Origin of the sequence: Rhizobium sp. Rhizsp42 (genome assembly GCF_047304155.1) — a bacterium.
Taxonomy (GTDB): Bacteria; Pseudomonadota; Alphaproteobacteria; order Rhizobiales; family Rhizobiaceae; genus Rhizobium.
This window is the reverse complement of record NZ_JBGLYS010000008.1, coordinates 111027-167609: the sequence shown is the minus strand read 5'-3', so window position 1 is coordinate 167609 and position 56583 is coordinate 111027. Positions and strand designations below refer to the sequence as shown.

Here is a 56583-nt window from a genome sequence, read left to right as displayed (position 1 = left end):
CGGAGCGCAACCGCAATCTCACCGACAGCGAGCGGCGCGAAATCGAAGCCCAGCGCGCCACCGAGGCGGCCGATCTCTCGCGCACCGTCAGCGCGCTCGGCGACGGCCTGCGCAAGCTTGCGGCCGGCGACCTGATCTCGCAGATCAACACGCCGTTCGAAGGCAGCCTCGACAGCCTGCGCCAGGACTTCAACAACTCGATCTTCAAGCTCAACGAAACGATGCAGACCGTGGGCGACAACGCCCGCGCGATCACGGCCGGCGCCGGCGAGATCCGCTCGTCTGCCGACCAGCTCTCGCGTCGCACCGAGCAGCAGGCAGCCTCTGTCGAGGAGACGGCGGCCGCGCTGGAAGAGATCACCACCACGGTGAAGGACGCCGCGCGGCGGGCGGAAGAAGCGCGCACGCTGGTGTCGAAAACCCGCCACAGCGCCGAGCGATCCGGCGAGGTGGTGCGCAAGGCGGTCAACGCCATGCAGCAGATCGAACAGTCCTCGGCCTCGATCGGCAACATCATCGGCGTGATCGACGACATCGCCTTCCAGACCAATCTTCTCGCGCTGAACGCCGGCGTGGAAGCCGCGCGTGCGGGCGAAGCTGGCAAGGGTTTCGCTGTCGTCGCCCAAGAAGTGCGCGAACTCGCGCAACGCTCCGCCAACGCCGCACGCGAAATCCAATCGCTGATCCTGACCTCGGGCAACCAGGTGAAATCGGGCGTGTCGCTGGTCGGCGAAACCGGCAAGGCGCTCGAAGAGATCGTTCACGAGGTGCAGGAGATCAACCAGCACGTCAACGCGATCGCCGAGGCCGCGCGCGAGCAATCGATCGGGCTGCAGGAGATCAACACGGCGGTCAACACGATGGACCAGGGCACGCAGCAGAACGCCGCGATGGTGGAAGAAAGCACCGCCGCCAGCCACAAGCTCGCCACGGAGGCGGCAGCGCTGAACACCCTGCTCGACCAGTTCAAGCTCACCGGCACCGGCGGCAGCACGATGGCGTTCACGCCAAGGGTGGTTCCAGACGCCAACGAACCCTTGGTGCCGCGCCCGGCCAAGCCTGTCTTGACCCGCAAGGCCCCCGTGCGGATCGCCACCTCAGGGGTTACGCGACCGACCTCCTCGCCGGCGCTGGCACTCGGCCAAAAGCTCGCCAACGCCTTCGGCGGCGCGTCGTCCGCCGACAAGAAGGACGACGACTGGACGGAGTTCTGAGCCGCGACAAGGCTCTCGCAAACATGAAATGGGCGGCTCAAGGCCGCCCATTTTCATTTCGGCTAATGCCGACTTTACCCGCGATGTGATCGATCCCTTAGACGAGACCGAGCGAGATCTCTTCAACCTTGCGGCCACGACCATAGTCGCGCTCGTAGGAGGAGCGGCGGTCGCTGCGCTTGTATGCGGCAACGTCGAGTTCCGGCATATGGTAGCCATCCGCGTAGGTGCCGGTGTCATCGGCATCGACGACATCGCGCTTTGCGGTGAAAATCTTCAAGAGCATTTCGCTATTCCTCCTCGTGTGCGCCAGTAACGGCCAGAGCGCCGTCCAAGTTCCATTTATCGGAGAATAGTTAAAAATTAACCACGTTCATTAGGGATTCGTCAAGTACGCGGAAAGCGTTAGAGCCACAACCCGAATTGGATAACCCGCTTAGATCCTCTGCGCATGCGGAAGGTGCTTCATCAATGATGCGCAGGCATGCATGATATGATCCGTCACCAACGTCGCCGGGGCTTCGAGGCGGCGAGAACCGAGAAAAGAGCGAGAAGATGCGCACCAGCAAGATCGTCCACATCGTCAGTTGCCATGCCGAAGGGGAAGTCGGCGATGTGATCATCGGCGGCGTCGCACCGCCGCCTGGCGAGACCGTGTGGGAACAGTCCCGCTGGATCGCGAGGGATCAGACGCTACGGAATTTCGTGCTGAACGAGCCGCGCGGGGGCGTCTTCCGCCACGTCAACCTGCTCGTGCCGCCGAAGAACCCCAAGGCGCAGATGGGGTGGATCATCATGGAGCCGGAGGACACGCCTCCAATGTCTGGATCGAACTCGATCTGCGTTTCCACCGTCCTTCTGGACAGCGGCATCATTCCGATGACAGAGCCAGTGACGAGGATGGTGCTCGAGGCACCGGCCGGGCTCGTCGAGGTCGAGGCGGAATGCCGCAACGGCAAGGCCGAGCGCATTACCGTCACCAACGTGAAGAGCTTCGCGCAGAAGCTCGATGTTTCAGTCGACGTTCCCGGTATCGGAATGCTCACCGTCGACACCGCCTATGGCGGCGACAGTTTCGTGGTCGTCGATCCCGATCAGGTCGGCATCGAGCTGATCCCGGAGAATGCGCGCCTGATCGCCGAGACGGGCATCAGGATCACCAATGCGGCCAATAAGCAGCTGGGCTTCTCGCACCCCGAAGATACGGGCTGGAACCATATCTCGTTCTGCCTCTTTGCCGGAAAGCCCTATCGCGAGGATGGCCAGCTTCTGGCGACATCCGTTGTCGCCATCCAACCCGGCAAGATCGACCGCTCTCCAACCGGCACGGCGGTGTCGGCGCGCATGGCGCTGCTCAACGCGCGCGGCGAGCTACAGGAAGGCGAGAGCCTAACGGGCGTGTCGATCATCGGCACGAAATTCGTCGGCAAGATCGTCAAAGAGACGACGATCGCCGACCGGAAGGCGATCGTTCCCTCGATCACCGGCAGCGCCTGGATCAGCGGCACCGCTCAGTTGATGCTCGACCCGACCGACCCATTCCCCGGCGGCTACAAGCTTTCCGACACATGGCCGATGCTGAAGTAGGTAGCGAGGGGTGTCGGAAAAATTGAGAAATTGGAGCGGGTGAAGGGAATCGAACCCTCGTATTCAGCTTGGGAAGCTGCTGCTCTACCATTGAGCTACACCCGCGTTACGCGCAGATTTCCAACAGATGGCGGCTGGTGTCAAGCGGCGTTGGCGACTTCCGGGTGAGGCTGCTCAGATCCGGAAGTGCTTGGAGAGCTTGAGGCCCTGCGCCTGGTAGTTGGAGCCGAGGCCGGTGCCGTAGAGGCTTTCGGGGTGTTCCTGCATGTGCTCGTAGACCAGGCGGCCGACGATCTGGCCGTCTTCGAGGATGAAGGGGACCTCGTGGCTGCGGACTTCGAGGACGGCGCGGCTGCCGCGGCCGCCGGCGGGGGCGTGGCCGAAGCCTGGGTCGAAGAAGCCGGCGTAGTGCACGCGGAATTCGCCGACGAGCGGATCGAAAGGCGTCATCTCGGCGGCGTAGTGCGGGGGCACGTGGACCGCCTCGCGCGAGACGAGGATGTAGAACTCATCCGGATCGAGGATCAGCTCGTTGCGACCGCGACTATAGATCGGCTCCCAGAAATCGAAGATATCGTGCTGGGCCTTCTTGTCGACATCGACGACGGCCGTGTGGTGCTTGCCGCGATAGCCGATCAGGCCATCCTTGTCGCCGGCGAGATCGATCGACAGCGCAATGCCGCCGCCCGAGACGTTCGGCTTTGTGCTTGCGACCAGCATTTCGGCATCGTGCAGCGCCAGCAGTTCCGGTTCGCCGAGCAGCGACTGGCCGATGCGGAAGCGGATCTGCGACAGGCGCGAGCCGCGACGCACGACGATCGGGAAGGTGCGCGGCGAGATTTCGAGATAGAGCGGCCCGGAATAGCCGGCCGGGATCTTGTCGAATTCCTGCGCGTAATCGGTGATGACGCGAGTGAAGATATCGAGGCGGCCGGTCGAGCTTTTCGGGTTGGCCGAGGCCGACATGTCGGCCGGCAGATCGAGGCGCTCCATCAGCGGAACGATGTAGACGCAGCCGGTCTCGAGCACCGCGCCTTCGGAGAGATCGACGACATGCAGCTTCAAACGGTCGAGCTTGTCGGACACGAGGCTGTTCGGACCCGGCATGAAGCTGGCGCGGACACGGAACGCCTTGGCGCCGAGACGCAGATCAAGGCTCGCCGGCTGGATCTGGTCGCTGTCGAGCTCGCGCTCCGCGACGAGGCGTCCCGTCTCGAACAACGCGGCAATCGCGCGGTCTGCCAATATTCCTGTTTCGCGAGCCATCATGCCCCATCCATAATTTGCCGCAGACAAAACCAAAATCGAGGAATTGACGCAAGCGCGCAACAGCAGTATTGCAGCTTTATCCCGTGGTGATTTGGCCGGTCGGCTTGCAGCCACGTTAAACAAGTGGCTAAATAGACCGGGTTGAAACCGGTCTGCATTCGCGGCCGGTTTTTTTGTGTTTGAAAGTGGTGATGGCATGAGCAAGACTTGGCGCCCGGCAACCCAACTGGTCCACGGCGGAACGCTGCGCTCGCAGTATAGCGAGACCTCCGAGGCGATCTATCTCACGCAAGGGTTTGTCTACGACAGCGCGGAAGCCGCAGAAGCGCGCTTCAAGGGCGAGACGGAGGGCTATATCTACGCCCGCTACGGCAGCCCGACCAACGACATGTTCGAAAAGCGCATGTGCGCGATGGAAGGTGCCGAAGAAGCCCGCGCCACCGCATCGGGCATGGCAGCCGTTGCCGCCGCCATCCTCTGCCAGGTGAAGGCCGGTGACCATATCGTCGCCGCCCGCGCGCTCTTCGGCTCCTGCCGCTGGGTGGTGGAGACGCTGGCGCCGAAATACGGCATCGAGTGCACGCTGGTCGATGGGCGCTATCTGGAGAACTGGGAAAAGGCGATCCGCCCGAATACCAAGGTGTTCTTCCTGGAAAGCCCGACCAACCCGACGCTCGAAGTGGTCGATATCGCCGGCGTTGCCAAGCTTGCCAACCAGGTCGGCGCCAAGGTCGTGGTCGACAACGTCTTCGCGACGCCGATCTTCCAGAAGCCGCTGGAACTCGGTGCCCATATCGTCGTCTACTCCGCGACCAAGCATATCGACGGCCAGGGCCGCAGCCTTGGTGGCGTGATCCTCTCGGATACGGAGTGGGTCAACGAGCATCTGCAGGACTATTATCGCCACACGGGTCCGGCGATGTCGCCGTTCACGGCCTGGACGCTGCTCAAGGGTCTCGAGACGCTGCCGCTGCGCGTCAAGCAGCAGACCGAGAACGCCGGCAAGATCGCCGACTTCCTGGCCGAGCAGAAGCAGGTCGCCAAGGTGATCTATCCCGGCCGCAAGGATCATCCGCAGGCCGATATCGTCGCCAAGCAGATGAAGGGCGGCTCGACGCTGGTGGCGATCGAACTCAAAGGCGGCAAGGAAGCGGCGTTCGCGCTGCAGAACGCGCTTGAGATCGTCAAGATCTCCAACAATCTCGGCGACGCGAAGAGCCTGATTACGCATCCGGCAACGACCACGCACAAGAACCTGACGGACGAGGCCCGCGCCGAACTCGGCATTTCTCCGGGCACCGTGCGCCTGTCTGCTGGTATCGAGGATACCGACGACCTGATCGAGGATTTCGCGCAGGCGCTCTCCAAGATCAAGGCCTGACCAAGAATAGCCGGCCGGGTCGATGTGATCCGGCCGGCATTTAAACGCGCATTTTTGCAATTTACTCGCGCTGAGCGGGAGTGGCATTAGTCTTAACGCGCGAATTTTTCGCGCTTACAGCCAATTGATTGCGGATTCCGGCCTGGTTTATTGACCTGTCGCACCTCTTATAAGATACCAGTAAGGTATTCTTATTATGGTGTAGGCATGTACCGCGCCCTGACACGAGATATTGAAGTGGTGGTCGAGCCCTTTTACCTGGAGGAGCAATCCGACCCGGACGACGACCGCTATGTGTGGGGCTACCGCATCGTCATCAGCAACAATTCCGACCTCACTGTACGCCTCGTCAACCGCTACTGGAACATCACCGACCAGAACGGCGTCGTCGATGAAGTGAGCGGAGCGGGTGTCGTCGGCGAACAGCCGACGCTCAGCCCTGGTGATACCTACGAATATTCATCGGGCTGCCCGCTCGATACGCCATCGGGCCTGATGTTCGGCCACTACCAGATGGAAACCGATAAAGGCGAGGTCTTCCAGGTGGAAATCCCCGCCTTCTCGCTTGATTCACCCGGCCTGCTCAGAGTGCTGAACTAACCTTCGTTTCGTCGCAGGTTATTCAGCCGCCTGCGCGAGCTCTTCGGCCTCGAAACGATAGGTCGTCGAGCAGAATTCGCAGGTGACCGCGATCTCGCCCTCTTCCTGGCTCGCTTCGATCTCCTCGGCGGAGAAGCCCTTGAGCACGCCCTTGATCTTCTCGCGCGAACACGAGCAGCGGTCGAACACTTCGCGCGGCTCGTAAACGCGCACGCCGCGCTCGTGGAACAGACGGAACAGCAGGCGCTCGACACCGACCTGCGGATCGGTCAGCTCGTCTGCGTCAATGGTTTCCACCAGCGAACGCGCTTCAGCCCAGGCATCGTCTTCAGCATGCTGGACGGTACCTTCGTCGCCATCGCCGCCATGCAGGTCGGCCTGGCGCATGCGCTCTGGCGCTTCCGGCAGGAACTGGGCAACGAGGCCCCCTGCCCGCCAGCGATGACGCGGCTTGCCTTGCTCATCGCGGTCAAGCAGTTCGGCGGCGGCGAGGCGCACGCGCGTCGGAATCTGTTCCGACTGGCGGAAGTAGGTGCCGGCAATGTCTTCCAGCGTGGCGCCGTCGAGCGCGACGATGCCCTGGTAAGGCTGACTGAACTTGCCCTGGTCGATGGTAAACGCCAGCATGCCCTTGCCGAGTAGCTGCTCGGGCTCGGCGCGACCGGCAGCAATCGCCTCGTCCAGCAGCGTCTGGTCGAAGCGGGCGTAGGCGCGCACGTTTTCGGGCGTCGAGAAATCGGCAACAAGCAGATCGACCGGGCCGTCGCTCTTGGTCTGGACAGTGAACTTGCCTTCGAACTTCAGCGACGTGCCGAGCAGCACCGTCAGCGCGATGACTTCGGCCAGCAGGCGGGCGACGGGTGCGGGATAATTGTGGCGATCGAGGATCGCATCCAGCATCGGGCCGAGCTGGACAGCGCGACCGCGCACATCCAGGCCTTCCACCTGAAACGGAACGACATGATCATCGCCGGCGAAATCGAATTCGCCGAGGGTGGCTGCAGCTTCTGCCATGGTCTTCTCCTAGTCTGAGGGCAGCGGACGAGCCCGTCCATCCGCCAGCGCGGCCACGAGCCTGTCCGGCCCGATGTGGCCTCCAGTATGGTTCAGATCGCGCCCAGGCACCAAGCAAGAATCGACTTCTGCGCATGAAGACGGTTTTCCGCTTCATCGAAGACCACGGATTGCGGGCCGTCGATCACGTCGTCGGTAACTTCCTCACCACGATGGGCCGGCAGGCAATGCATGAACAATGCATCCTTGTCGGCCTGTGCCATCAAAGCCGAATTGACCTGATAAGGCTGGAAGACGTTGTGACCCCGGGCCCGATGTTCCTGATTCATGGAGACCCAGGTATCGGTCACCACGCAATCGGCGCCGGCGACCGCACGGTCGGCATCATGGCTCAGCATGATCTCGGCGCCCTCATTGCGGGCCCAGTTCAGATAGTGATCCTTCGGCTCGGAACCAAGGGGTACCGCCATGTTCATGCGATAGCCGAAACGGGCAGCCCCTTCGACCAGCGAATGCAGCACGTTGTTGCCATCGCCCATCCAGGCAATCGTCTTGCCCTTGATGGGGCCGCGATGCTCTTCGAAGGTCATGATATCGGCCATGATCTGGCACGGATGGGTGTCATCTGTCAGCGCGTTGATGACGGGAACCGTCGCGTGTTCGGCGAGCTCCAGCATGCGCGCATGGTCGGTCGTGCGGATCATGATCGCATCGACATAGCGCGACAGGACCTTGGCGGTATCGCCAATCGTTTCGGCGCGGCCGAGCTGCATTTCGGTGCCGGAGAGGAACAGCGTCTCGCCGCCGAGCTGGCGCATGCCGACGTCGAAGGAGACGCGGGTGCGGGTCGAGGGCTTTTCGAAGATCATCGCCAGCATCTTGCCTGCCAGCGGCTTGTCGCCCTGGCCGGCCTTGAAGGCCTGCTTGCGGGTCTTGGCGTCGTCCATGATGACCCTGAGGTCGGAAGAGGATACCGCGGAGAGATCGAGAAAGTGTTTTGGGGAAGCCATCTGTCTTTAACCTGTTACGCCCGCCATCCGGCCGGGCATCCATCCATTCAAGCCGTCTTCTTTGCCTTGGCGCGCACGCTCTCGGCGGCACGCTCCAGGCGCGCGAGGCCTTCGCGGGCTTCGTCAGCGGTGACGACGAGCGGAGGAAGCAAACGGATGACATTGTCGCCGGCCGGAATGGCCAGCAGGTTGGCAGCGCGGATGGCCTGCAGGAGCTCAGCCGACGGAACAGCCGCCTTGACGCCAAGCATCAGGCCTTCGCCGCGGATATCCTCGATCACATCAGGATAACGATCCTTCAGCGATGCGAGACCCTGACGGAAGACGAGTGCCACGTCGCTGACGTGCTGCAGGAAGCCTTCCTCGAGGATCACGTCGAGCACGGCATTGCCGACGGCCATGGCGAGCGGGTTGCCGCCATAGGTCGAGCCATGGGTGCCGGCCTTCATGCCGGAGGCAGCTTCAGCCGTTGCCAGGCAGGCGCCAAGCGGGAAACCACCGCCGATGCCCTTGGCGGCCGCGAGAATGTCCGGCGTTACGCCCAACCGCTCATAAGCAAACAGCTTGCCTGTACGGCCGACGCCGGTCTGAACCTCGTCCAGGATCAGAAGCAGGCCGTTTTCATCGCAGAGCTGGCGCAGCGCCTTCATGAACTCCACAGTCGCCGGGCGGATACCGCCCTCGCCCTGTACCGGTTCGATCAGGATGCCGGCCGTGGCATCGGTGATCGCAGCGCGAACGGCCTCGATATCACCGAAGGGAACCTGGTCGAAACCGGGTGCCTTGGGGCCGAAGCCTTCCAGATACTTTTCCTGGCCGCCGGCGGCGATCGTCGCCAGCGTGCGGCCGTGGAAGGCGCCTTCGAAGGTGATGATGTGGAAGCGCTCGGGATGGCCCTTCGAATACTGGTAGCGGCGCGCGGTCTTGATCGCGCATTCCAGCGCCTCGGCGCCCGAATTGGTGAAAAACACCTTATCCGCGAAGGTTGCATCCGTCAGCCGCTTGGCCAGGCGCTCCTGACCGGGGATCTCGTAAATGTTGGAAAGGTGCCAAACCTTATCGGCCTGATCCTTAAGCGCACCGACGACATGCGGATTGCTATGGCCGACGGAGGTCACGGCAACGCCCGCGCCGAAATCGAGATATCGCTCGCCAGTTTCGGTGATCAGCCACACGCCCTCTCCTCGCTCGAACCGCAGCGGGGCACGAGAGTAGGTATCATAAAGCGGCGCGGCTTCAGCCATGGCGCGATCTCCTGTCATTCGCTCAATAATCGCCCGGACTCCGGCTAAAAAGCGGGTGCCCGGAAATGAAAAATGCCGCCTTTCGGCGGCGAGGGGCACTATTGTCTTTTCGCAGTGCGATGTCAACAAAACTGAGCTTTTGTCGCATGCGTCAAGCAAGCATCGGGGTGCCGGTGAGCTATCAACAGCTAATGTTGCAGAAATGACTCTCTCACCCAGCAAGTTGGGGAAAACCGAGAAATCGATTCGCCGCGATTCAACCGACTCTTGTCACGGAGTCGCCCTCACTCTAGGTTAAAACTCAATTACTAGACTGCATGCGGCGGAACTAGTCACCAAAATCGAGCAAGCGTTTCTTGGTCCGGACACGTCCGTGCCATGGGTGAGGGATTCTGCCTACACCAACGCAATAAGGCGGAGACAGGGCATGAACTGGACAGACGAGCGCGTTGAAAGACTGAAGAAGCTTTGGGCCGAAGGCTTGAGCGCCAGCCAGATTGCGGCACAACTTGGCGGTGTAAGCCGCAACGCCGTCATCGGCAAGGTCCACCGTCTGAACCTGCCTGGCCGCGCCAAGGCCGGCGGCACGACGACGGCGACCCGAGCACCGAAGCGCCCGGCGGTTTCGACGCCCCGCCCCGCCAGCAACTTCAATTCCGCACGCATCTCGCCAAGCCGCGCCGTTGCCCGCCCGCAGGGCGCAGTGGCTCTCAAGGAAGAGATGGACATCGATGCGATCGAGGAAGTCCGCTACCGTCCGGCTTCCAACGTTGTCGTTCCGATCTCGCGCCGCCTCGGCCTCACGGAACTGACCGAGCGTACGTGCAAGTGGCCGGTCGGCGATCCGCTGACGGATGACTTCCACTTCTGCGGCTGCGAGTCCCCTGACAACTCGCCGTACTGCACCTATCACCAGCGCATGGCTTATCAGCCGGTCAACGAGCGCCGCAAGGCAGCCAACCGGGTCGCATGACCCGGAAAGCCGGATAAGGAACACAAGAAAACGGGCCCTCGCGGGGCCCGTTTTTCGTTGGATCGGATGAAATGGAAGCGCCTTACGCTTCCATCGAATAGCCGGCGCCGCGAACGGTGCGGATGACATCCTGCATGTTGGAGAAGTTGAGCGCCTTGCGCAGGCGGCCGACGTGTACGTCGACGGTGCGCTCGTCGACATAGATGTCATGGCCCCAGACGCCATCGAGCAGCTGCGAGCGGGAGAAGACGCGGCCCGGCGACGACATCAGGAATTCCAGGAGGCGGAATTCGGTCGGTCCGAGGCGGACTTCGCGGCTCTTGCGGTGAACGCGATGCGTTTCGCGATCGAGCTCGATATCGCCGCACTTCAGCAGCGAGGAGAGCACTTCCGGCTTGGCACGGCGCAGCATCGCCTTGACGCGGGCAACGAGCTCAGGCGTCGAGAACGGCTTGACGACATAGTCGTCGGCGCCGGTCGACAGGCCGCGAACGCGTTCGCTTTCCTCGCCACGGGCGGTGAGCATGATGATCGGCAGGCGCTCCGTCTCGGGGCGCATGCGCAGGCGACGGCACAGCTCGATGCCGGAAACGCCGGGCAGCATCCAATCGAGGATCAAAAGATCCGGCGTGCGTTCCTGCAGCCGGATTTCGGCCTCGTCACCGCGAAGGATGGTATCGACTTCGAAGCCTTCGGCCTCAAGGTTATAGCGAAGAAGCACGCTCAGTGCTTCTTCGTCTTCAACGACTGCTACTCTTGGGATCATTCGTCTCGGTCTCCTGGGGGCGTGGGTCCGGAACGCTTATTCCGTGACCGCGCCGACGGTGTTGGCGGTGTCGTCCTTCGGACGCTCGCCTTCCGGCTGGGCGCCGGTTGCCATGTAGTAGATGGTCTCTGCGATGTTGGTGGCGTGGTCGCCGATGCGCTCGATGTTCTTGGCGCAGAAGAGAAGATGCGTGCAGCTGGTGATGTTGCGCGGATCTTCCATCATGTAGGTCAGCATCTCGCGGAACAGCGAGGTGTACATCGCGTCGATTTCCTCGTCGCGCTCGCGGATCGACTTGGCACGATCGGCAACGCGGCTGGTGTAAACGTCGAGAACTTCCTTGAGCTGGACGAGCGCCAGTTCGGAGAGATGCTCGAGGCCACGGGCGAGCTTGCGCGGAACGCCGGTGCTCTGGACCGCGATGACGCGCTTGGCGGTGTTCTTGCCAAGATCGCCGACGCGCTCGAGATCGGCCGCGATGCGGATCGAACCCATGATTTCGCGAAGGTCGGCGGCCATCGGCTGGCGGCGGGCGATGGTGATGATCGCCTTTTCGCCGATCTCGCGCTCGGCGTGATCGAGGATCACGTCGTCGGAGATGACCTTCTGGGCGAGCGAAGTGTCGCCGTTGACGAGCGCGCGAACAGCGTCGCCGACCATCTGTTCCGCGAGGCCGCCCATTTCGGAGATGCGGCGCGTCAGGAACTTGAGATCATCGTCATAGGCGGAATAGATATGTGTCGATGCCATGGGGCTTATCCTTGAATGTCCTGAGGTTTACCGGTTTCGGAGATCAGCCGAAGCGGCCCATGATGTAATCCTGGGTGCGCGGATCATCCGGGTTGGTGAACATCTTGTCGGTATCGTTCTCCTCGACGAGGTTGCCGAGGTGGAACATGGCGGTGCGCTGCGAGACGCGGGCTGCCTGCTGCATCGAGTGCGTGACGATGACGATCGTGTAGGCTTCGCGCAGCTCGTGGATGAGTTCCTCGACCTTGGCGGTCGCGATCGGGTCGAGCGCCGAGCAGGGCTCGTCCATGAGGATGACTTCGGGGCTGACGGCAATCGCGCGGGCGATGCACAGGCGCTGCTGCTGACCACCCGAGAGGCCGGTGCCGCCTTCATGCACGCGATCCTTGACCTCGTTCCACAGGCCGGCGCGCTGCAGGCTCTGCTCGACGATGACGTCCATGTCGGCCTTCGCCTTGGCGAGACCATGGATGCGCGGGCCGTAAGCGACGTTTTCGTAGATCGACTTCGGGAACGGGTTCGGCTTTTGGAACACCATGCCGACGCGGGCGCGCAGTTCGACGACGTCGATATCCGGATCGTAGATATCATCGCCATCAAGCGTGATCTTGCCGGTGACGCGGCAATTGTCGATCGTGTCGTTCATGCGGTTCAGGCTGCGCAGGAAGGTGGACTTGCCGCAGCCCGACGGACCGATGAGAGCCGTCACGGTGTTTTCGCGGATGTTCAGCTTCACGTCGAAAAGCGCGCGCTTTTCGCCGTAGTAAACCGAGACGTCCTGGCCGATCATTTTATACGGAATGGTATTCATCTTCTGGTCTAGCGCCTTCTCAACTGCTGCTTCCGTCAACATGTTCATGATGTTTACTCCGTTTACCAGCGGCGCTCAAAGCGACGACGCAAGAGGATGGCTCCGAGGTTCATGACGATCAGGAACAGGAGCAGGACGATGATGGCGCCGGACGTGCGCTCGACAAAGGCGCGTTCGGCTTCGTTTGCCCACATGTAAACCTGCACCGGCAGAGCCGTGGAGGGATCCATCGGGGTGGCAGGCGCATTGGCGACGAAGGCGACCATGCCGATCAGGAGCAGCGGCGCGGTTTCACCGAGCGCGTGCGCCAGACCGATGATGGTGCCGGTCAGGATGCCAGGCATTGCCAGCGGCAGGACATGGTGGAACACCATCTGCATCTTCGAAGCGCCGAGGCCGAGGGCGGCCGCGCGGATCGAAGGAGGCACGGCGCGCAGTGCCGCGCGGGTGGCGATGATGATGGTCGGCAGTGTCATCAGCGTCAGCACCAGACCGCCGACCAGCGACGCGGAGCGTGGCAGACCTGCGAAGTTGATGAAGACGGCGAGACCGAGCAGACCGTAGACGATCGAGGGAACGGCCGCGAGGTTGTTGATGTTGACTTCGATCAGGTCGGTCAGCTTGTTCTTCGGCGCGAACTCTTCGAGGTAGATCGAAGCGGCGACACCGATTGGCAGCGACAGGGCAAGAACGATCAGCATCAGGTAGAGCGAGCCGATGAGGGCGACGCCGAGACCTGCGGCTTCCGGACGGCTGGAGTTGCCGTTGACAAAGAGGCCAGTGTTGAACTCCTTGTGGAGCGTGCCGCTGGCGGCCATCTGCTGCATCCAGCCGACCTGGCGGTCGTTGACCTTACGGTTCTTCTCGTCGACCGTCAGGTCGATCTGGCCCTTGTTGGCCGAGTCGACGTTGGCGTCTGCGAGAAGCGTGACGTTGACCGTCTTGCCGATGAGCGACGGGTCGGCGACGACCATGTCGCGGAGCACGATCGGCGCACCCTTGGAGATCATCGCGGTGGCGTCGCGGACTTCAGGACGGCTCTGGGTGTTGATGCCGAGCGTCTTGACCATGGCGTCGCGGATCAGCACCGGATAGTTGGCGGCGATCAGCACCGATGGGTCGGTGGCGCGCTTGTTGTTGGGGTCGAGCACCTTTTCGGAGAACTCGATCGGCAGAGTGATCGAGGTCTGCGCGAAGGCCGTGTAGCCCTGACGGATGACCGTCGTGAGCAGGATGGCCAGGAAGATCAGACCGAAGGAGATGGCAGCGATGCCATAGGCCTGGAAGCGGCGTTCGGCGGCGTAGCGACGCTTGATGCCGATGTCGCGGCGGGCCGGCGCCTTGGAGACGACGACGCCCTGTCCGGAGGAAACAACGTCCGTCATTCGTACTGCTCCCGGTATTTGCGCACAATGAAGAGCGCGTAGATGTTAAGGCAAAGCGTGATGAAGAACAGCGTGATGCCAAGCGCGAAGGCAACCAGCGTCTGCGGCGAGGTGAACTCAAGGTCACCCGTCAGCTGGTTGACGATCTTGACCGTCACCGTCGTCATCGGCTCGAATGGGTTGATCTGGATGCGGGCGGCGACACCAGCCGCAAGCACGACGATCATGGTCTCGCCGATGGCGCGCGAGGCGGTCATAAGGAGGGCGCCGACGATACCCGGCAGGGCGGCGGGGAGAACGACCTTCTTGATCGTTTCCGAACGCGTGGCGCCGAGGCCGAGCGAACCGTCACGCAGGGCGCGTGGTACGGCGGTGATGATGTCGTCAGACAGCGAGGAGACGTATGGGATCAGCATGATGCCCATGACGATACCGGCGGTCAGAACGCTCTGTGCCTGGATGAAGTTGCTGTAGTCGCCGGTCAGAAGGCCATTCACCTGGGACGAGAGGTCGCGCAGGAAGGGGCCGACAGTGATGAGGGCGAAGAAGCCGTAGACGATGGTCGGGATACCGGCCAGAACTTCGAGCAGCGGCTTGGCGATACCGCGAACCTTGGGAGCCGCGTATTCCGCCATGTAGATGGCCGCAAAGAGACCGACCGGAACGGCGACCAGCATGGCGACGAAGCCGATGTAGAGCGTGCCGAGCAGCAGCGGGATGAGACCGAACTGGCCGAAGGACGAGCTGCCGGCGCCGGCGAAGCGCGGATCCCAGACCGTGCCGAAGAAGAAGTCGGCTGCCGGAACTTCAGCGAAGAAGTGGGCTGCTTCCGTCAGCATCGACATGACGATACCGACAGTGGTCAGGATGGCGATGGAGGATGCGAGCAGCAGACCCCAGAGCATGACGCGCTCGACGCGGTTGCGAGCCCGGAAACGGGGAGCGACTTCACGCAGGGCATAGAAGCCACCGGCAACGCCAAGCGCCAGAACGACCAGCGTCATGATCAAGCGGCTGATGCCGCTCTCGGTGTTCAGCTTCTGCGCGCCTTCGATCATGTAAGGCTGCGGCACGCCGGCGAGCGGAACGCCCTTGGCGGCGAGCTTGGCCTGGAGGCCGGCGGGATCGCCGACGCCTGCGGCAACGTCTTCGCTCGCGAGCAGCGGCAGACCGCGGGCGATGGCGCTGACCATGCCGTAGTTCAGGTTCTGCTGAGCGGCCGGCTGGGCCTTCACGTCGTCAGGAAAACCGCCGCGAACGGAGGATTCGATAATGGAGGGGCTGATCGCAAGCCAGGCGCACAGAACGATGAGCGCAGGCAGGATAGCCCAGATTGCGGCATAGGCACCGTAGTAGCCAGGCCGGGAGTGCAGTGCCGAGGATTTACCTCCGGCAAGCGCCGTCGCGCGGCTGCGTGCTGCCACAAAGGCAACCGCGCCAAGCACAACGAGGCACAAGAGTAAGACGGATGTACTCATTCGTTAAGGTCCCCCAGGCCCTCGGCCCCCAAGAGCGAAACGGCGCCTCGGCCATCTCGGCTTCCAATCATGGAGTAGTTCAGCTTCACCGCTCCCGTAGAGCGGACAAAGGCAATGCCGGCGCGACCCTTTGGACCGCGCCGGCAAAGTTTATTACATGGTCTTGCCGTCTTCGACCGACTTGCGGGTCGCTTCGCGCTCAGCGTCCGGAGCAGCAACCAGGCCGTACTCGACGAGCGGGCTGTCAGGGCCAACCATCTGGTCGGATACGAAGAAGTTTACGTATTCCTTCAGGCCCGGGATAACGCCCAGGTGAGCCTTCTTCACGTAGAAGAACAGCGGACGGGAAACCGGGTAGGTGCCGTCAGCGATCGTTTCCGGGCTCGGAACGATACCCTTGACGGTAGCGACCTTCAGCTTGTCAGCGTTGTTTTCGTAGAAGGAGAGGCCGAATACGCCAACACCGGTCTTGTTGGCAGCGATGCGTGCCAGCGTTTCCGGATAGTCGCCGTCGATGTCGACTGCAGCGCCGTCTTTACGAACTGCAACGCAAGCCTTGCTCTGGGCAGCCTTGTCAGCGATTTCCTTGGAGATCACTTCGAGAGCGCCAGAGTCCTTGCAGCCAGCAGCGAGAACGTTCAGTTCGAACACTTCGCGGGTGCCGTGCTTTTCGCCGGGGATGTAGGCAGCGATATCAACAGCCGGGAGCTTGGAGTTGACTTCCGACCACTTCTTGTAGGGGTTTGCGACGAGCTTGCCGTCGACAACAACCTGAGCGGCGAGAGCCTTGTAGAGGTCGGCCGGCTCGTAAGCGACGTCAGGGTTGGACGAGTCGGTTGCGAAGACGATGCCGTCGTAGCCGATCTTGACTTCCTGGATGTCGGTAACGCCGGCAGCCTTGCAGGCTTCCAGTTCCTTGGCGTTGATCGGACGCGAAGCGTTGGCAACGTCGATCGTGTCAGGGCCTACGCCCTTGCAGAATTCCTTGAGGCCAGCGCCGGTGCCACCGGATTCAACGACCGGCGTCTTGAAGTCCTTGAAGGTTTCGCCGAAGGTTTCGGCAACGATCTTGGCGTAAGGCAGAACGGTGGACGAACCACTGACCTGGACCTGGTCGCGAGCAACAGCCGCGCCTGCGAAAGCGGCGGAAGCAGCAAGTGCAGCGACCGTAAGTTTAAAAGCGTTCATAATAGTCTCCCGGGCTTATAACTGTCTGGGTGGGGCCTGAACGGCCCTTTGACGGTGCCGTCTCTGTCAGCGGCACGCATTCTTTAGCCCCTGATGACAAGAGCTTTTATGTCAGTTCGGTGAAACATTTATGACAGTCTATGCAATTGAAATTCATAGATAAAATCAGACTTCATAAAGACCGGGACGTCTTTTATGTCAAAATCGGACGGTAAAGCTCGTTCCCTTGCCGACCTCGGACTTGACGATCAGGCGGGCGCGGTGGCGCGTCAGGATGTGCTTGACGATGGCAAGGCCGAGGCCGGTGCCCTTCTTTGAGCGGCTATCCTCGATGTTGACGCGATAGAAACGCTCCGTCAGGCGCGGCACGTGTTCTGCCGGAATACCCGGCCCCTTGTCGACGATGGTGACCTCGACGGGTCCGCCGGGGCCATTTTTCAGGAAGACCTCGACGAGTTTGCCTTCCTGGCCATATTTGCAGGCGTTTTCGATCAGGTTTTCAAACACCTGCACCAGCTCGTCGCGATCGCCCGCCACCTCGGCTCGGCCTTCCGGCAGATGCAGCTGAATATCGACGCCGACGTCATTGGCGAGGGGCAGAAGCGCATCCCGGACATGGCCGAGCAGCGGCACGAGATCCACCTTCTCATCGGGCGCGATATGCGACTTCAATTCCAGACGCGACAAGGACAAGAGGTCGTCGACCAAGCGGCTCATGCGCGTGGTCTGGTCGAACATGATGCCGAGGAAGCGTTCCTGCGCCTTGAAATCGCTTTTCGCCGGCCCCTGGATGGTTTCGATGAAGCCGCGCAGCGAGGCGAGCGGCGTGCGCAGTTCGTGGCTGGCGTTGGCAACGAAATCCGAGCGCATGCGATCGATGCGGCGCACTTCCGATATGTCACGGAAGGACAGGACGAAAAGCCGCTCGCTCGCACCATGGTTGGCACCGCCGACGGCGCCGAGCTCGACCGGTGAGCTGCGGACAATATAGACGCGCTCCGACGGCAGGCGTTCGGAGTGCTCGATCTGGTTCGGCGCATTGGTGACGATGGTTTCGCGAACCATGTCGAGAATGCCTGGCGAGCGCAGCCGGGCGGAGATATGCGCGCCGATGACGACCTCTCCGAAGGCCTTTTCAGCGGCGCGGTTCTGGAACAGCACGGAGGCGTCGCCCGCCAGCACCATGACGGGAATGTCGAGCGCCGAAAGTGTTGCCGACACCTCGGGCAGAAGACTGCGCGCGGCGGGCTCCTCGACCTCGGACACCGGTGGCGCCGAGGCCACTTGTGGGCGCGGCTCTGACGAACACATGATGGCAAGCAGCATGATCGCCAGCAGGCCGAGCACGCCCCAGCCGTTCATGCCCGCGGTTACCGCGATGAACGCAATCGCCAGCGCGACGAGAAGCACGAAGCTCTCCCGACGGAGCTTTGCCGTCAGTTTGGCCGTCCATGGCGTTTGCTGTTCCAAGTGTCCCTCGCGACGTCGATTCGTTCTTCGTTGGCTATCAAACTTCGCCTGATAGCGCTCTTTCATGACAGAAGTTTACCGATGCCGCCAGCAAACCGACAATGCACCCCGACTGCGCACATAATTTTTACTGATGCCGAGAGGTTTGATTTTCAAAAGGAAATGTGTTCGCCTTGGCGGCTACGCACATAAAGAGGAGGATCGTCATGTCGGAAGATGTCGAAAGCAGATCAGTCGAACTGGATATTAACGGCAAGAAGCGCGTCTTCGACGTGGACGATCCGGTGCTGCCCGACTGGGTGGACGAGGAGGCGCTGAAATCGGGCGACTTCCCCTATAACAAGAAGCTCAAGGAAGAAGAGTATCTCGAAGAGCTCAAGGCGCTTCAGATCGAGCTGGTGAAGGTGCAGTTCTGGCTTCAGGCGACCGGCAAGCGGGTGATGGCGCTGTTCGAGGGCCGCGACGCCGCCGGCAAGGGTGGCGCGATCTCGGCCTCCTCCGCGCACATGAACCCTCGCCTTGCCCGCGTGGTGGCGCTGACCAAGCCCACCGACCGCGAGGCCGGACAATGGTATTTCCAGCGCTACATCGCGCAGTTTCCGACGGCGGGCGAGTTCGTGCTCTTCGACCGCTCCTGGTACAACCGCGCAGGCGTCGAGCCGATCATGGGCTTCTGCACGCCGAAACAATATGAGGATTTTCTCGCGCAGGCACCGCAGATCGAGAAGGTGATCAGCCACGAAGGCATTTTCTTCTTCAAGTTCTATCTGGATATCGGCCGCGAGATGCAGCTGAAGCGGTTCCATGACCGCCGCCATGATCCCCGGAAGGTGTGGAAGCTGTCGTCGATGGATATAGCGGCGCTGACCAAGTGGGACGACTACAGCGAAAAGCGCGACCGGATGCTGAAGGAAACGCACACGGAATTCGCGCCCTGGACCGTGGTTCACGCCAACGACAAACGCCGCGCCCGCGTAAACCTCATCCGCCATATGCTGAAGACGATCGACTATGACGGCAAGGACAAGGACGCGATCGGCAAGCTCGACGACAAGATCATCGGCCAGGGGCCGAAGTTCCTGAAGTGACGGCGGCCAAACATACTAACTGAGCGGCGCCCCGGCCGCCTTATTGGCCGGGCAGGATACGCACGGCGTAGAGGTTGATGCCTCTTGCCTTGCCGTCCACGTCGCTGTTGATCAGAAGCGTGCCGGCCGAGGTCGGCGCGAGCGAGCGATCGAAGCGGACCTGCAGGAGCACGTCCGACTTTTCGCGGTTGACCGTGAAACGGTGGCGGGCGCAATCGCCTAGCGACTGGAAATCGCATTCGACGGTGATCTGCGTCGGCTCGTCGGAGGTCGATTGCAAAGTGACCGCGATCGTCGAGGACTTGCCGGCGAGCTGCTGCAGGATATCGGGCGGAACGGTGATGCCGACATTGCCGTCGGCGCCGGCGCTTTGCGAGGTGAGGCGCACGGCCGGACCATCGTTTTCGGCAATGCTCTCGACGCGCGACTGCGCGCCCTTGACGATCTTGTTGGCATCCGACGGCTTGAAGATTTCGAGCCAAGCGGCGGAGAAAGAATTCTGCGGATCGATGACCGGCGCCTGGCTGGCGTCGCTTTCGGCGGTGTGATTGTCACTCGCGCCGTTGAAATCCTCCGGCGCGGTGGTGGCGGGCGGATTGGCGACGCTGGTATCGCGCTCGGCCGCCGTCATCAGCAGGCCTGATGTGTGCGCCCACCAGGCGCCCATGCCGATGAAGGCGAGCAGGACGCACCAGACAAGCAGGCGTGAGAAGAACTTGCGCGGCTTGCGGCGTGCGACGGCGCGCTCGGGCCGGAAATCCATGTTGGCCGGCTTCTTCTCGGCCACGAAGGGTTCGGGAGCCGCCGCCAGATGATCCGCATCGCCGGCATGCAGGCCGCCGAGACCGGAGTCCTCTTCGTAGCGATTGTCGGCGACCATGACGTCAGGCGCCGGCGCCCGCGTTTCGCCGCCGATCGTCGGGCTGTCGAAATCATCCGGCGCGCGAGGGGGTGGCGGTGGCGGGATATCGACCACGGGCGGCACCGGCACCTCCGGCGGCCCCTGGCGCGGATGAAGGCGCTGTCGCTCCTCCGCCTCGATCATGTGGATCGTCGTTTCCAGACGGTGGCGATGATGGGCGATCGCGTTGGTATCGGTGACGTCCTGCTTGCGCAGGCCGGCTTCCAGCGCCTGGCGCGCGGATTGATAGATCTTGGCTCGGACTTCGGGATTGTCGCGATCGGCATTGTCTAGCGCCGTTCTGATAGCCGTTTCTAATCCGCTCACGTCCGGTCCTTCGTGCTGATGACAGGCGTCATATGCTTAACAATATGCAACTGCGGTAGCGGCTGAGGCCGCAAACCGCAAGGCTGAGGCTGCCGACGGCGCCCGTTCAATAGGGGATAATACCGAAAGGCAGGCCTTTTTATAGAGCAAGCGATGTTGGCGGAACCGCGACACGGTCTTTTCCTGGCGAAAACTCTCTGCTATCACATTGACGTTTTCGTAAACGTCAATTCTTCACGGTGACCCATGGCCCTGCCCTCGATCCTGACGCGAAACCTCAGACTGCCCGTGGTGGCCTCTCCGCTGTTCATCATTTCGCACCCGGCGCTGACGCTGGCGCAGTGCAAGGCGGGCGTGATCGGCGCATTCCCGGCGCTGAACGCGCGGCCGGAAAGCCAGCTCGACGAATGGCTTGCGATGATGACCGAGGATCTCGCAGCGCACGACGCCGCCAATCCGGACAGGCCGGCCGCACCCTTTGCCGTCAACCAGATCGTCCATACGTCGAACAAGCGGCTGGAGCACGACCTGATGCTCTGCGTGAAATACAAGGTGCCGATCGTCATCTCCTCGCTCGGCGCCGTGCCCGAGGTGAATGCCGCCGTGCATTCCTATGGCGGCATCGTGCTGCATGACGTGATCAACAACCGGCACGCCAATTCGGCGATCCGCAAGGGCGCCGATGGGTTGATCGCGGTAGCGGCGGGTGCCGGCGGCCATGCGGGAACGCTCTCGCCGTTTGCGTTGGTGCAGGAAATCCGCGAATGGTTCGACGGCCCGCTTCTGCTTGCCGGCGCGATCGCCAATGGCGGCGCGATCCTGGCGGCGCAGGCGATGGGCGCCGACATGGCCTATATCGGCAGCCCCTTCATCGCCACCGACGAGGCGCGCGCCTCCGACGCCTACAAGCAGGCGATCGTCGACGGCGCATCGAGCGATATCGTCTATTCAAACTATTTCACCGGCGTCGCCGGCAACTACCTGAAACCCTCAGTCAAAGCCGTCGGCCTCGACCCCGAAAACCTGCCGGTCGCCGACGCCTCGAAGATGGATTTCGAACAGGCAGTGGGCGGCGCCAAGGCGTGGAAGGACATCTGGGGCAGCGGCCAGGGCATCGGCGCCATCAAGGCCGTCGAACCCGTCGAGGCGCTCGTGGACCGCATGAAAAAGGAATACGACGCGGCGCGCGACCGACTGGCGCTCCCCTCGCCGGCTTGAACGGCGCGCGGGGTATGTTTCCACAGCCGCGTTCTTTTTTACCAAAGACGTGACAGGGCGCTTGAAATCTTCCGACAATGCTTGTATCAGCGCCATGCAAATCGCGGGCCGAACACAAATCACCCGCCGGATTGCCGCTTTAGCTCAGGTGGTAGAGCACATCATTCGTAATGATGGGGTCGCAGGTTCGAGTCCTGCAAGCGGCACCATTTTTTCCAAGCACTTAGCACAGAATACCTGCCCTGCCGTTCCGACGCATTCCTGCGACGTCGGTTGCGTCCATTGCTTTCACCACGGATCTTTTTGCCGCGCGAAGCGACGCCCGCGCCATGGCTGCGGGCTCGCGGCGCGCGAAAGTTCCGAAATTACCGGAACAGGCTGATGATGCCGCTCGGCGCGGAGTTGGCGATCGACAGCGCCTGGATGGCGAGTTGTTGCTGGGTTTGCTGGGCGGCGAGCCTGGAGGATTCCTGCTCCATGTCGGCATCGACGAGACGGCCGATGCCGCTGTCGAGGCTGTCCATGAGCTTACTGGCAAAAAGCGTCTGCCCTTCGATACGGCTCTGCAGCGATCCGAGCGTGCTGGCGCTTTCGATCGATCGCTTCAGCATATATTCGACGCCGGTGAGATACTCATCGACACCAAAGGCGGAGCCAGTGACGTCGACCTCGTCGAGGTCGAACTCGAGCGTCCATGGCGGATCGGACTGCACGTTGCCAACGCTGACGCGGGCGGCGTGGTTGCCCGCCTCGGGGTAGATGCTTCGATCGGCCGAGAATGTGATGGTATCGCCCGATGGCACGACCACCAGATTGCTGCCCGCCGAGGCGAATGCAATGATGGTGGCGAGGTCCGTGGCATTGCCGACATAACCATCGCTCGTGCCGAGCGCCGCATCAACAGTCGCCCGGTCGATCGTGTAGGTCTGCATCGGGCTGGGACCAACCTGTACATCGAAGGTGATCGACGCCTCCTCGGAAACGGTGAACGACCGGCCGAACGTCATGTGGGCCTCAGGATACATATTGTCGTGATTGGCAAGCGGCGCATTCTCCAGACCGAGCCCGAAGCCGGACGGGTAGACGCCGTCGAAATCCGATGCAACGCCCGTTATGTCAATACTGGAGCCCGGATGACCAGAGGTCTCCAGCGAAGCGATCTCGAAACTCGCCGCCGTCAGCGAACCGGAGAAACGCGTCTCATTGGCTGTCGCGGGGACGCCGTTATCGGAGAAGACCTGGTTGAGCACCTTGCGCATGTCGGAAGCGTTGCGAATCTTGCCGTCGTTCGTGCCCAAGGCGGCGTCGATCACGCTCTTGTCGATCCTGAGCGCGGTAAAGGTTTCGCCAGCGGAATAGTCTCCCGCATCGACCACCAGATCGAAGTCGATGTAGTCCGCCGAACCGAAGGTGGCGGGGCCGGCGAAATTGTGGTTCTCGTGGCCCTGATGGGCGTCGGAATTGATGTTGGTGCCGCGGAAGCCACCGATATCGCCGACACCGCCCAACTCCTTCTGCAGGATGCCGCCACCGCCGGTGTTCAGCATGCTGCTCAGCTTGAGATTCACGCTTTCCGTTTCCACCTTTACCGATCCGTCATCCGAGCGGACGAACGACGACATGACGGAGGCTGTGAGATCATCCGTGACCATGAGATGTGTCGGGGCATCGGTGGTCAGCCAGTTGACTCCATTGAAGCTCGACGAAGCCACGATGCTTTCGGCCTGGAGATTGAGCTGCTTCAATTCATCCTGGACTTTAGCCTTGTCGACGCCGTCTTCCGTCGCGGCAACGAGCTTCGCCTTGAACTCGGTCAACACGTCGACGATCGAGTCAGTACCGGCATACGCGACATCGACCTTGGCGGACGCCATTCCCAGCGCATCCGAGACCGCGGAGACCGCCTTGCCGTCGGACCGCATCGTTGTGGCGATGGACCAGTAGGCGGCGTTATCGGACGCCGTTTCCACGCGCAGGCCCGACGATATCCGGCCTTGGGTCTCCTGCAGTCCTGAGTTGAGAGAGCTAAGCGTCTGAAGTGCTGCAAGCGCCGAGGTGTTTGTCAAAAGGGACGTCATCGGAGATCCAGATAAATAAAACCTTGAATTAAAACGAAGAGCGTTTCGGCTGATTCTTGCAGCCTATGGGTGCTTAACTAAGAAAATCACGGTTAACAAAGTATGGATACGATTAGCTAAATCTGATGAAAATGGTACAACTCGGGAGTTGTTCTTGTGGCCGCCACGAAAAAAGTCACAAAATTCGCGCCATCAAGTAGTCTCCAAGTCGCTCTTCGAGGTTTTCGATCAGGAAACTCAGGAATTAGGCCCGGCCGAAAGAATTTCGACCGCGCTCACGATTTGCCCTTGCGCGCGCACCGTAAAGTGATGCGCCAAACGGCCACATCCCCAGAATTCGCGATACCGCGACGCATTGATGTCGCATATGAGTGCGATCGTCCTGAAACGTGATGGCGGTCGCGTTTGGATTGGGCGGGCCGTGTCATGAGGGCTCTGAGGCACGGCCCGCAACGCAATTGGGGAGAGCGCACATGTGGGATATCCTGACGATCATAGGCATCTTCGGCCTGCTCTTTCTGGGGCGTGAGGCGCAGATCGTTTTCGCGAAGGCGCGTGCTTCCGGATGGAATGATTTTCCCCGGCGCTAAGCCGTTTGCGATCGAGCTTGCTTCGATCTGCCGAGACGCATGACGCCGTAAGAAGCGCCTGCTCCCATTGCCTGATGCCAGCCTGCGAAACTCATCCGAATGAGCGAAGTGCAAGGCGGCGCGCGGGGTGGTAGGTTGAGCTGTCTCGTTGGTATTGCGTTATCGATTGTATTGAGTTCGCGAGACGTGGCCCGCCCTGAGCGGGCTTTTTTTCGCCCGCACGACGCCGCTCGGCGTTACTTCGCCAAGGCTTCCGCGTCCGTCGCAGTCTGCGGCAAAGACTGCAGCAAGGTTTGGCGCGCGGAGCGCAGGTGCACCCTGCAGGCGGCCTCGATCGCGACGGGATCGCCGGCTTCAAGGGCGGCGATATAATCCAGATGCTCGTGGATGGCGCGTTCGTTGCGCTGACGGGCGAAGGCCTTGTTCCACTGGTAGTGATAGTGGAAGACGATGGCGATGGCGTCGTAGAAATCGGCGATGAAGCGGTTCTTCGCGGCTCCGTGGATCAGCAGATGGAAGCGCTCGTCGAGGGCTGAGAATTCCTTGTAGCGACCGTCGAGATCATCGAGCAGGGCGTGGTGCTCGGCCTTGATCTCCGCCAGAGCCCGCCAGGCTTCGTTATCGGCAGGCAGCCGGCCGAATTCGGCGGCGGAATGGAGCTCGAACATCTCGCGGACCTCGGCGAGCTCCAGCGCGAATTCGCGGGTAAAACCCTTCAATATCCAGTGGCTGTTCGGCCGTTTCTCGATCAGCCCGAAGCGCGAGAAGCGGATGAGGAATTCGCGCACGCTTGTGGTGCCGGTGCCGATGTCGCGGGCGAGCTCCAGCTCGTTGATCTGCGTGCCGGGGGCTGCATCATCCGACAGGATGCGCTGCATGAAGCTGCGCTCGATGATGTTGTGCAGGGAATCGGTCTCTTCCGAGGGAAAGAGATCGGCCTGGGTCGGCGTGCGCAACACCACCTTCTGGCGCTTGTTCCAGCTGATGATGCCTTCCTCATCCAGCCGGGTCAGGATGGCGCGGGCGGTGCTGCGGCTAATGCCAAGCTTGGCGGCGATATCGGGCTCGGAGGGCAGGGTCTCATCGGCGCGTAGAGCCGCGACATAGCGATTATACGCTTCTTTGAAGACCGTGTTTTGCCGCGCCATGCACACCCCGCCTTGTTGCCCTGCGGCACACGGCGAAAGCCCGCGAATGGCGGGCGCCGGCGCGTGGCAGGAGCTTATCTCTCGGCGATCCTTATCTTATTTTGGATCGTCCGCGGCTGTTTGCCTCCCTCGTCCACAGGATCAATAATCCCGTTGACTTGAAAATGTTTATTGTAGATAAAAAACAAAAGCAATGCGCATTCGCCGATGCAGCGAGTGTTTCCCTAGGGAGAAGATCGTTGAAGAAAGACCCTTGGATTATCCTGTCATCGGGCGACAATGTCGCGGTGGCCACGGCCCCGATCGCCGCCGGCGAGATGGTGGCGGGGATAACAACGCTGGAGAAGATCGACCCCGGTCACAAGATCGCGCTCAGCGATATCGCGCTCGGGCAGCCGGTGGTGAAGTACGGGCAGGCGATCGGGCGCACGACATCGGACGTCAAGGCCGGCCAGCACATCCATAGCCAGAACCTGCATTTCGAAAACGACCGCCTGGCTGCCACCGCCAATTCGGCGCCGGAGGAAGCAAGCGCCGCGGACCGCGCACGCACCTTCATGGGCTACAAGCGCGCCGACGGGCGCTCGGCGACACGCAACTATATCGGCATCATCGCCAGCGTGAACTGTTCCACCACGGTCTGTCGCGCCATCGCCGACCAGGCCAATCGCACCATCCTGCCGCATTACGAGGGCATCGACGGTTTCGTTCCGATCGTGCATGACCAGGGCTGCGGCATGAGCTCGACCGGCGACGGCATGGCCGTTCTGCACCGGACACTTGCCGGCTATACCAGGCATGTGAATTTCGGCGGCGTGCTGATGATCGGCCTCGGCTGCGAGGTCAACCAGCTGACGCTCTACGGCCAGAGCGGCGCCGGCAATTCCAAGCGTCATTTCAACATTCAGGATGCCGGCGGATCGCGTCGCGCCGTCGAGCGCGCCATGGGCATGCTCAAGGAGATCGCCGACGATGTCGGGCGCGAGCGGCGCGTGCCGCTGCCGATCAGCGATATCATCATCGGCATGCAGTGCGGCGGTTCCGACGGCTTCTCGGGCATCACCGCCAATCCGGCGCTTGGTGTCGCCGCCGATCTTCTGGCAGCGGCCGGCGGCACGGCGATCCTGTCGGAAACCTCCGAGATCTACGGCGCCGAGCATTTGCTTCGCAGCCGCGCGGTCAGCGAGGAGGTCGCTCGCAAGCTCGACGAGAAGATCGTCTGGTGGGAAAAATATGTGGCGATGCACGGCGCCTCGCTCGACAACAACCCCTCCCCCGGCAACAAGCGCGGCGGGCTGACCACCATCCTGGAAAAGTCGCTCGGGGCTGTGGCCAAGGGCGGACGTTCGCCGCTGACGGCGGTTTATGGTTATGCCGAACGGGTGACCGCACCCGGGCTCGTCTTCATGGACACACCCGGCTACGATCCCGTCTCGGCCACCGGCCAGGTCGCGGGCGGTGCCAACATGATCGCGTTTACCACCGGCCGCGGCAGCTGCTTCGGCTGTCGCCCGGCACCATCCATCAAGCTCTCCAGCAATTCGGCGCTCTATGCCTCGATGGAAGAGGACATGGACATCGACTGCGGCACGATCGCCAGCGGCGATGCGACGATATCCGGCAAGGGACGCGAGATCTTCGACCTGATCATCGATACGGCATCGGGCAAGAAAACCAAGAGCGAGGAATTCGGCTACGGCGATAACGAATTCGTGCCTTGGCATCTCGGAGCAACGCTTTAATCAAGAATATCGATAGTCTTCAGGGAGGAATGATGAAGACGAGGAGGATCGGCCGGACCGAGCTTGAGGTGACCGAAGTGAGCTTCGGCGCCGCAGCCCTTGGCGGCCTCTACCGCGCCTGTCCGCGAGACCAGGCGATGGAAACGCTCGACGCGGCATGGGATAGCGGCATCCGCTATTTCGACGTGGCGCCCTGGTATGGCCTGGGGCTCGGCGAGCGCCATGTCGGCGATTTCCTGCGCGGCAAGCCGGAAAGTGAATGGGTGCTCTCCACCAAGGTCGGGCGGCTGCTGCACCCGGTGCCGACGGGGACGGTTCCCGACTACTCTTATGTCGATCCGCTCTCGTTTGATGCCGACTACGACTACTCCTATGACGGCATCATGCGCTCGGTCGAATTCAGCTACGCGCGGCTGGGGCTGAACCGGATCGACATCCTTTATGTGCACGATATCGGCGGCTATACGCATGGCGCGGCGAAGAACGCCGTCTATCTCAAGCAGTTCCTCGACACAGGCATCAAGGCGCTGGAAGAGCTGAAGACATCGGGCGCGATCAAGGCCTTCGGGCTTGGTGTCAACGAGGTGCCCGTCTGCCTCGACGTGATGCGCAATGCCGATATCGACTGCATCCTGATGGCCGGGCGCTACACGCTGCTCGACCGCTCGGCCGAGGCCGAACTGCTGCCGCTCTGCCGCAAGAAGGGGACGTCGCTTGTGGTCGGCGGTGTCTTCAACTCCGGTATTCTCGCGACCGGTGCGGTGGCGGGGTCGAATTTCGACTATATGCCGGCGACCGAAGAGGTGCTCGCCAAGGTGCGCGGCATGGAAGCGGTCGCAGCCAAGAACGGTGTATCGCTCGCCGCGCCGGCGCTGCAGTTCGCGCTGCGCGACCCGCTCGTGTCGTCGGTGCTGATCGGCACCGGCAAGGCATCCAGCGTGACGCGCAACATGGACCTCTTCTCACCGATTTTGCCGGAGACGATCTATCCGGAATTCGATAGCTTCACTCTCGTTGCGCCGCCACTCGGCGACGATGCTGTTCGCGTTTAAGGAAAAACAGAATGCTTAAAGGAATTCATCCCGTCCTCAGCCCCGATCTCTTGTGCGCCATCGCGCGCATGGGCCATGGAGACGAGATCGTCATCGCCGACGCCAACTTCCCGTCCTTCTCGATGGGCCCGGAAATGATCCGTGCCGATGGCGTCAGTGCCACGACCATGGCGGAAGCGATCCTGACGCATATGCCGCTCGATACATTCGTGCCGGAATCGGCCTGGGTGATGGAAGTGGTGGGCGATCCGACCGCGGTGCCCGAAGTTTGCAAGGAGTTTCAGGCAATCGTTTCCAAGCGTGCCGGCGATTTCGGCATTTCGACGCTCGAGCGCTTCGCCTTCTATGAACGGTCGCGCAAGGCCGCCTATATCGTCGCAACCACCGAGTTTCGGCTCTACGGCAACATCATCCTGAAGAAAGGCGTGGTGCTGCCGGACGAGGTATTCTGGGGATAAGGACAGAAACGGAATAAACGTTCCGTATTGACATTCACGCGGAACCTATGTTTCATAAATCGAACTCGAAGCCTTTTTGGCCGGATGTCTTGGAGGGACGTCTGGCCTCGGAGGAAAAGGCAACGAGACTGGGAATGGGGAGTTGCCGGCGTTTTGACGCCGGCGGCTCGATCGATAAGCGGGTGCAGGACTGGTCCGGAAAGAGCCAAAGGGCTTACCAGGCGCAGTCTTGCAAACAAGGCAGGCCTCGGCTAGCTTCAAACTCGTAAATGTTTTTTATCGATAAAAGTCTCTTGTTCGCGTTCGCGAGAGATTTCCTGGAGGAAGAACGCACTTGGAGGAGAACCAACATGCGCATGAAGTCCATTCTTTCGCGTCGCGCGTTTACCGCTCTCGCGGGCGCCGCCGTCATGGCAACAGCCGTGCCGATGCCGTCCTTTGCGGCAGACGTGACCATTCCGATTATCGTCAAGGACACCACGTCCTTCTACTGGCAGATCGTGCTGGCCGGCGCCCGCAAAGCAGGCCAGGATCTCGGCGTCAAGGTGCCGGAGCTCGGCGCACAGGCCGAGTCCGACGTGAACGGCCAGATCAGCATTCTCGAGAACGCCGTTGCCGGCAAGCCGGCCGCGATCGTCATCTCGCCGACCGAATTCAAGGCGCTCGGCAAGCCGATCGATGAAGCCGCAAAGTCCGTTCCGATCATCGGTATCGACTCCGGCGCGGATTCGAAGGCCTTCAAGTCATTCCTCACCACCGATAACGTCCAGGGCGGCCGCATCGCAGCCGACGGCCTGGCAGCGGCGATCAAGGAAATGACCGGCAAGGAAGAAGGCGAAGTCGTCATCCTGACCAACCTGCCCGGCGTCGGCTCGCTCGAGCAGCGCCGCGAAGGCTTCCTCGATCAGCTGAAGACCAAGCATCCGGGCCTGAAGCTCATCGCCGACAAGTATGGTGACGGCCAGGCAACGACCGGCCTCAACATGATGACCGACCTGATCACCGCCAACCCGAACCTCGTGGGTGTGTTCGCCTCGAACCTCATCCTCGGCCAGGGCGTCGGCCAGGCGATCGCCGAAAACAAGCTCGGCGACAAGATCAAGGTCATCGCGTTTGACAGCGACGACAAGACGGTCGGCTTCCTCAAGGACGGCTCGATTGCTGGCCTCGTGGTGCAGGACCCCTATCGCATGGGCTATGACGGTGTGAAGACCGCGCTTGCCGTGTCCAAGGGCGAGAAGGTCGAGGCAAACGTCGATACCGGCGCCAACCTCGTCACCAAGGCCAACATGAGCGACCCGAAGATCGACGCTCTCTTGAACCCGAAGATCAAGTAACGACCTGACGAGCGCCGTGCGGGAGCGATCCCGCACGGCCCTTCTTCCCTTCGGCCGAACTCCTCAACGGGAGCGGACGGTGAAGGACGGCATGGGCAATTCGCGAGGAGGAGACGCAAATGAGCCTGGAAGAGGTCAGTCATCGCCACGATGACAGCGCCAAGCTGAAGGAGGCGAACCGCGTGCCCGCGGGTGCCCCGATCCTCGAACTCAAGGGATTGCAGAAGAATTACGGATATGTGCAGGCGCTGAAGCCGGCAACCGTCACCTTCCTTGCCGGAGAGATCCACGCGATCGTCGGCGAAAACGGCGCCGGCAAGTCGACGCTGATCAAGCTTCTGACCGGCGTCATCACCCGTACGGCCGGCGAAATCCACTGGTGCGGACACCCGGTCGCGCTTGCAACGCCCAACGAGGCGATCGCGCGAGGGATCAACGCGGTGCACCAGGAAGTCGTTCTGTGCCCGCATCTCAGCGTGGCGGCCAATCTTTTCCTCGGCGACGAGGTCAACCAATTCGGCCTGATGCGCAAGCGCGAGATGGAGAAGATGGCGCAGGCCGTTCTCAACGATCTCGGCTTCGGCCTGCCGGCCGGCGTTCCGCTTAGCGATCTCACGATCGGCCAGCAGCAGCTGGTTGCGACCGCGCGCGCGGCCATGCGCGGCACGCAGTTCCTGATCTTCGACGAGCCGACCGCTTATCTGACGCGCCAGGAATCCGCACAGCTTTTCAAGCTCATCCGACGCCTGCAGAACGAAGGCGTGACGATCGTCTACATCAGCCACCGCATGGAAGAGGTCTTCGAGCTGGCGGATCGCGTCTCGGTTCTGCGCGACGGCACGCATGTGGGCACGCGCGATATCGGCGAGACCAACGAGAACGAGCTGATCGCGCTGATGATCAACCGCTCGATCGAGCAGATCTATCACAAGGAAGAGATCGCGATCGGCGAGACCATCGTCGATGTCCGCGGCTTGTCCGGGCCGGGCTTCGAGAACGTGTCGCTTTCGGTGAAGGCAGGACAGATCGTTGGCCTATACGGCCTGATCGGCGCCGGGCGCAGCGAGTTCGCGCTCGGGCTCTACGGCCGCGAGAAGACCACGGCCGGTGAAGTCCACTGGATGGGCAAGAAGGTCAACATCAAGGACGAGCGCACCGCAATGGAGCTCGGGATCGCGCTGGCGCCGGAAAGCCGCCGCGACCAGGGCCTCTGCCTCAACCTGCCGATCGGCCTCAACATCAACCTGCCGGTCTTCAAGCGGCTGAGCAAGGGACCTGTCATCAGCCACAGCGAGGAGACGCAGAACGCCGACCAGCAGATTCGCGATCTGGCGATCAAGACGCCGAGCCGGCGCGTGCTGGTTTCGGCGATGTCGGGTGGCAACCAGCAGAAGGTCGTCATCGGCAAGTGGCTGAGCCATGGGGCGCGGCTCTTCATCTTCGACGAACCGACGGTCGGCGTCGATGTCGGCACCAAGGCGGAAATCTACCGGCTGTTCGCCAAGCTTCTGAAGCAGGGCGCGGGGATCATTCTCATCTCCTCCTACCTGCCCGAGGTCTACGAACTGGCGGACCGGCTGCATGTGTTCCGCAGCGGTCAGCTGGTGGCAAGCCACGACTTCCACGCCGCCACGCATGAAGAAGTGCTGAGCGAAGCGATCGGCGTCTAAAAGAACAAGAGGGAGAGAGAAAATGACCGTAACCCCCACCGAGATCGCCGCGCCACCGCCGCGCCGCAAGGTCAACATCCTGTTCGGCCTGACCCTGATCGGTCTCCTGGCCTTCCTGTGGATCCTGCTCGGCGTCGTCACCGCCAGCTTCTGGACGCCGCTCAATATCTCCAACCTTCTGCGCCAAGGCGCGATGACGGCGATCCTGGCGCTTGGCCAGACCTTCGTGATCATCACCGCCGGCATCGACCTTTCCGTCGGCGCGATCGTCGGCTTCTGTACGGTTATCCTGGCCTGGCTGCTGCAGGCGGGCTTCCCTGTCTGGGCAGCGATCCTGATCACGCTTCTGATCGGCGTCGGCATCGGGGTGTTTCATGGCTTCGGCATCGTCAAGATGGGCCTGCCGCCCTTCATCATCACGCTGGCGACGCTGACGTCGCTGCGCGGCATCGGGCTTCTGATCACCAACGGCTCGACGATCAACATCGTCAACGAGCCCTTCACGAACTTCGCCCGTGCCGACTTCCTCGGCGTCCCGAGCCTGTTCTGGATGGTCGTGCTGGTCGCGATCCCCTCCTACATCTTCCTGCATCTCAGCCGCTGGGGCCGCTATCTCTTCGCGGTCGGTTCCAACCGCGAGGCAGCGCGTCTGTCGGGTGTCCGGGTCAACGGCATCATCTACATGGCCTACATCCTGTCGGCGACCTTCGCGGCCTTCGTCGGCGTGCTGCTGGCCTCGCGTATCGCCATCGGCAACGCCACGCAGGCGGACGGTTGGGAACTGCAGGCGATCGCCTCGTCGGTCATCGGCGGCACCTCGCTGTTCGGCGCGGTCGGCTCCGTGCATGGTCCGCTGATCGGCGCCTTCATCCTGGCCACGATCAACAACGGCGCCAACCTGCTCAACGTCAACTCGTTCTGGCAGCGCATCATCACCGGCCTGCTGATCATCGTGATCGTCTACTTCGATCAGCTGCGCCGCCGTCGCAGCTCCTAAAAGCCAATATTGGGAGCCGGCCGATCGCCGGCTTCCTTTCAATCGAATGCAGGAACCGTCATGAAAGCCGTGCTTTGCCAACAACCGGGTGTCCTCGAGATCGTCGAGCGCCCCTCTCCCGGCACGCCTGAAGCCGGCTGGGCGCGGCTTGCCGTCAGCCATGTCGGCATCTGCGGCACCGACTACCATATCTTCGAGGGCAAGCATCCGTTTCTCGAATATCCGCGGGTGATGGGCCACGAGATCTCCGCAACGGTGGTGGAAACCGGCGCAGGGGTCGAGATCGCGGTCGGCACGCCCGTCATCGTCAACCCGTATATCTCCTGCGGCCGATGCGTCGCCTGCCGCAAGGACAAGGCGAATTGCTGCACCGATATCAAGGTGCTCGGCGTCCACACGGATGGGGCATTCTGCGAGGAAATCACGGTTCCGGCGGGCAATCTCTATGCGGCGCAGGGGCTGAGCCTTGAGGCGGCGGCGACGGTGGAATTCCTGGCGATCGGGGCGCATGCCGTGCGCCGCTCGCTTTCGCCCGCAGGCTCACGCGCGCTCGTCATCGGCGCCGGCCCGATCGGCCTTGGGGCCGCGATCTTTTCGCGGATCGCCGGCCATGAGGTGACCTTGCTCGACACCAGTGCCGAGCGGCTGGAAATGGCGGCCGAGCGCTTTGGCTTCACATCGGGCATCGTCGCCAATGATGCGACGCTTGATGCGGTGAAGGCGAAGACCGGCGGGGATGGCTTCGACGTCGTTTTCGACGCCACCGGCTATGGCCCCTCGATGGAGAAGGCGTTCCAGTTCGTCGCGCATGGCGGCGCGCTGGTTCTGGTCAGCGTCGTCAAGGACGATATCCGCTTCTCCGACCCTGAGTTTCACAAGCGCGAAATGATGGTCATCGGCAGCCGCAATGCGACGCGGATCGACTTCGAGCACGTGGCTGCCTCGATCGCCAACGGCCTCGTGCCGGTGGATCGGCTGATCACCCACCGCACGACGCTCTCCGATGCGCCGCGCGATCTGGCGCGCTGGGCGCATGAGAAGAGCGGCCTGATCAAGGCCGTGGTCAAGGTCTCCTAAAGGCTATCGATCGCCTCGCGCATCTGGCGCACGATGGACGCGTCCGTTCGGTTGGGCGACGCGGCCTCGAAGCCGAAGGCGACCGCGCGGGGATCGACGCTTGCTACGGGCGAGCTGCAGGAGCCGTGAATTTCGCGGGCACCGGTGGCACGCAGGATCTGCGGCGCGTTGGCGGGACGCACGCCGCTGCCGGGCATGATCGAGATCCGGCCGGCCGCTTTCTTCGACAGACGCGCCAATGTCTCCAGGCCATCGATGGCCTTGGGGATGCAGCCGGAGGTGAGGATACGCTCGCAGCCAAGCTCGACGGCCTGTTCCAGTGCCGCATCGGGATCGGGAACGAGATCGAAGGCGCGGTGCAGCGTCGAGCCGAGGCCGGCGGCGTGTGCCTTCAACCGGCGAAGCAGCGGCATGTCGAGCGTGCCGTCTGCAAGGTTTGCCCCGATGACCACGCCGGCGAGGCCGAAGGCGCGGACGGCATCGATATCCGCCATCATCGCCGCTTCATCGCCGCTGTCGAACACGAAGGGGCCGGCATGCGGACGGATCATCGCGTAGACCGGGATGGGGGCGGCAGCTGCCGCTTTCATCATGCCGGCGACGGGCGTGAGCCCGCCAATTTCGAGCGCCGAGCACAATTCGATACGATCGGCACCGCCTTCGATGGCCGCCGCCAGACCGCGCGGGCTATCCACGCATACCTCAAGCAAGATTGTCACGCTTTCCTCCCTCGTCATCTCATGATCGTCCAAGCCTGAGCCTTTCCTTCCGGTTAGCATCGCAGCATCGGATTTGCGAGCTGAGACCTGAAACGATCGGCCATCAATCAATTGGACAGTGTCGTGAACAGTATTTTCGCAATCGCATCGATTTTTCAATCGTGCACACTATGTCAGTTACGCATTGGATCGGTCGCCGACAGTCCGCTGTCTTCGCCGGGGAGTTTCGAGCGGTTCGCCTTGCGCCAAGGCTTTCCGCGCCTTTGAAGGATTAAAGGGGATGGTCATGCTGAAGAGAATAGCCCTTGCCGTATCGCTCTGCGCCCTGACGGCAGGTGCGGTGCAGGCCGCGGATGTGGTGGTGTCGTCTAAGATCGACACGGAGGGCACGCTGCTCGGCAACGTGATCGCGCTGGCGCTGAACGCCAACGGCATCAAGACGAAGGACCGCATCGCGCTCGGCGCCACGCCCGTGTTGCGCAAGGCGATCACCGCAGGCGAGATCGACATCTATCCCGAATACACAGGCAATGCCGGCTTCTTCTTCAACAAGCCCGACGATGCGGCCTGGAAGAACATCCAGCAGGGCTACGACATGGCGAAGAAGCTGGACTACGACGCCAACAAGATCGTCTGGCTGACGCCCTCGCCCGCCAACAACACATGGGCGATCGCCGTGCGCAACGACGTTGCCGGGAAAAACAACCTGAAGAGCATGTCCGATTTCGGCAAGTGGGTCGCCGGTGGCGGCGAAGCGAAGCTCGTGGCCTCGGCAGAATTCGTCAACACCGCCGGCGCGCTGCCGGCGTTCCAGACGACCTACGGGTTCACGCTGAAGCCGGAACAGGAAATCGTGCTTTCGGGCGGTGATACCGCCGCCACGATCAAGGCCGCCGCCGACCAGACGAACGGCGCCAATACCGCGATGGTTTACGGCACGGATGGCGCGATCGAGGCCGCCGAGCTCACCGTTCTCGAAGACGACAAGAGCGTGCAGCAGGTCTATGCGCCGACGCCGATCATCCGCGAGGAGGTACTGAAGGCGAACCCGAAGATCGAAGAGATCCTGGCGCCGATCTTCAAGAGCTTGACGGCCGACGAGCTGCGCAAGCTGAACGGCAAGATCCAGGTCGATGGCGAGCCGGCGAAGAGCGTCGCCGAGACCTACCTGAAGGAAAAAGGCTTCCTGAAGTAATCGCCGAAGCTCCGCGTCCAGCAATGGATGCGGGGCCGTTTTCCTTCCAGGCTGGGATGGATCGATGGAAGAAACCTTAGCGGTCCGCAGACTGGACCGGCTCGGCGTCGTTCTCGTCGTCGCGGGCGTCGCGGCGGCGGCATTGCTGCCATTCATCTATGTGAAGGCGAACCGGATCGCATCGGGCAAGCCGATGTTGCTGATGCAGCTTCTGGACCAGCCCTCCGTCATCATCCTCACCCTGCTCCTCGTTTTCTCGGCCTGCGCGGTGCTGTTCCTCGAAAACGCCTATGCGCGGCTTGCGATCTCGACGCTCTGTCTGGCGGCATTGCTGGCGGCGATCGGCTTCGTGGCGACGTCCTTTACGCCAGAGGGCAGCACGGCGGCGCGCATGACGCCGGGCGGCGGCTTCTGGGTGCTGCTCGCGGTCACATCGCTGATCATATCGGATGCGCTGGTGAAGGTGCGGCTGAAGCCGTGGATGCGGGTCGCGGCGCTTGCTGCTTACGCCTGCCTGCTCGGCATCTTTCTATGGTCGGGGCTGCTCGACAGCCTCTCGATCATGCGCGAATTCGCCAATCGCGGCGACCAGTTCTGGGCCGAGGCATGGACGCATGTTGAGCTGGCCTTCGGATCGCTGGCGATCTCTGTGGCGATCGGCCTGCCGCTCGGCATTGTCTGCTTCTGGGTGCCCAAGCTCCGGGCAGCGCTCTTGCAGGGGCTGAGCCTGATCCAGACGATCCCGAGCCTCGCGCTCTTCGGCCTGCTGATGTTGCCGCTCGGCTATCTCGCGGCGCATGTTCCCTTAGCGGCGACGATCGGGATCAGCGGCATCGGCGCGGCACCCGCGCTGATCGCGCTGGTGCTTTATTCGCTGCTGCCGATCGTCGCCAACACCGTCGTCGGTCTCGAGGGTGTCGACCCCGCCGTGCGCGATGCCGCCGCCGGCATGGGGCTGACGCGGCGGCAGATCCTCACCGGCATCGACCTGCCGCTGGCGCTGCCCGTCATCCTCACGGGCATTCGCATCGTGCTGGTGCAGGCGATCGGGCTGGTGACGGTGGCGGCGCTGATCGGCGGTGGCGGGTTCGGCGTCTTCATCTTCCAGGGGCTCGGCCAGACGGCCATGGACCTCGTTCTCCTCGGCGCCGTGCCGACCGTCATCTTCGCCTTTTCTTCGGCCGTCATTCTCGATGCGGTCGCCGACAGCATACGGGGACCTGCCGCATGAGCATGATCGACATCCGCAACGTCACCAAGCGCTACGGCGATACGACCGTGGTCGACAATGTGTCTATGACGGTTGAGAAGGGAGAGATCACCGTCATCGTCGGAACCTCTGGGTCCGGAAAATCGACACTGATCCGGATGATCAACCGGCTGGTGCCGATGACGTCAGGCGAAATCCGCGTCGGCGGCCGCAACGTGGCCGATGTGCCGGAGACGGAGCTGCGCCGCAATATCGGCTACGTGATCCAGGGCAACGGGCTCTTTCCGCACCGCACGGTAGCGCAGAACATCGCGACGGTGCCGCAGCTGCTCGGCTGGGAGCGTGGCAGGATCGATGCGCGCGTCGATGAACTGCTCGGCCTCTTCAATCTCGACCCCAAATCCTTCGCCAGGAAATACCCGCATCAGCTTTCCGGCGGCGAGCAGCAGCGCGTCGGCGTTGCGCGGGCGCTGGCCGCGGGGCCGGAAGTGCTGATCATGGACGAACCCTTCGGCGCGCTCGATCCCGTCATTCGCGGCAAGGCGCAGGACGATCTTCTGGCGATCCAGAAGCAGTTCGGCACGACGATCATTCTCGTCACCCACGACATGGACGAGGCCTTCCACCTCGGCAACCGGATCGCGGTGATGCGCGGCGGCAGGCTGCTGCAATATTCGACGCCTGAAAAGATCATCACCGAGCCCGCCGACCCGTTCGTGCAACAACTGACCGGGACGACCGACCGGGCGCTGAAGCGCATGTCGCTGCTGCCGCTGACATCGGGCATGGCGCCGGCCAAGGCCGGGCTCGATCACGGCCTGCCGCAATCGCTCAGCCTGCGCGACGCGCTGGCCGAAATGATCTGGCAGGGGATCGACGAAGCCGCCGTCGAGAACGAGAAGAAGGCGGCGATCGGATCGATCTCGATGTCGCACCTCCTGGAGCTGGGCCGCAAGGAATGAAGCTCCTCACCGCCAATCTCTTTCGCGTCGCGGCCTTGGCGCTGCTCCTGATCCTGTTGTTCAGGACGGAGTGGCTGTCCTTCCTGCTGACGCCGCTCACCAAGAACAACGCGCCCGCTGTCTACACGCAAAGCAGCCTGCCGCTTCTGGCGCTCGGGCATCTGCAGCTGGTGCTGATCTCGATTGTCGGGAGCGCCGTGGTCGCCATTGTGGGTGGCGTCTTCGTGACGCGGCGGAGCGGCGCCGATTTCCTGCCGCTGTCGCGCGCCATCGCCAATGCGGGGCAAACCTTTCCGCCGGTCGCGGTGCTGGCGCTGGCAGTGCCGGCCATGGGCTTTGGTGCCGGGCCGACGCTGGTGGCGCTGTTTCTCTACGGGCTGCTGCCGATCTTCGAGAACACCATCTCCGGCCTGCGCCAGGTCTCCCCCGCCGTGCTCGATGCCGCCGACGGCATGGGCATGAACCCGACGCAGCGGCTGTTCCAGGTGGAGCTGCCGCTGGCGCTGCCGCTGATCATCGAGGGCGTGAAGGTGGCGACCGTGATCAATATCGGAACGGCGACCATCGGCTCGACGGTGGCCGCCAAGGGGCTGGGCGAAGTGATCATCGCCGGGCTGATATCTGACAACACCGCCTTCATCCTGCAGGGCGGCCTGATCGTCGGGCTGATGGCGCTGTTGATCTATGACGCGGTGGGATTGGTGGAAAGCGCGATGACGCGAAGAATGGGCTTGCGCACCGCCTAAGGCAGCAGCTACCAAAGCGGCCTGATACGCACGATGGAGGCAGCCTTGGCCAAGATGATTCACTCGATGATCCGCGTTCTCGACGAAGCGCGCTCGGTCGAATTCTACGGCAAGGTCTTCGGGCTCGAGGTCGCCGACCGCATTGATTTCGACACCTTCACGCTGATCTATCTCAGCAACAACGAGACCGGCTTCGAGCTGGAACTGACTGTCAACAAGGGCCGCGTCGAACCCTATAACCTCGGCGACGGCTATGGGCATCTGGCGGTGTCGGTCGACGAGGTCGCCGTCGAGCACAAGCGGCTGACGGAAGCCGGGCTCAATCCCGGCAAGCTCACGGAGCTCAACCGGGACGGTAAGCTGCTCGCCCTGTTCTTCTTCATTACCGATCCCGACGGCTACAAGATCGAAGTCCTGCAGCGCCACGGCCGCTATCTCTAAGAGACCCCGATGATTTCCAAGACAGACCTGCATACCGGCTGGACCCTCAACTGTAACGTTGCAGGAAAGCCAGATCTGCCGAAAACAGTGCCGGCGCATGTGCCCGGATGCGTGCATCTGGACCTTCTGGCGAGCCGGTTGATCCCCGACCCCTATATCGACGTCAACGAGATCACCAATGACTGGATCGGTCGCGAGGACTGGACCTATCATTGCCGCTTCGGCGCATCGCCCGATGCCGATTTCGTGCAGGAGCTTGTCTTCGACGGGCTGGATACGGTGGCGACGATCTCGCTTAATGGCGAAGAGATCGGCCAGACGTTCAACATGCACCGCACCTATCGCTTCAACGTTTCCGATCGCCTGAAGGCCGAGGGCAACGAGCTGGTCGTGACCTTCCGCTCGGCCTATGCCTATGGCGCCGAGATGGAAGCGCATTACGGCTACAGGCCGAACAACTATCCCGGCCCCGGCAACCTGATGCGCAAGATGGCCTGCAATTTCGGCTGGGACTGGGGCCCGACGCTGGTGACGGCGGGGATATGGAAGCCGGTGCGACTGGAGCGCTGGGCGAAGGCGCGGCTGGCCGAGACGCTGGTTTCGGCAACGCTTGCCGGTGGAGACGGGCTGGTGACTGTGCGGGCAAAGATCGCGCGCGCAGGTGACGCCGGTGCCTGCCGCATCACGGCCAGCATCGGCGGCGTCACGCATAGTGAGATCGTCGCGGCCGGGAGCGACGAGGTCAGCTTCCAGGTGCGCGTTCCCTCCCCGCAGATCTGGTGGCCGCATCATCTCGGCGCGCAGCCGCTTTATCCGCTGCGGGTCGAGCTGCGGGACGGCGAGAGCGATGAACTGCTCGACGAATACGCCAAGCAGATCGGCTTCCGTTCGGTGCGGCTCGATACGTCCCTGGACGAGCATGGCTCGGCCTTCACCTTCGTGATCAACGACGTGGCGCTGTTTCTCTGCGGCGCCAACTGGATCCCCGACGATTGCTTCCCCTCGCGGGTCACCGCCGAGCGCTACGCCTCGCGGATCGACGAAGCGAAGGCCGCCAACATCAACCTATTGCGGGTATGGGGCGGCGGCATCTTCGAGCGGGATGAGTTTTACGAGGAGTGCGACCGCGTGGGCATGCTGGTGTGGCAGGATTTCCTGTTTGCCTGCGCCTCCTACCCCGAGGAAGAGCCGCTCCGTGGTGAGGTCGAGGCGGAGGTGCGCGACAACGTCGCGCGGCTGATGCCGCATCCCTCACTGATCGTCTGGAACGGCAACAACGAGAATATCTGGGGCTTCGACGAGTGGGGCTGGCGGCCGATCATCAAGGAAGGTGAGAGCTGGGGGCTCGGCTACTATCTCGATATCCTGCCTAGGCTTTGCGCCGAGCTCGATTCCGACCGCCCCTACTATCCCGGCAGTCCCTATTCCGGCACGATGGAGATCGAGCCGAATGCGGATGCGCATGGATGCAAGCACATATGGGATGTGTGGAACGACGTGGGCTACGAGGTCTACCGCAACTACATCCCGCGCTTCTGCTCCGAATTCGGCTGGCAGGCGCCGCCCAACTGGGCGACGCTGGAAGAAAGCGTGCACGACGCGCCGCTGACGCCGATCTCCAACGGCGTCTTCCACCACCAGAAGGCGACGCAGGGCAATGACAAGCTGATCCGTGGGCTCATCGGCCATCTGCCCGAGCCGCAAACGATGAACGACTGGCATTTCGCCACGCAGCTGAACCAGGCCCGCGCCATCCGCTTCGCGGTCGAGCACATGCGCTCGCACCGCGATATCTGCAGGGGCGCGGTCGTCTGGCAGTTCAACGATTGCTGGCCGGTGACCTCCTGGGCGGCGCTGGATTCGGCCGGGCGGCGCAAGCCTCTGTGGTATGCGATGCGACAGGCTTTCGATCCCCGGCTTCTGACGATCCAGCCGCGCGAAGGCGGGCTCGCGGCCGTTGCCGTCAACGAGCGGACGCTGTTTTGGCGGGCGAAGATTTCGGGCAAGCGGCTGCGGCTTGATGGGACCGTGCTTGCCGAGTTCGAATTCTGGCGGCTGCTTTGCGACCGGTTTGAGGCGAAGGCATTCACGCTGCCCGAGGATATCGCGACCGCCGACGACCCGAGCAATGAAGTGATCGTCGTCGACATGTTGGACCGGCGGGCGTTCCACTACTTTGTCGAGGATATCGAGCTTAAGCTGCCGAAGCCGGAGATGAGGATCGAGGTCAGCAAACGGGAGAGCGGTTACGCGGTTGCGGTGACCGCCGAGAGCCTGCTGAAGGATCTCTGCCTGATGGCTGATCGTCTCGATCCGGATGCGGTGGTGGATACGATGCTGATCACGCTTTTGCCGGGCGAGACGCATGTGTTCGAGTTGGAGACGCAGGCGAAGATCGGTGTGGCTGATATCGTGGTGGGGACGGTTCTGCGCTCGGCCAACGATCTCGTGTCCGCGGGTTGAGCTAAGGCCAATGCACTCATGCAAAAACCTCCGACTTTCGCCGGAGGTTTTTGTGGCCGTCGGTGGGTCCCGCACGCGGCGGGACCCTTCCGTTGCGGCCTCGCGGGAGACTTACATCCAGTAGGGCGGCACGCCGTAGTAATCGTAGACCCGGCGGCCGTTGTCGTTGTACCAGGTGTCGTCATCATCCGCGTAGCTTGGCGCGCCTTCGATCTGTTCCTTGGTCAGATCAATGCGGTAGCCATCCAGCTGCGTGTCGTAGGACAGCTTATCCCAGGGCAGAGGGTAGTGATCGTGGCCAATGCCCATGAAGCCGCCGAAGCTCAGCACGGCATAGGCAACACGGCCATCCCTCTTGCCGAGGATCAGGCGCTCGATCGAGCCGATGTGCTTGCCATCGGCGCCGTAGACGCGGGTGCCTTCCACACGGTCGCTGGCGATCAGCGAGTGCGTGTCCTTGACGTTCGGGTCACGGAGGGTCTTGTCGTTGTCCTGTTGCAGCATGTCTCTACTCCCTTTCGGTTGGTTCCTCGTGCCTGGCCTCTACTCCTCGTGCCTGGCGTATGAATTGAAAACGTCGCCCGATGCCCGTTGTTCCCGAATTCGATCCGCAATTTTGGCGGGCGCTACAATATTGACGTTTACGTCAAGGTTATTGTAGCCTGATGCTGCTTGAACCATTCGAGCAATGACATAAGCTGCCGTATTGGAGGATGGAGGATCATCCAATAGTTTCGACGGGCGCCCCGCCGGCAGCGACAGGGAGAGAGACACGATGAACAGCATTTCCGCCCATCCTGGCGGTGAAAGGCCCGACAAGCCGTGGCTTGCCACCTATCCGGCGATCGTACCGGCCGAGCTTCCGGCGCTGGAATACGAATCACTGGCGGAGCTGCTTGAGAAATCCTGCGCGCGCTATGCCGACCGCATCGCCTTTTCCAGCATGGGCAAGACGCTCACCTACCGCCAGCTGGAAAGCCAGACGCGCAAGATCGCCGCATGGCTGCAGGCGATCGGCCTGCAAAAGGGCGATCGTGTCGCGGTGATGATGCCGAACGTGCTGCAGAACCCGATCGCCGTCTATGGCATCCTGCGCGCCGGGCTCGTGGTGGTGAACGTCAACCCGCTCTATACGCCACGCGAACTGGAGCATCAGCTGCGCGATGCCGGCGCCAAGGCGATCTTCGTTCTGGAAAACTTCGCCCACACCGTCCAGCAGGTGCTCGGCCATACTGATGTGCGCCATGTGGTGGTGACCTCGCTCGGCGAAATGCTGGGCGCCAAGGGGCTGATTGTCAATCTCCTCGTGCGCAAGGTGAAGAAGCTCGTTCCCGCGTGGTCGATCCCGCGACACAAGACCTTCAAGCAGGTGCTTGGTGAGGGTGACGGCGCGGCGCTGAAGCCATCGGGTCTTGTCGGCAGCGACATCGCCTTCCTGCAATATACCGGCGGCACGACTGGCATCGCCAAGGGTGCGGTGCTGACGCACAAGAACCTCTTGTCGAACAAGCTGCAGCTGGAACTCTGGCTGAAATCCGCCTTCGAGAAGCGCCAGCGGCCGGATGTGCTGAACTTCCTCTGCGCGCTGCCGCTCTACCATATCTTCGCGCTGACGGTGAACTCGCTGATGGGCATGTCGCTCGGCGCGCATAACATCCTCGTTGCCAACCCGCGCGACATCCCTGCCCTGGTGCGCGAGTTCTCGAAATCCAACGTCCACGTCTTCCCCGGGCTCAACACGCTGTTTAACGCGCTGATGAACAACCCTGAATTCGCCAAGGTCGATTTCTCCTCGCTGGTGATTTCGCTGGGCGGCGGCATGGCCGTGCAGCGGCCGGTGGCGGAGCGCTGGCTGACGATTACCGGAAACCATATTACCGAGGGATACGGGCTTTCCGAGACCTCGCCCGTCGCCACCGCCAACCGCTTCGATTCGCCCGAATTCACCGGCGCGATCGGCCTGCCGATCTCGTCCACCGATCTCGATATCCGCAACGAGGACGGCGCGTCGCTGCCGCTCGGCGAGGTTGGCGAGATCTGCATTCGCGGGCCGCAGGTGATGGCCGGATACTGGAACAAGCCGGATGAGACGGCGCGCGCCATGACCCCCGACGGCTATTTCCGCACCGGCGACATGGGCTTCATGGATGCCCGCGGCTACACCAAGATCGTCGACCGCAAGAAGGACATGATCCTGGTCTCGGGCTTCAACGTCTACCCGAACGAGATCGAGGAAGTGGCGGCGATGCACCCGGGCATCCTGGAGGCGGCAGCCGTCGGCGTGGCCGATGGGCATTCCGGCGAGGCGGTGAAGCTCTTCGTGGTGCGCAAGGATCCTGCTCTGACCGAGGCCGATGTTAAGGCGCACTGCGTGGCCAACCTCACCAACTACAAGCGGCCGCGCTTCATCGAGTTCCGCACCGAGCTGCCGAAATCGCCGGTCGGCAAGATCCTGCGCAAGGATCTGCGCGCGTAATATTTTCGCAATTGAGCACAACCCAGAACTGTGCTGCTATCGCCGTGTTTTGAGGCAGAAGCAGCACAGGTCGCGGCAATGCGGCCTATCGGCGAGGATGGGCCGCGCCGACTTCGGCAAGAGCCTTGCCATCAGAACGGGAGGTGATGATATGTGGTTTCGACCGCTTAGCATCACGCTTACGGTAAGGAGAACCCGGACAAGCTGGTCAATCAGCGTCCGGGTCGCATTCCATACCTAAGTAAGCGCAGCAGGTGGAGTTACAGCTCCGCCTGCAACCTCTCCAATATAGCCCGACTGCGCTGGCGCATCAAGCGCGACGTGCGCACCCTTTTTATGAATAGTTTCAGACATAACTTGATTTGCACCCGGTAAAGCGAATAGTTTCCGCGACCCTCACGCCCTGCAAAGGAGCCTCCCATGAATGCCATCGTCGACCAACTGAAAAGCACCGCGGCTGCCACCAAGGCCACCGATATCCGTGCTGCCTTCGCGGCCGATCCGAAACGCTTTTCGCGCTTCACCGCCTCGCTCGACGACCTCCTGATGGATTTCTCGAAGACCGCCGTGAACGACGAAGTGCTGGCCCTTCTGGTCAAGCTCGCCGAAACCGGAGGTGTCGAGGCCAAGCGCGACGAGATGTTCTCGGGCAAGGCGATCAACTTCACCGAAAACCGCGCCGTGCTGCACACAGCCCTTCGCAACCGTTCGAACACCCCTGTAATCGTCGACGGCAAGGACGTGATGCCTGACGTCAACGGCGTGCTCGCCGCCATGGGCAAGTTCGCCGACGGCATTCGCTCGGGCGCGCTGAAGGGTGCGACCGGCAAGAAGATCACCGACGTCATCAACATCGGCATCGGCGGCTCCGACCTCGGCCCCGTGATGGCGACGCTGGCGCTGGCACCTTTCCATGACGGCCCGCGCGCGCACTTCGTTTCCAACATCGACGGCGCGCACATCGCCGACATCCTGAAGCTGGTGCAGCCGGAAACGACGCTCTTCATCGTCGCCTCCAAGACCTTCACCACCATCGAGACGATGACGAACGCCCAGACGGCGCGCAAGTTCGTCGCCGATGCGCTCGGCGAAGCAGCCGTCCAGCATCACTTCGCAGCCGTTTCGACGGCGCTCGACAAGGTTGCCGCCTTCGGCATCGAGAGCGAACGCGTGTTCGGCTTCTGGGATTGGGTCGGCGGTCGCTACTCGATCTGGTCGGCCATCGGCCTGCCGCTGATGATCGCCGTTGGTCCTGAGAACTTCGGCAAGTTCCTCGATGGCGCGCACTCGGTCGACAACCACTTCCGCACGGCGCCGATTGCCAAGAACCTGCCGATCCTGCTCGGCCTGATCGGCTTCTACAATCGCAACGTTCTAGGCTACGCCACGCGCGCGATCCTGCCCTACGACCAGCGCCTGTCGCGCTTCCCTGCCTATCTGCAGCAGCTCGACATGGAATCGAACGGCAAGGGCGTCACCATCGACGGCACGCCGGTCGAAGGCAATTCCGGTCCTGTTGTCTGGGGCGAGCCCGGCACCAACGGCCAGCATGCCTTCTACCAGCTGATCCACCAAGGCACGAGCGTGATCCCCGCCGAGTTCATGATCGCCGCCAACGGCTTCGAGCCGGAGCTGCGCCACCAGCACCAGCTCCTGATGGCAAACTGCATCGCGCAGTCGGAAGCGCTGATGAAGGGCCGCACCTTCGAGGAAGCCAAGAAGCAGCTGACCGACAAGGGTATGGACGACAAGCAGGCCGATTTCATCGCGCCGCACCGCGTCTTCACCGGCAACCGCCCGTCGATCACCTTCGTCTATGACAAGCTGACGCCGTTCGCCTTCGGCCGCCTCGTCGCGCTCTATGAGCACCGCGTCTTCGTCGAAGGCGTGCTGTTCCGCATCAACTCCTTCGACCAGTGGGGCGTGGAGCTCGGCAAGGAACTGGCGACCGGCCTGCTGCCCGTCATCGAAGGCAAGGAAAGCGCCGCCGGCCACGATTCGTCGACGCAGGGCCTTGTTGCCGAACTGGCGAAGCTCGCGAAGTAACGAACGCAACGTTCTACCGACGCTCCCGTGGCGACTGCCGCGGGAGCGTTTTCTATTTGGCTGAGATGACTGCCCTCAGGACCACGCCTCGGTGGCGGTCAGGGCCTGGCGCCCTTGCCTGATGGTACGGTGCTCGCGGCCTGCTTGACCTGCGAGCCCGGCTGCGAGGCGACTGCCGGAGCGGACTTGTCTTTCTTCGGCTTGCGCGCTTCACGCGTGCCGCGGAGTTGACCCTTTGCCATTTCAAGCTCCCTGGTTGAGCCACATCGAGCGATGTGACGCCAATCAGCAGGCGCGCTTACACGGCAAAATGCAAACGCAATCTCGCCTGCCAGTGCCTACCGGGCGAACTTCTTGGCGCCGGCGACGCAGCCGACGATGGCGATGGTGACGACGAGCATGAGCGGGCTCACCTGCTCATGCAGCAGCGTTGCCGCCAGGAGCAGGCCGAAGAAGGGCTGCAGCAGCTGAAGCTGGCCGACACCGGCAATGCCGCCCTGCGCCAGGCCGCGATACCAGAAGAAGAAGCCGATCAGCATGCTGAACAGCGAGACATAGACGAGGCCCGCCCAGGCCGGCGTCTCGATCGCAGCAAAGGACGGCGGCAGATTGAAGAGCGCAAGGGCGAGCATGACGGGCAGCGAGATAACCAGCGCCCAGGAGATGACCTGCCAGCCGCCGAGCCTGCGCGACAGCTTGGCGCCCTCGGCATAACCCAGCCCACAGGCGATGATGGCGGCGAGCATCAGGAGATCACCGAGCGGGGCTGCGGTCACGCCCTGCGACAGGGCGAAGCCTGCGACCAGCGCGCTGCCGAGGCAGGAGAAGATCCAGAAGGCCGGTTGCGGACGTTCCCCGCCCCTGATGACACCGAAGATCGCGGTCGAAAGCGGCAGCAGGCCGATGAAGACGATGGAGTGCGCCGAGGTGATGTGGGTGAGCGCCAGCGCCGTCAGCAATGGGAAGCCGATGACGACGCCGAAGGCGACGATAACAAGCGACAGAAGATCGCTCGCCGCCGGCCGCTTTTCGCGAAACAGCACGAGCAGCGCCAGCGCGATCAGCCCGGCGATCGCCGCGCGGGCGACGGTCAGGAAGACGGGATCGAACCCCATCACCGCCATGCGCGTCGCGGGCAGCGAGCCGCTGAAGATCAGAACACCGATAAAACCATTCAACCAACCGGCCGCCGTGCGGTCCATGGCACACTCCTTCACGATCAATAGCCATCTTATGATCCCTTGCGGCGTGGCCATGCCAGCTACGGTATGGTACGGTTTCGCCAAACTGTTATGCATCGGAGAGCAGTACGGATGGCCGATAACGTGACCGTCGGGACGACCCGCGTGGCGATGGTGATGAACACGATCAAGCAGCGCATCGCCGGCCGCAGCCTGACGGCCGGGGCGAAACTGCCTTCGGTGCGGGCGCTCGCAGGGTCGCTGAAGATATCGACATCGACCGTCGTCGAGGCCTATGAGCGGCTGGTCGCCGAGGGCGCGATCCTGTCGCGGCCGGGCTCCGGCTTCTACGTCGCCAACCAGGCGGCCCCCTTCGCGCTATCGGAGGTCGGGCCACGGCTCGATCGCGAGATCGATCCGTTCTGGGTGTCGCGGCAATCGCTGGAGGCCGGCGATATCGGCCTCAAACCCGGTTGCGGATGGCTGCCGCCCTGCTGGCTGCCGGAAGACGGCGTTCGACGCGCCGTGCGGGCGCTGGCGCGGGCCGATGGACCGGTGCTGCTCGCCTATGGATCGCCGCTGGGACTGCCGCCGCTCAGGCAGCTGATCGCGCGGCGGATGGCCGACAAGGGGATCGGCGCCTCGCCCGACCAGATCATCCTCACGGAGTCAGGCATCCAGGCGATCGACCTTCTCTGCCGTTTCCTGATCGAGCCGGGTGATACCGTGATGGTGGACGATCCCTGCTATTTCAATTTCCACGCCTTGCTTCGCGCCCATCGCGCCAAGATCGTCAGCGTGCCCTATACGCCCTCCGGCCCCGATATCGACGCCTTCGCCCGCACGGTGGCCGAGCACCGGCCGAAGCTCTACGTGACCAATTCGGCGCTGCATAACCCGACCGGCGCGATCCTCTCGCCGGTGACCGCGCACCGGGTGCTGAAGATCGCCGAGCAGTTCGACCTGACGATCATCGAGGACGATATCTTCGCCGATTTCGAGCATGTCACGGCGCCACGGCTCGCCGCCTTTGACGGGCTCGACCGCGTCATCCATATCGGCAGCTTCTCGAAGACGCTGTCGGCCTCGGCACGCTGCGGCTTCATCGCCGCCAAGCCGGAGTGGATCGGCGGGCTGACGGATCTCAAGATCGCCACCTCGTTCGGCGGCGGGCGGCATGCGGCGCAGCTGGTCTTCAGCGTGCTCAGCGACGGCAGCTATCGCAAACATATCGAGACGCTGCGTAGCCGGCTGTCGAAGACGATGTTCGATGTCTCGGCTAGGCTCAAGAACCTCGGCATCGTGCCGTGGCTTGAGCCGCAGGCCGGGATGTTTCTATGGTGCCGGTTGCCTGACGGTATCGACGCCGCGGATGTGGCGCGCGCCGCACTTGAGCGGGACGTGGTGCTGGCGCCAGGCAACGCGTTCAGCCTGTCGCAGACGGCGACGGATTTCATGCGGTTCAATGTTTCGCAGACGGAAGATCCAAAAGTGTTCGAGGTGCTGTGTGAGGCCATGCAGGCGGCGCGGGGGAAGGCCTAGTTCGGTCGGCGCGGCGATTATTTCGGTGGAGGTGTAGAGATGGGGCCGCGTCATCCGTCTAAAGAGAATGAAGGATTGGGAGGATTGACATGACAGACGACGAGCTGGAGCGATTTGCGGCGCAGGGAGCGGAGGCCTTGCCTGACGGTGACGACGGCGTGGTCACGCATGATGGTGCCGATATCTGGTACAGCGCCTATGGCTTCGGGCCGGCTGTGATCCTGCTGCATGGCGGGCTCGGGAATAGCGGCAACTGGGGCTACCAGGTGCCGGCGCTGTTGCGCTCCGGCCGGCGCGTGGTGGTGATCGACAGCCGCGGGCATGGCCGCAGTACGCGGGACGGCAAGCCCTACACTTACGAGCTGATGGCATCCGACGTGCTTGCGGTGATGGATCATCTGGAGATCAAAAAGGCGGCGCTTGTGGGCTGGAGCGATGGGGCGTGCACGGCGCTCATTCTCGCCGACAAGCACCCTCAGCGCGTCAACGGCGTGTTCTTCTTTGCCTGCAGCATGGATCCATCAGGCGTAAAGCCCTTCGTGCCGACGCCCGTGATCGACCGCTGCTTCAACAGGCATCGAATGGACTACGAGGCGCTGTCGCCGACGCCGGATCAGTTCGACCGCTTCGTCGAGGATGTGAGCCTGATGATGTCGACGGAGCCGAATTATTCGGCCGCCGATCTGAACCGCATCCGTGTGCCGGTGGCAGTGGCTCTGGGTGACAAGGACGAGTTCATCAAGCCGGAGCATGCGGCTCATCTGGTGCGCAGCATTCCCGGCGCGACCTTCATTCCGCTGGAGGGCGTCAGCCACTTCGCGCCCCTGCAGCGGCCCGATGACTTCAATCGGACCGTGCTTGGCTTTCTGGATCAGTTGGCGTGAGGCTTAGAGGCCGATCTCGTTGGCCCATGGCGGGTTGGCGCCGGCGCGGGAGACCGTGACGGCGGCAGCCTTGGCGCCGAGCGAGAGCGCGTTCTGCAGTGCCTTTTCATCGAGCGAGGCGACCTGCGCCTTGGTGAGCAGGCCATCCATCTTCAGCGAGGCGAGAACGCCGGCATCGAACGTGTCGCCGGCGCCGACAGTGTCGACCACGGTGACGCGCTGGCTGGGAACGGTGACCTTGCGCTGGCTCGTGTAGCCCGTCGCGCCCTCGGCGCCCTTGGTGATGACGACGAGCTTGGCGCCGTGCTGCAGCCAGTGAGCGGCGAGATCGTCATGGCTGCCATCCATGCCGAACCACTCCAGGTCCTCGTCGGAGAACTTCAGGATGTCGGACTTGGCGGCCATGCGCTTGATGCGCGCCATGTGCGCCTGCTTGTCCTTGATGAAGCCGGGGCGGATGTTCGGGTCGAGCGAGATGACGCGCTTGGCCGCCTCGCGGTCGAGCAGCGCCTCGTAGGTTTCGCCGCAGGGGCTGGGGATCAGGCTGATGGCGCCGAAGTGCAGCGCCTCGCAATCGTCGCCGAGGACGGGCAGGTCATTGGTAGTGATCATGCGGCCGGCGGTGCCTTCGTCATAGAAGGCGTAGGTTGCCTGGCCGTTGACCAGCTTGACGAAGGCGAGCGTCGACGGACGCTGCGCGATGGCGCAGAGGCTGAAGTCGACATTGCTCGCCTTCAGCGTATCGCAAAGGATTTCGCCCATCATGTCGTCGGCGAGACCCGTGAAGAAAGACGTCTGAATGCCCAGGCGCCCGAGCGCGATCGCCGTGTTGAAGATGGCGCCGCCGGCATAGGGCGCAAAGCCCTTTTCGCCGAACGTCGTCTCCCGCGGCAGCATGTCGATCAACGCTTCTCCACAGCACAAAATCATGTCCGTCTCCCAAGGGCATTACGATCTGTCGATGCCCAAATGGATTAGATAACTTCGTGGCAAAAGCAAAGCGCCGTGAGCAATTATTCACTCAAAGTGATGAAATACCGCCGTTGCGGCCGGACCATGCCAGCGGCGCATCGAGGAAGGATTCCACCTCGTTCAAGGTGTTCTGATCGAACAGTTGCTGCTCCTTGGCGACGGCGAGAACATCGCGCCATGTGGCGATATAGTGCAGCTTGACCTTGCCATCGGCAAAGCGCAGCGCGCCTTCATCGAAGATGCCGTAATAGAAGAGCGCGATTCCATGATCGACAATGCCGCCGGCGTCGCGCACCGCATCGATGAACTTGAACATGCTGCCGCCCGCAGTCGTCAGGTCCTCGATGACGAGTACGCGCGAACCCTCGGGCATGTTGCCTTCGATCTGGGCGTTGCGGCCGTGGCCCTTCGGCTGCTTGCGGACATAGACCATCGGCAGGCTGAGGCGATCGGCGAGAAGCGCGGCGAAGGGAATGCCAGCCGTTTCGCCGCCGGCGATGCAATCGAACTTCTCGAAGCCCGCTTCGCGCAGCACGACGCTGGCGGCGAAATCCATCACCGTCGAGCGGATGCGCGGGAAGGAGAGAAGCTTGCGGCAGTCGATATAGACGGGGCTCGCCATGCCGGAGGCGAACTTGTAGGGCTGGGTGGCATTGAAGTGAACGGCCTTGATCTCCCAGAGCATCTTGGCCACCAGCTCGGCCATGACTTTGCGGTCGGTGAATGTTGCCTGGATCATCGTTCTCTCCTTCGCCTCTATCGGGTGCTCAAACTTATGGGCCAATAGCAGCAAGTGGGGCAAGTTTCCAGAACGCGAGCGGGTCAAACGCAAGAATTGCAATTTCACGCGCTTACGTTGCCGTTGGTGCCGCTTCTCGCTCTGTTAATATCGCTGCGTCAGGACGCGATGATTCACCAAAAGCGCGAGGCGCGCCGGGTCGCAAAAACCCTTGCTGGTATTTCTTTTGCGGACAACTTAAATTTCCACAACCCATTCATAATTTTAGACATTCGTCATACGTATTGTTCGGCAGGCACTTGCACTGAGCGCCATGGTTGATGAGGCCCAGAACGCTCAAATTTGAATGATTTCATTAACAACGGGGTGAAACTTCCCGCGCCATTTTCCCAGCGCCCAAAGACGCCATGAAGGAGTCCAGAATGCGCCTCACGAGGTTCACACCGTTCCAGCAGTTCAACCAATCGCTGACCCTCAAGATCTTCTCCATTTGCTTTGTCTCGACGCACGTGCCGCTTTTGGCGCTCGTCGTCTATCTCGTGACCGGTTTTCGGAGCGAGGCGATGCCTGTGCTTATCCTGGTGCTGGGAGCGACACTGATCGGGACTGCCTTTTGCCTGGCCTGTGTCTGGGCATTCATCCGGCCGCTGCACCAGATCGCCGGCGTGGTCGAGACCTACCGCTCCACCGGCGTCGTGAAGTCGGTGCGCAGCAAGCGCAAGGACGAGGTCGGGATCGTCACCAACGGGATCTCGATCCTGATCAAGGAACTCGACGCGACGCTGGCGCAGCTGCGCCGCCAGGCGACCACGGACGTGCTGACCGGCCTCGGCAATCGCCGCTGGCTGAAGGATATCGGGGCGCTGGAGATCGCCCGCGCCGCGCGCGAGCGCACGCCGATCTCCGTCGTGGTCTTCGATCTCGATCACTTCAAGTCGATCAACGACCAGTTCGGCCACGATGTCGGCGACCAGGTGCTGGTCATGGCCGGCGCGACGATCCAGCACAATCTGCGGCCCTATGATATCGCGGCGCGCATCGGCGGCGAGGAGTTCTGCCTGGTATTGCCACGCACGGACATCAATGTCGCCGTCAACATCGCCAACAGGCTGCGCATGCAGTTCGAAAGCAAGGCCGTCGGCCCGCTGCCGGCCAAGCGCGTGACGGCAAGCTTCGGCGTCTATCGCGGCGACCCCGCCAGCGAAACGCTGAAATCCATGCTGACGGCGGCGGACCGGGAGCTTTATGCCGCCAAGAACGGTGGTCGCAACATGGTTCGCTCGGCGGTCTCCTTGTCGATCCGGGACGCGAAGATCCGTGCCTGATCACTCCGCTACCAATTCGCCGATATCGGCGGGCAGCATCTTCTTGTAGAGCGCAAGCGCTGCCCGTCCCTCGTCCTCGCTCAAAGCGGCGGCATATCTGACCGCCGCTGCCAGGAGCTGCATGACGAGTCTCGCCAGCGCGAGCAGTGCCGGCTTCGGGCGATCCGGATAGACCTGCTCCAGCACCGCGAGCAGCGCCTGGGCGTGAAACTCCATATCGTCGGCATCGATTTCCTGCAGCAGCCGATCCGCCTGCGTGGCGAACCATATATCGCGCATGACGGGCTCGCTGCGGAAGAAGGCTTGATATTCGTCGGCGATCCGGCAGAGCGCCGCACGCAGCGTGGCGGCATCCTTTGCTTCCGCAAGCGCCGCGACCACGCAGGCCCGGCCCTCCTCGTTGAAGCGCTCGGCCAGCGTTGCGAAGATCGAGCTCCTATCCGGGAAATACTGATAGAGCGCACCAAAGGAGAGATCGGCCTTTTCGACGATCTCGCTCATCTTCAGCGCATCGCTTCCCTTCGCCTCGATCAGCTCGGTGGCAACAGCAAGAATTTTTTCGAAGCGCTCGCGGCCTCTCTGCTGACGGGGAATGCGCCGGGGCTGCCTGATGGCCCCCGTCTTTATTCGCGATCGCGCCGCCGTTTCGTCCGCCATCTAAAACTCCATTCCGGTTGACAGGAGAAATAAGAGAGTTTATCTGATTTTGCAAATGAGAGATTTTCTCTGTTATTGACTTTTTGTTTGGCAGCCAAAATGGGAGGTCATCGGCATGGCAATCATTCTCGTATTGGCGCTTGTCGCCGCCGCGATCGGCAGCGGGCTCGTCGCCGGCACATTCTTCGCGTTCTCGACCTTCGTGATGCCGGCGTTTTCACGCATCCCGACAGAACAGGGGATCGCGGCGATGAACTCGATCAACGTCACCATCCTGCGCTCGCCCTTCATGATGCTCTTCGTACCGACGGCCATTCTCTGCCTCTTGATCGGCGTGCTCGCGGTGATGAGTTGGCGGGAGGGGGCGAGCCTCTGGATGCTCACCGGCGCGGTCATCTACATCGTCGCCTCCTTTGCCTCGACGATCATCTTCAACGTGCCGATGAACGATGCGCTGGGGCAGGTTTCAGGCAACAGCCCCGAGGCCTCCGCCCTGTGGCAGGGCTACCTTCGCGACTGGACGTGGTGGAACCATGTGAGGACCGTGGCTTCGCTTCTGGCATCCGCCGCGTTCGTGCGGGCACTGATGCTGATCTGATCTCGTAACCGAGCGCCGATATCTCTAATGCGCCAATGGTTTCAGATGTTTGCGCTTGCTTAGCGGCGCGGCGGCGATATCGTGCAGGTCATGGAACATATCGAAGTCTTCCGCCGTCTTGGCGTGGCGCTTGCCATCGGTCTGCTCGTCGGCGTCGAGCGGGGCTGGACCGAGCGCGACGTGCGCGTCGGCGGACGCACTGCGGGACTTCGCACCTTCGGTCTCACCGGCTTCCTCGGCGGCATTGTCGGCACGTTGCAGCCGCTGACCGGCCCGTTCTTCCCAGCCACGATCGCGGTGCTTCTCGGGGTCGTCTATATCGCCGGCAAGTGGCAGGAGGCGATCGAGGACAAGGATTACGGCATCACCTCGATCATCGCCGCCCTTTGCGTCTTCGCGCTCGGCATGCTCGCCACGCTTGGTGATCTCATCACGACGGGAGCCGGCGCGGTTGTGGTGACCGTCGTGCTCGCGGCCCGCACCAGTCTTCACGGTTTCCTGCAGGGGCTGACCTGGGTGGAGCTTCGGTCGGCGCTGATGCTGCTCGCCATGACCGTCATTGCGCTACCCCTGCTGCCGGACAAGCCGCTCGATCCCTGGGGCGCGCTCAATCCCTACGCGCTCTGGCTTCTGACCATCACCATCGCAGCACTGTCTTTCGCCGGCTATGTGGCGATACGGCTCATGGGATCGAGCCGCGGGATATTGCTTGCAGGAGCTGCCGGCGGACTTGTCTCGTCCACCGCGCTGACGCTCTCCTTCGCGCGCTATTCGATGGAGGCCCCACAAGGAGCGCGGCATCTGGCGGCGGGTGCGGCGATTGCCGGCGCGCTCTCCTTCGCGCGCGTTCTCGTCATTGCGAGCGCGCTTTCGCTGAGCATGCTGGCGCCGCTCTCATCGGCACTCGTCCCCGCCATCATCGGCTTCCTGGCGACCAGCCTTTTCCTTGCCTGGCGTTCCGGGTCGAGCACGCAGGCGCCGGAGATCGGGCTTACCAATCCGTTCGAACTGAAGACGGTGATTTCCTTTGCGCTGCTGCTCGGCCTGATCAGCCTCGTCTCGAAGATGGCGACCGAATATGTCGGCGCGTCGGCGCTCTATGTCGTCGCTGCCATCTCGGGTCTTGTCGATGTCGATGCGATCACGCTCTCGACCGTGCGCCTCGTCGGTTCGGCGATCAGCGCCACGACGGCGGCCGATGTGACGCTGATCGCCGTTTTCGTCAACATGGTCACCAAGGTTGCGCTGGCCTTTACCGCGGGCCGCCGCGAATATGCCGTGACACTCGGTCTCGCCTCGGCGGTCGCCATCCTCTTCGGCGCGATCGGCTATCTCTCGACGCGCGGGATTTGGGCTGTCTGAGGCGAGCCGATCAAGAGGCGGTGCGGGCCGTGTCCGTGGGGACTGCCTGCAGGTGGCTCGCCAGTTCGACACGGTTGCGACCGGCGCGCTTGGCGGCGTAGAGCGCCTTGTCGGCGGCGGTCAGCATGGCGTCGAAGGGCAGCGGCTTGGTGCGGCCGGAGGCGACGCCGACGCTGACGGTGCATTTGCAGATCTCGCCGTCGATATCGAGCTCGCGCCCCTCGAAGGCCTTGCGGATGCGCTCGGCGACGACTTCGGCGCGGCCGGGCATGACCTCGTGCAGGACCATCGCGAACTCTTCGCCGCCGAGGCGCGCAACCGTGTCGCTCAGCCGGCAGCTCGCGGTCAATTCGGCCGCGAAGACCTTCAGCACGCGGTCGCCGACCGTGTGACCGAAGTTGTCGTTGATCGATTTGAAGTGGTCGATGTCGAAGACCAACACCGCCGTCGTCGGGCCCATGACGCCGGCGCCGTGGCGATCGAACAGAGCACGGCGGTTGAGCAGGCCGGTCAGCGGATCGGTTGCGGCGTCGATGCGGTGGCGGGCGGCCATCCGCCATTGGTGCAGCGCCAGCGACAGCGCGCCGATGCCGGTCATGCTGGCGATGCAGACGGCGAGGCTCAAGTCCTCCGACCAATTGTCGGGTGCCGCACCCAGCACAAGCTTGCCCTGATAGATCAGGACGGCGGCGCAAAGCACGAAGGAGAAGGCGGTCAGGCAGTAGAGGCTGGTGATGCCGGTCAGCGGGACGATCGCTTCGGCGCGGGCGCGCCAATATTGGTAGGCCGTGGCGAACAGGAAGGAGGCGATGGCGATATTGTCGATGATGAAGGACAGGCCGTCATAGCCGAGCAATATCGGCACCGAGGTCGCCACCACCGCGATGGCGCCAAAGGCCGCGATACGTGCGTGCGGCAATGTTCCTGTCCGGAACTGGCAGCCGGCGCCCCAGACCGTTGCGAAGCCGGGAAAGAGAAGTGCAAAACAGATGGTGCCGACGACCGCATCAGGCGTGTCGACATAGATCCCATACGCAACAATGCCGCTGACGATCAGGATCAGGCCGACGCCGCAGGCCAGCAGAAATGTTTCGGTCCGCCGGGCAATCCAGCTCGCCAATAAAGTAATGGCGAGACATGTCGCCGAGACCGCCAACGCGGTCAGCAATGAATTATAGTCAAGCGTCATGCTTTGAACTTCGTGGCTTCTGCCGCGCTTTCGTTTTCAGAAAATGGAATTCG

General features: G+C 62.4%; 51 protein-coding genes, 2 tRNA genes and 1 riboswitch (1 of these 54 cut by a window edge). Of the genes, 28 read left to right on the top strand and 25 right to left on the bottom strand.

The window, feature by feature from the left end:
• On the top strand, positions 1 to 1214 hold the 3' portion of the coding sequence (locus ACCD05_RS10945; RefSeq protein WP_413392591.1) for a methyl-accepting chemotaxis protein. It extends 799 nt beyond the left edge of the window; 1214 of the gene's 2013 nt are visible here — the last part of the coding sequence; its start codon lies beyond the left edge, outside the window; the stop codon is at positions 1212 to 1214.
• Positions 1215 to 1311: 97 nt separating this feature from the next.
• On the opposite strand, the gene ACCD05_RS10940 is transcribed toward ACCD05_RS10945, so the two are convergent.
• On the bottom strand, positions 1312 to 1500 hold the full coding sequence (locus tag ACCD05_RS10940) for a hypothetical protein (protein ID WP_018898317.1): 189 nt from the start codon (positions 1498 to 1500) through the stop codon (positions 1312 to 1314).
• Positions 1501 to 1769: 269 nt separating this feature from the next.
• On the opposite strand from ACCD05_RS10940, the gene ACCD05_RS10935 reads away from it, so the two are divergent.
• Positions 1770 to 2801 carry a trans-3-hydroxy-L-proline dehydratase gene (locus ACCD05_RS10935; protein ID WP_413392589.1) on the top strand — a complete coding sequence of 344 codons (1032 nt, stop codon included), beginning with the start codon at positions 1770 to 1772 and terminating at the stop codon, positions 2799 to 2801.
• Positions 2802 to 2832: 31 nt separating this feature from the next.
• On the opposite strand, the gene ACCD05_RS10930 is transcribed toward ACCD05_RS10935, so the two are convergent.
• Positions 2833 to 2906: transfer RNA gene (locus ACCD05_RS10930), tRNA-Gly, on the bottom strand.
• 69 nt (positions 2907 to 2975) lie between these two features.
• Positions 2976 to 4070, bottom strand: coding sequence for a 2'-deoxycytidine 5'-triphosphate deaminase (locus tag ACCD05_RS10925; RefSeq protein WP_413392587.1), 1095 nt, complete (start codon positions 4068 to 4070; stop codon positions 2976 to 2978).
• A gap of 73 nt (positions 4071 to 4143) precedes the next feature.
• A riboswitch (SAM riboswitch) is annotated at positions 4144 to 4222 on the top strand.
• 44 nt (positions 4223 to 4266) lie between these two features.
• Between ACCD05_RS10925 and ACCD05_RS10920 the strand changes: the two genes are divergently transcribed.
• Both ACCD05_RS10920 and apaG read left to right on the top strand, forming a co-directional pair.
• Positions 4267 to 5451 (top strand): O-succinylhomoserine sulfhydrylase, encoded by a 1185-nt coding sequence (locus ACCD05_RS10920; protein WP_209189084.1) that lies wholly within the window; start codon positions 4267 to 4269, stop codon positions 5449 to 5451.
• Positions 5452 to 5658: 207 nt separating this feature from the next.
• A complete protein-coding gene (gene apaG, locus ACCD05_RS10915) occupies positions 5659 to 6051 on the top strand; it encodes a Co2+/Mg2+ efflux protein ApaG (protein WP_026282968.1) in 393 nt (130 codons plus the stop codon).
• Positions 6052 to 6069: 18 nt separating this feature from the next.
• Here the strand turns inward: apaG and ACCD05_RS10910 are convergent, their stop codons facing one another.
• The 3 genes from ACCD05_RS10910 to ACCD05_RS10900 all read right to left on the bottom strand — a co-directional run bounded on the left by ACCD05_RS10910 (position 6070) and on the right by ACCD05_RS10900 (position 9319).
• Positions 6070 to 7065: an Hsp33 family molecular chaperone gene (locus ACCD05_RS10910; RefSeq protein WP_413392584.1), complete on the bottom strand. Its 996-nt coding sequence runs from the start codon at positions 7063 to 7065 to the stop codon at positions 6070 to 6072.
• A gap of 92 nt (positions 7066 to 7157) precedes the next feature.
• Positions 7158 to 8075 carry an ornithine carbamoyltransferase gene (argF, locus tag ACCD05_RS10905; protein WP_413392582.1) on the bottom strand — a complete coding sequence of 306 codons (918 nt, stop codon included), beginning with the start codon at positions 8073 to 8075 and terminating at the stop codon, positions 7158 to 7160.
• 47 nt (positions 8076 to 8122) lie between these two features.
• Positions 8123 to 9319, bottom strand: a complete 1197-nt coding sequence (locus ACCD05_RS10900; protein ID WP_209232634.1) for an aspartate aminotransferase family protein — start codon at positions 9317 to 9319, stop codon at positions 8123 to 8125.
• 427 nt (positions 9320 to 9746) lie between these two features.
• Here ACCD05_RS10900 and ACCD05_RS10895 point away from each other — a divergent pair, with 427 nt between their 5' ends.
• The gene (locus ACCD05_RS10895; RefSeq protein ID WP_018898308.1) at positions 9747 to 10292 is read left to right on the top strand and encodes a GcrA family cell cycle regulator; all 546 of its coding nucleotides are present in this window, start codon (positions 9747 to 9749) and stop codon (positions 10290 to 10292) included.
• Between the two features lie 82 nt (positions 10293 to 10374).
• Here the strand turns inward: ACCD05_RS10895 and phoB are convergent, their stop codons facing one another.
• The 7 genes from phoB to phoR form a co-directional block, all read right to left on the bottom strand.
• Positions 10375 to 11058 carry a phosphate regulon transcriptional regulator PhoB gene (gene phoB, locus ACCD05_RS10890; RefSeq protein WP_018898307.1) on the bottom strand — a complete coding sequence of 228 codons (684 nt, stop codon included), beginning with the start codon at positions 11056 to 11058 and terminating at the stop codon, positions 10375 to 10377.
• 36 nt (positions 11059 to 11094) lie between these two features.
• Positions 11095 to 11808, bottom strand: a complete 714-nt coding sequence (phoU, locus tag ACCD05_RS10885; protein ID WP_018898306.1) for a phosphate signaling complex protein PhoU — start codon at positions 11806 to 11808, stop codon at positions 11095 to 11097.
• 43 nt (positions 11809 to 11851) lie between these two features.
• Entirely contained in the window at positions 11852 to 12667 is an 816-nt protein-coding gene (pstB, locus tag ACCD05_RS10880) for a phosphate ABC transporter ATP-binding protein PstB (protein ID WP_018898305.1), read from the bottom strand.
• 14 nt (positions 12668 to 12681) lie between these two features.
• Positions 12682 to 14004, bottom strand: coding sequence for a phosphate ABC transporter permease PstA (pstA, locus tag ACCD05_RS10875; protein WP_413392579.1), 1323 nt, complete (start codon positions 14002 to 14004; stop codon positions 12682 to 12684).
• Positions 14001 to 15482, bottom strand: coding sequence for a phosphate ABC transporter permease subunit PstC (pstC, locus tag ACCD05_RS10870; protein ID WP_209232633.1), 1482 nt, complete (start codon positions 15480 to 15482; stop codon positions 14001 to 14003). The genes pstA and pstC overlap by 4 nt, the downstream gene beginning before the upstream one ends.
• Before the next feature lie 153 nt (positions 15483 to 15635).
• Positions 15636 to 16670 (bottom strand): substrate-binding domain-containing protein, encoded by a 1035-nt coding sequence (locus ACCD05_RS10865; RefSeq protein ID WP_111561643.1) that lies wholly within the window; start codon positions 16668 to 16670, stop codon positions 15636 to 15638.
• Between the two features lie 198 nt (positions 16671 to 16868).
• Positions 16869 to 18140, bottom strand: coding sequence for a phosphate regulon sensor histidine kinase PhoR (gene phoR / locus ACCD05_RS10860; protein ID WP_413392576.1), 1272 nt, complete (start codon positions 18138 to 18140; stop codon positions 16869 to 16871).
• A 206-nt stretch (positions 18141 to 18346) separates the two neighbouring features.
• Here phoR and ppk2 point away from each other — a divergent pair, with 206 nt between their 5' ends.
• A complete protein-coding gene (gene ppk2, locus ACCD05_RS10855; protein WP_413392574.1) occupies positions 18347 to 19228 on the top strand; it encodes a polyphosphate kinase 2 in 882 nt (293 codons plus the stop codon).
• 40 nt (positions 19229 to 19268) lie between these two features.
• On the opposite strand, the gene ACCD05_RS10850 is transcribed toward ppk2, so the two are convergent.
• Positions 19269 to 20456, bottom strand: a complete 1188-nt coding sequence (locus ACCD05_RS10850; RefSeq protein WP_413392572.1) for a hypothetical protein — start codon at positions 20454 to 20456, stop codon at positions 19269 to 19271.
• 246 nt (positions 20457 to 20702) lie between these two features.
• Here ACCD05_RS10850 and ACCD05_RS10845 point away from each other — a divergent pair, with 246 nt between their 5' ends.
• Together ACCD05_RS10845 and ACCD05_RS10840 are read left to right on the top strand one after the other, a co-directional pair.
• Positions 20703 to 21674: an NAD(P)H-dependent flavin oxidoreductase gene (locus ACCD05_RS10845; RefSeq protein ID WP_413392570.1), complete on the top strand. Its 972-nt coding sequence runs from the start codon at positions 20703 to 20705 to the stop codon at positions 21672 to 21674.
• 133 nt (positions 21675 to 21807) lie between these two features.
• Positions 21808 to 21883 (top strand) — tRNA-Thr (locus ACCD05_RS10840).
• A gap of 156 nt (positions 21884 to 22039) precedes the next feature.
• On the opposite strand, the gene ACCD05_RS10835 is transcribed toward ACCD05_RS10840, so the two are convergent.
• Both ACCD05_RS10835 and ACCD05_RS10830 read right to left on the bottom strand, forming a co-directional pair.
• Entirely contained in the window at positions 22040 to 23752 is a 1713-nt protein-coding gene (locus ACCD05_RS10835) for a flagellin (protein ID WP_413392568.1), read from the bottom strand.
• An 826-nt stretch (positions 23753 to 24578) separates the two neighbouring features.
• Entirely contained in the window at positions 24579 to 25490 is a 912-nt protein-coding gene (locus ACCD05_RS10830) for an FCD domain-containing protein (protein ID WP_413392566.1), read from the bottom strand.
• Positions 25491 to 25729: 239 nt separating this feature from the next.
• Here ACCD05_RS10830 and ACCD05_RS10825 point away from each other — a divergent pair, with 239 nt between their 5' ends.
• From ACCD05_RS10825 to ACCD05_RS10795, 7 genes are all read left to right on the top strand, one after another.
• On the top strand, positions 25730 to 27232 hold the full coding sequence (locus tag ACCD05_RS10825; protein WP_113235877.1) for a UxaA family hydrolase: 1503 nt from the start codon (positions 25730 to 25732) through the stop codon (positions 27230 to 27232).
• A 32-nt stretch (positions 27233 to 27264) separates the two neighbouring features.
• Complete coding sequence (locus ACCD05_RS10820; RefSeq protein WP_413392564.1) at positions 27265 to 28284, top strand: aldo/keto reductase; 1020 nt, start codon at positions 27265 to 27267, stop codon at positions 28282 to 28284.
• An 11-nt stretch (positions 28285 to 28295) separates the two neighbouring features.
• Positions 28296 to 28742 carry an RbsD/FucU domain-containing protein gene (locus ACCD05_RS10815; RefSeq protein WP_113196549.1) on the top strand — a complete coding sequence of 149 codons (447 nt, stop codon included), beginning with the start codon at positions 28296 to 28298 and terminating at the stop codon, positions 28740 to 28742.
• Positions 28743 to 29092: 350 nt separating this feature from the next.
• Positions 29093 to 30079, top strand: a complete 987-nt coding sequence (locus ACCD05_RS10810) for an ABC transporter substrate-binding protein (RefSeq protein ID WP_047507194.1) — start codon at positions 29093 to 29095, stop codon at positions 30077 to 30079.
• A 119-nt stretch (positions 30080 to 30198) separates the two neighbouring features.
• The gene (locus tag ACCD05_RS10805; RefSeq protein ID WP_413392561.1) at positions 30199 to 31749 is read left to right on the top strand and encodes a sugar ABC transporter ATP-binding protein; all 1551 of its coding nucleotides are present in this window, start codon (positions 30199 to 30201) and stop codon (positions 31747 to 31749) included.
• Between the two features lie 22 nt (positions 31750 to 31771).
• A complete protein-coding gene (locus ACCD05_RS10800; RefSeq protein WP_047507192.1) occupies positions 31772 to 32746 on the top strand; it encodes an ABC transporter permease in 975 nt (324 codons plus the stop codon).
• Between the two features lie 60 nt (positions 32747 to 32806).
• A complete protein-coding gene (locus ACCD05_RS10795; protein ID WP_413392559.1) occupies positions 32807 to 33823 on the top strand; it encodes a zinc-binding alcohol dehydrogenase family protein in 1017 nt (338 codons plus the stop codon).
• Here ACCD05_RS10795 and ACCD05_RS10790 read toward each other — a convergent pair.
• The gene (locus ACCD05_RS10790) at positions 33820 to 34542 is read right to left on the bottom strand and encodes a copper homeostasis protein CutC (protein WP_111561925.1); all 723 of its coding nucleotides are present in this window, start codon (positions 34540 to 34542) and stop codon (positions 33820 to 33822) included. The two genes, ACCD05_RS10795 and ACCD05_RS10790, sit on opposite strands and share 4 nt — an antisense overlap.
• 286 nt (positions 34543 to 34828) lie before the next feature.
• On the opposite strand from ACCD05_RS10790, the gene ACCD05_RS10785 reads away from it, so the two are divergent.
• From ACCD05_RS10785 to ACCD05_RS10760, 6 genes are all read left to right on the top strand, one after another.
• A complete protein-coding gene (locus ACCD05_RS10785) occupies positions 34829 to 35737 on the top strand; it encodes an ABC transporter substrate-binding protein (RefSeq protein WP_413392557.1) in 909 nt (302 codons plus the stop codon).
• A 64-nt stretch (positions 35738 to 35801) separates the two neighbouring features.
• A complete protein-coding gene (locus ACCD05_RS10780; protein ID WP_413392555.1) occupies positions 35802 to 36968 on the top strand; it encodes an ABC transporter permease in 1167 nt (388 codons plus the stop codon).
• Positions 36965 to 37909: an ABC transporter ATP-binding protein gene (locus ACCD05_RS10775; RefSeq protein WP_413392553.1), complete on the top strand. Its 945-nt coding sequence runs from the start codon at positions 36965 to 36967 to the stop codon at positions 37907 to 37909. Before ACCD05_RS10780 ends, ACCD05_RS10775 begins: the two co-directional genes overlap by 4 nt.
• Positions 37906 to 38655 (top strand): ABC transporter permease, encoded by a 750-nt coding sequence (locus tag ACCD05_RS10770; protein ID WP_413392551.1) that lies wholly within the window; start codon positions 37906 to 37908, stop codon positions 38653 to 38655. The genes ACCD05_RS10775 and ACCD05_RS10770 overlap by 4 nt, the downstream gene beginning before the upstream one ends.
• A 45-nt stretch (positions 38656 to 38700) precedes the next feature.
• The gene (locus tag ACCD05_RS10765; protein ID WP_413392549.1) at positions 38701 to 39096 is read left to right on the top strand and encodes a VOC family protein; all 396 of its coding nucleotides are present in this window, start codon (positions 38701 to 38703) and stop codon (positions 39094 to 39096) included.
• 9 nt (positions 39097 to 39105) lie between these two features.
• Positions 39106 to 41559, top strand: a complete 2454-nt coding sequence (locus ACCD05_RS10760; RefSeq protein WP_413392547.1) for a glycoside hydrolase family 2 protein — start codon at positions 39106 to 39108, stop codon at positions 41557 to 41559.
• A gap of 111 nt (positions 41560 to 41670) precedes the next feature.
• Here ACCD05_RS10760 and ACCD05_RS10755 read toward each other — a convergent pair whose 3' ends face one another.
• Positions 41671 to 42063 carry a PRC-barrel domain-containing protein gene (locus ACCD05_RS10755; RefSeq protein ID WP_018898279.1) on the bottom strand — a complete coding sequence of 131 codons (393 nt, stop codon included), beginning with the start codon at positions 42061 to 42063 and terminating at the stop codon, positions 41671 to 41673.
• Positions 42064 to 42102: 39 nt separating this feature from the next.
• Positions 42103 to 42345 (bottom strand): hypothetical protein, encoded by a 243-nt coding sequence (locus tag ACCD05_RS10750; protein WP_413392544.1) that lies wholly within the window; start codon positions 42343 to 42345, stop codon positions 42103 to 42105.
• Here ACCD05_RS10750 and ACCD05_RS10745 point away from each other — a divergent pair.
• Complete coding sequence (locus ACCD05_RS10745; RefSeq protein WP_413392542.1) at positions 42335 to 44035, top strand: long-chain fatty acid--CoA ligase; 1701 nt, start codon at positions 42335 to 42337, stop codon at positions 44033 to 44035. The genes ACCD05_RS10750 and ACCD05_RS10745 overlap by 11 nt on opposite strands.
• A gap of 420 nt (positions 44036 to 44455) precedes the next feature.
• Positions 44456 to 46081: a glucose-6-phosphate isomerase gene (pgi, locus tag ACCD05_RS10740; protein WP_413392540.1), complete on the top strand. Its 1626-nt coding sequence runs from the start codon at positions 44456 to 44458 to the stop codon at positions 46079 to 46081.
• 98 nt (positions 46082 to 46179) lie between these two features.
• Here pgi and ACCD05_RS10735 read toward each other — a convergent pair whose 3' ends face one another.
• Together ACCD05_RS10735 and ACCD05_RS10730 are read right to left on the bottom strand one after the other, a co-directional pair.
• Positions 46180 to 46323 (bottom strand): hypothetical protein, encoded by a 144-nt coding sequence (locus ACCD05_RS10735; protein ID WP_181459210.1) that lies wholly within the window; start codon positions 46321 to 46323, stop codon positions 46180 to 46182.
• A gap of 96 nt (positions 46324 to 46419) precedes the next feature.
• Positions 46420 to 47283, bottom strand: coding sequence for a DMT family transporter (locus ACCD05_RS10730; protein WP_413392538.1), 864 nt, complete (start codon positions 47281 to 47283; stop codon positions 46420 to 46422).
• A 90-nt stretch (positions 47284 to 47373) separates the two neighbouring features.
• Between ACCD05_RS10730 and ACCD05_RS10725 the strand changes: the two genes are divergently transcribed.
• Together ACCD05_RS10725 and ACCD05_RS10720 are read left to right on the top strand one after the other, a co-directional pair.
• A complete protein-coding gene (locus ACCD05_RS10725; protein ID WP_413392536.1) occupies positions 47374 to 48804 on the top strand; it encodes a PLP-dependent aminotransferase family protein in 1431 nt (476 codons plus the stop codon).
• An 83-nt stretch (positions 48805 to 48887) separates the two neighbouring features.
• Complete coding sequence (locus tag ACCD05_RS10720) at positions 48888 to 49688, top strand: alpha/beta fold hydrolase (protein ID WP_413392618.1); 801 nt, start codon at positions 48888 to 48890, stop codon at positions 49686 to 49688.
• 3 nt (positions 49689 to 49691) lie between these two features.
• Here ACCD05_RS10720 and ACCD05_RS10715 read toward each other — a convergent pair whose 3' ends face one another.
• Positions 49692 to 50618 (bottom strand): carbohydrate kinase family protein, encoded by a 927-nt coding sequence (locus ACCD05_RS10715; RefSeq protein ID WP_413392534.1) that lies wholly within the window; start codon positions 50616 to 50618, stop codon positions 49692 to 49694.
• Between the two features lie 91 nt (positions 50619 to 50709).
• The gene (locus ACCD05_RS10710; protein ID WP_413392532.1) at positions 50710 to 51399 is read right to left on the bottom strand and encodes an orotate phosphoribosyltransferase; all 690 of its coding nucleotides are present in this window, start codon (positions 51397 to 51399) and stop codon (positions 50710 to 50712) included.
• A gap of 422 nt (positions 51400 to 51821) precedes the next feature.
• On the opposite strand from ACCD05_RS10710, the gene ACCD05_RS10705 reads away from it, so the two are divergent.
• Positions 51822 to 52724, top strand: coding sequence for a GGDEF domain-containing protein (locus ACCD05_RS10705; RefSeq protein WP_413392530.1), 903 nt, complete (start codon positions 51822 to 51824; stop codon positions 52722 to 52724).
• On the opposite strand, the gene ACCD05_RS10700 is transcribed toward ACCD05_RS10705, so the two are convergent.
• Entirely contained in the window at positions 52725 to 53381 is a 657-nt protein-coding gene (locus ACCD05_RS10700; protein WP_413392528.1) for a TetR family transcriptional regulator, read from the bottom strand.
• 115 nt (positions 53382 to 53496) lie between these two features.
• Between ACCD05_RS10700 and ACCD05_RS10695 the strand changes: the two genes are divergently transcribed.
• Together ACCD05_RS10695 and ACCD05_RS10690 are read left to right on the top strand one after the other, a co-directional pair.
• Complete coding sequence (locus ACCD05_RS10695; RefSeq protein WP_413392526.1) at positions 53497 to 53979, top strand: DUF1772 domain-containing protein; 483 nt, start codon at positions 53497 to 53499, stop codon at positions 53977 to 53979.
• Positions 53980 to 54069: 90 nt separating this feature from the next.
• The gene (locus ACCD05_RS10690; protein WP_413392524.1) at positions 54070 to 55341 is read left to right on the top strand and encodes an MgtC/SapB family protein; all 1272 of its coding nucleotides are present in this window, start codon (positions 54070 to 54072) and stop codon (positions 55339 to 55341) included.
• 10 nt (positions 55342 to 55351) lie between these two features.
• Here ACCD05_RS10690 and ACCD05_RS10685 read toward each other — a convergent pair whose 3' ends face one another.
• A complete protein-coding gene (locus ACCD05_RS10685; RefSeq protein ID WP_413392522.1) occupies positions 55352 to 56530 on the bottom strand; it encodes a GGDEF domain-containing protein in 1179 nt (392 codons plus the stop codon).
• Positions 56531 to 56583 lie beyond the last annotated feature (53 nt).

Excerpts from the sequence above, each read along its gene's own strand:
- ACCD05_RS10775 (WP_413392553.1), top strand. The coding sequence starts at position 36,965 with ATGAGCATGATCGACATCCGCAACGTCACCAAGCGCTACGGCGATACG.
- ACCD05_RS10815 (WP_113196549.1), top strand. The coding sequence starts at position 28,296 with ATGCTTAAAGGAATTCATCCCGTCCTCAGCCCCGATCTCTTGTGCGCC.
- ACCD05_RS10730 (WP_413392538.1), bottom strand. The coding sequence starts at position 47,283 with ATGGACCGCACGGCGGCCGGTTGGTTGAATGGTTTTATCGGTGTTCTG.
- pgi (WP_413392540.1), top strand. The coding sequence starts at position 44,456 with ATGAATGCCATCGTCGACCAACTGAAAAGCACCGCGGCTGCCACCAAG.
- ACCD05_RS10695 (WP_413392526.1), top strand. The coding sequence starts at position 53,497 with ATGGCAATCATTCTCGTATTGGCGCTTGTCGCCGCCGCGATCGGCAGC.
- ppk2 (WP_413392574.1), top strand. The coding sequence starts at position 18,347 with ATGTCGGAAGATGTCGAAAGCAGATCAGTCGAACTGGATATTAACGGC.
- ACCD05_RS10835 (WP_413392568.1), bottom strand. The coding sequence starts at position 23,752 with ATGACGTCCCTTTTGACAAACACCTCGGCGCTTGCAGCACTTCAGACG.
- pstA (WP_413392579.1), bottom strand. The coding sequence starts at position 14,004 with ATGACGGACGTTGTTTCCTCCGGACAGGGCGTCGTCGTCTCCAAGGCG.
- ACCD05_RS10690 (WP_413392524.1), top strand. The coding sequence starts at position 54,070 with ATGGAACATATCGAAGTCTTCCGCCGTCTTGGCGTGGCGCTTGCCATC.
- ACCD05_RS10900 (WP_209232634.1), bottom strand. The coding sequence starts at position 9,319 with ATGGCTGAAGCCGCGCCGCTTTATGATACCTACTCTCGTGCCCCGCTG.
- phoB (WP_018898307.1), bottom strand. The coding sequence starts at position 11,058 with ATGATCCCAAGAGTAGCAGTCGTTGAAGACGAAGAAGCACTGAGCGTG.
- ACCD05_RS10700 (WP_413392528.1), bottom strand. The coding sequence starts at position 53,381 with ATGGCGGACGAAACGGCGGCGCGATCGCGAATAAAGACGGGGGCCATC.
- ACCD05_RS10820 (WP_413392564.1), top strand. The coding sequence starts at position 27,265 with ATGAAGACGAGGAGGATCGGCCGGACCGAGCTTGAGGTGACCGAAGTG.
- ACCD05_RS10780 (WP_413392555.1), top strand. The coding sequence starts at position 35,802 with ATGGAAGAAACCTTAGCGGTCCGCAGACTGGACCGGCTCGGCGTCGTT.
- phoU (WP_018898306.1), bottom strand. The coding sequence starts at position 11,808 with ATGGCATCGACACATATCTATTCCGCCTATGACGATGATCTCAAGTTC.
- ACCD05_RS10830 (WP_413392566.1), bottom strand. The coding sequence starts at position 25,490 with ATGGCGCGGCAAAACACGGTCTTCAAAGAAGCGTATAATCGCTATGTC.
- ACCD05_RS10760 (WP_413392547.1), top strand. The coding sequence starts at position 39,106 with ATGATTTCCAAGACAGACCTGCATACCGGCTGGACCCTCAACTGTAAC.
- ACCD05_RS10785 (WP_413392557.1), top strand. The coding sequence starts at position 34,829 with ATGCTGAAGAGAATAGCCCTTGCCGTATCGCTCTGCGCCCTGACGGCA.
- ACCD05_RS10805 (WP_413392561.1), top strand. The coding sequence starts at position 30,199 with ATGAGCCTGGAAGAGGTCAGTCATCGCCACGATGACAGCGCCAAGCTG.
- ACCD05_RS10705 (WP_413392530.1), top strand. The coding sequence starts at position 51,822 with ATGCGCCTCACGAGGTTCACACCGTTCCAGCAGTTCAACCAATCGCTG.
- ACCD05_RS10920 (WP_209189084.1), top strand. The coding sequence starts at position 4,267 with ATGAGCAAGACTTGGCGCCCGGCAACCCAACTGGTCCACGGCGGAACG.
- ACCD05_RS10750 (WP_413392544.1), bottom strand. The coding sequence starts at position 42,345 with ATGCTGTTCATCGTGTCTCTCTCCCTGTCGCTGCCGGCGGGGCGCCCG.
- ACCD05_RS10770 (WP_413392551.1), top strand. The coding sequence starts at position 37,906 with ATGAAGCTCCTCACCGCCAATCTCTTTCGCGTCGCGGCCTTGGCGCTG.
- ACCD05_RS10810 (WP_047507194.1), top strand. The coding sequence starts at position 29,093 with ATGCGCATGAAGTCCATTCTTTCGCGTCGCGCGTTTACCGCTCTCGCG.
- ACCD05_RS10895 (WP_018898308.1), top strand. The coding sequence starts at position 9,747 with ATGAACTGGACAGACGAGCGCGTTGAAAGACTGAAGAAGCTTTGGGCC.
- apaG (WP_026282968.1), top strand. The coding sequence starts at position 5,659 with ATGTACCGCGCCCTGACACGAGATATTGAAGTGGTGGTCGAGCCCTTT.
- ACCD05_RS10910 (WP_413392584.1), bottom strand. The coding sequence starts at position 7,065 with ATGGCAGAAGCTGCAGCCACCCTCGGCGAATTCGATTTCGCCGGCGAT.
- ACCD05_RS10845 (WP_413392570.1), top strand. The coding sequence starts at position 20,703 with ATGGCCCTGCCCTCGATCCTGACGCGAAACCTCAGACTGCCCGTGGTG.
- ACCD05_RS10725 (WP_413392536.1), top strand. The coding sequence starts at position 47,374 with ATGCATCGGAGAGCAGTACGGATGGCCGATAACGTGACCGTCGGGACG.
- pstC (WP_209232633.1), bottom strand. The coding sequence starts at position 15,482 with ATGAGTACATCCGTCTTACTCTTGTGCCTCGTTGTGCTTGGCGCGGTT.
- ACCD05_RS10795 (WP_413392559.1), top strand. The coding sequence starts at position 32,807 with ATGAAAGCCGTGCTTTGCCAACAACCGGGTGTCCTCGAGATCGTCGAG.
- ACCD05_RS10935 (WP_413392589.1), top strand. The coding sequence starts at position 1,770 with ATGCGCACCAGCAAGATCGTCCACATCGTCAGTTGCCATGCCGAAGGG.
- ACCD05_RS10940 (WP_018898317.1), bottom strand. The coding sequence starts at position 1,500 with ATGCTCTTGAAGATTTTCACCGCAAAGCGCGATGTCGTCGATGCCGAT.
- ACCD05_RS10715 (WP_413392534.1), bottom strand. The coding sequence starts at position 50,618 with ATGATTTTGTGCTGTGGAGAAGCGTTGATCGACATGCTGCCGCGGGAG.
- ACCD05_RS10710 (WP_413392532.1), bottom strand. The coding sequence starts at position 51,399 with ATGATCCAGGCAACATTCACCGACCGCAAAGTCATGGCCGAGCTGGTG.
- argF (WP_413392582.1), bottom strand. The coding sequence starts at position 8,075 with ATGGCTTCCCCAAAACACTTTCTCGATCTCTCCGCGGTATCCTCTTCC.
- pstB (WP_018898305.1), bottom strand. The coding sequence starts at position 12,667 with ATGAACATGTTGACGGAAGCAGCAGTTGAGAAGGCGCTAGACCAGAAG.
- ACCD05_RS10800 (WP_047507192.1), top strand. The coding sequence starts at position 31,772 with ATGACCGTAACCCCCACCGAGATCGCCGCGCCACCGCCGCGCCGCAAG.
- ACCD05_RS10865 (WP_111561643.1), bottom strand. The coding sequence starts at position 16,670 with ATGAACGCTTTTAAACTTACGGTCGCTGCACTTGCTGCTTCCGCCGCT.
- ACCD05_RS10735 (WP_181459210.1), bottom strand. The coding sequence starts at position 46,323 with ATGGCAAAGGGTCAACTCCGCGGCACGCGTGAAGCGCGCAAGCCGAAG.
- ACCD05_RS10925 (WP_413392587.1), bottom strand. The coding sequence starts at position 4,070 with ATGATGGCTCGCGAAACAGGAATATTGGCAGACCGCGCGATTGCCGCG.
- ACCD05_RS10755 (WP_018898279.1), bottom strand. The coding sequence starts at position 42,063 with ATGCTGCAACAGGACAACGACAAGACCCTCCGTGACCCGAACGTCAAG.
- ACCD05_RS10745 (WP_413392542.1), top strand. The coding sequence starts at position 42,335 with ATGAACAGCATTTCCGCCCATCCTGGCGGTGAAAGGCCCGACAAGCCG.
- ACCD05_RS10685 (WP_413392522.1), bottom strand. The coding sequence starts at position 56,530 with ATGACGCTTGACTATAATTCATTGCTGACCGCGTTGGCGGTCTCGGCG.